This window comes from Stutzerimonas stutzeri, from assembly GCF_002890895.1.
In the GTDB taxonomy this organism is placed as follows: domain Bacteria; phylum Pseudomonadota; class Gammaproteobacteria; order Pseudomonadales; family Pseudomonadaceae; genus Stutzerimonas; species Stutzerimonas stutzeri_AB.
The window spans coordinates 1-56,959 of record NZ_POUL01000009.1; the positions used below are offsets into that span (position 1 = coordinate 1).

The window sequence follows — 56,959 nt, forward strand, 5'->3', positions numbered from 1 at the left end:
GGCCGCAGCGCTATCTACGTCGCAGGCTCAAAGCCTAAGGGTGGATACGGCTTCCTGGCCTTCCCCCGATGATCAGTCGGGAACTATCACCCCAACATAGCGTGGTAGTCGAGATACAAGGGTGGATGTCGCTGTTTACATCCACCGCAACTCCGCTCGGAGGCATAAGACGCAACCTACAAGCGAAAACAGCGTGGACAGGTCGCACCAACTGGCAAACTCGCTTCAAGCTTCAGCTCGTGCGTTCCAATGTTTAACGCAGCAACAGCTTGCCTTCGATGGGCACGTAGCGCGTGGCGGCGCGAATCAGCGAGTTCGCCGTCAGACCGGGCGCGCCATAGGCTGTCGCCTCCAGTCCCCCGGCGCGTACGCGATCGAGCAGCCGATCAAAGTCGCCATCGCCCGAAGCCAGCACCACCTCATCGACACGCCCGATCACATCCAGCACATCGATGGTGATGCCCACATCCCAGTCGCCCTTGGCCGAGCCGTCGCTGCGCTGGATATAGGGCTTGAGCTTCACCGTGAACCCGAGGTTGCGCAGGATCTGCTGGAACTGCTGCTGCTTGGCATCGCCCCGGTCGATGGCATAGGCATAAGCCTCAACGATTTCACCGCGCTCGCTGAGCTCGGCCCACAACGCCGCATAGTTGAAGTGGCAGCCGTGGGCCTGGCGCACCGTGTAGTAGAGATTCTGCACATCAGCAAACAGGGCAATCTTCTTCACGCGGCGACCCGGGCGGAGGAATGGCCAACCAGTATGGACTGCGACAGCGCCCGTGTCGCCGGCCGGTCGCCTGGCATAACCAGCCCGATGCAAACCATCTGCATTGGCAATACTTCGTTGAACAAAGCCAGGATCGCCCGCCCGGTCGAAATGCTCACTAGGCCACCACACTGCGCTTCTTCGGCTGTTACCCCGATGATCGTTGCCCCTCGCCTTTTCCACCGGCCTGTTAAAGTGCGCGCCTGATTTCCCCATGAGCTGCCGCCCTGCGATGAATGTCCTGTCCATCCTCCGTGACGCCTGGTTTTTCTATTCCCGCAACCTGCTGTCCATCGTGCGGCTGTGCCTGCCACTGATCCTGCTCGAGAGCATCGTTCGCCTGGCCATCGACCAGCTGTTCGGCAAGGGCGCCCTGCCGGCTCAGGAGCTGCTGGTCGGCCTGATCTTCTATCCGCTGTATATCGCCGCGCTGATCCTGTTTCTCGACGCACGTAGCCGCGGTCACGCACCGCCGCTGCGTGAGGTGATGGTGCGCGCGTTACCGCTATGGCCATCGATGGCGGTGCTGGCCGGTCTGGGCACCCTGCTGATCATGCTCGGCGCCTCGCTGTTCGTGCTGCCCGGGCTGTGGGTGATGGTCAAGATCGCCTTTGCCGAATACCTGCTGGTGATACGCGGTTTGAGCCCGCTGGCGGCACTGAAGCAGAGTTTCCTGGAAACCCGTGGTCACTTCCTGCTGATACTCGGCTGCATCCTCGTCGTGCTGGCGCCGCTGTGGCTTCTGGAGGCCTGGATGGCCGCACAGTTCTGGGCTGGCGAGACAGCGCCAGGCGCGCTCGCCGTGGTGGTCGACTCTGTGGTCGGGCTGGTGCAGCTGTTGGCCACGGTCGTTTTGTTTCGCTGCTTCATGCTCTGCAGCGCGCCGGCCATCGCGCGCGACGAATCCAGGTGACGTAGTCGGAGGCAAGAGACGACGTGCGGGTCTAGGCTTGGTCTCCATCCTTTCCGGAGGCCGTTCCCATGAGCGATCACAACCCCAGCATCCTTTCCCACGTTTCCCTGGGCAGCAACCGTTTCGATGAAGCGGCTGCCTTCTACGATCAGGCCCTTGCCGCCCTCGGCTGCAAGCGCATCATGGCCCACCCGGGCGCTATTGCCTGGGGCCGTGACTACCCCGAGTTTTGGCTGCAGACGCCGATCAACGGCCAGGCGGCCAGCGTTGGCAACGGCACACATATCGGTTTCTTCGCACCTGACAAGGCTTCAGTCGATGCCTTTCACCGTGCGGCGCTGGCCGCCGGCGCTACCGACGAAGGCGCTCCGGGACCACGTGAAGCGTATGGCGAGCCCTACTACGGCTGTTTTGTCCGCGATCTCGATGGCCACAAGATCGAAGCTGCCTACTGGGACGTCGAGTTGATGCAACAGCTCTACGGCGACGCGCCGACCGCCTAGCCCGTGCCCTGCGAAGTTCGGGCACCGGCCAGCCGCGGTAACAGCAGGTGCTCGAAGGCGCGCGGAAAGCAGCGCGCCACCAGGCGCGCACGCCAGTCCAGGTTCGACAGCACCAGCAACCGCCGTCGTTTCAGGGCGCCTTGGTAGATGGATTCCGCCACATCCTGCGGCGACGCCACGCGACCTACCGTCAGAACCGGCTGCGGCGCGGTGGACCCATCACCGATCAACACGTTCTTGCGCAGGTCCGTCGCGGTATACCCCGGACACACCAGCATCACATTGACGGCAGTATCGGCCAGCTCGCTGCGCAGGGTTTCGAACAGCCCGTGCAGCGCATGCTTGCTGGCGTTGTAAGCGCCGCGATCGGGCACCGGCGCGTACTGCGACAGCGAGCTGAGCACGATGATCTGCCCGCCTCGCGACACAAGGCTCGGCAGCGCCGCCTGGGTGCAATGCAACGCGCCGTAAAAGTTGACTGCCATGATCCGTTCGAATACCGCCAGGCTGGTATCGGCAACACGGCTGCGATGGGTGATACCTGCGTTGTTGATCAGCACATCGATACCGCCGAAGCGTTCCACCACCAGCGCAACGGCCCGCTGCACCGCCACGGCATCCGACACGTCGCAGCACAGCCCTAGCGCATCGGCGTTGTGATGGTCCGCCAGATGCTGCACCAGTCCGTCGATGGCGTTCTGCTCGAGGTCGAAGATGACGACCCGTGCACCGGCCTGGGCCATCCGCTCGGCCAGCGCGCGGCCGATGCCCGCACAGCCGCCGGTGATCACCACCACCTTGCGATCGAACACCTTGCTGGTGAATACCTTGCGATACATAAACCTCTCCATCGAATCATCCGGGCTACCGAACCCGATCAGCCCGGCAGCGCTAGCCTCAAGCATAGCCAGCCTGCTCCTTGTCCGCTGAGGGCATCGCCGCGGCGCAGTAGCCTGGACCAGCCCGCGCACCCCTTCTGGACAGCCGGAGGCGTCGCGCGCCATGCTTGGGCGTGCGCGAATCACAAGGGGCAGTGAATTACCTTGAAGCCATTATTCTGGATACCGTTAGCAGCGGCTCTGGCAGCGCCTTGCGTTGCCTCGTCCGAAACGCAGAGAACCCTGACCGTCGGTTACTACGACTTCCCTCCAGCGATCTACAGCGATGCCCAGGGCCGCCCAAGCGGACCACTGGTCGACCTCACTCGGCGTGTACTCGCCCATGCGGGCTTTGAGGCGCGGTTCCGCGGCCTGCCGAGTGCCCGCTTGTATGGCGCCTTGCAAAGCGGCACGGTTGACCTCTGGCCCGGCGCGCCGGGAAAGCCGGAGCTGCTTGCCGATACGCTCGAGGGCCGCGAAACACTCACCCACATCAGCCTCAACCTCTATCACCGGCCCGACACCCCGCCGCCGAGTATCCCCGACAGCCTGCGCAAACGCGGCGTCATCACCATCGGCGGTTATAACTATTTGCCGCAAGTGAACCGGATGCTGCACGACCCGCAACTGCAGATTCTCCTGCACCGGACTGCCACCCACACGTCGGCACTGGAGATGTTGAAGCATCGCCGCGCCGACTATCTTCTCGACTATCAGGCCCCGGTGAACCAGGCGATGAAACAGCTCGGCATGGAGGCGCTTCCCCATGTCGAGCTGCATAAGGTCGCCATCCGATTCATCGTGTCGCGCCATGCCAAAGACAGCCAGACGGTGGTCGACTCGCTGGATCGCGCCTATGCCGAGATGGCAACGGCCGGAGAAGATCTGAGCTTGCCCGAATAGACGCAAGCGCATACGGGCGCTGACAGGCATCGGCGGTGATCAGCCCGGGTGCGCGCTGCTTGTGAAGCAGGCGGCGTGCAGCCGTACTTTCAGGTCCCGCGCGGCTTGGCGCGCGCGGTGGGCTCTGCTACCAGCGGGTCATCGGGCCAATAGTGTTTCGGGTATCTGCCTTTCAAGTCCTTCTTCACATCGATATAGGTGTTTGCCCAGAAGCTCGCCAGGTCCTGCGTTACCTGCACAGGGCGGCGCGCCGGTGACAGCAAGTGCAATTTCACCGGCAGACGCCCACCGGCGATACGAGGCGTATCGCCCAGCCCGAACAACTCCTGCAAGCGCACCGCCAGCACTGGCGGCGATTCACTGTAATCGAGCCGCACCCGCGACCCGGAGGGCACTCCGATGACGACCGGTGCCAGCTCGTCGAGGCGCTGCGGCAGCGGCCAGGGCAACAAGGTGGCGAGCATGGCTTTCAGATCCAGCTGGGCGAAGTGCGCCAGACGCGTAACCTTGCCCAGATACGGCAATAACCAGTCCTCCAGCCGCGCCAGCAGCGCTTCGTCGCTGACGTCAGGCCAGTCGCTGCCAGCGCCAGCCGCCAGCTCGATCTGCCGGAGCAGGCTGATACGCGCCTGCCACTGCCGCAGTTCCGGCGTCCACGGCAACAGCTCCAGCCCCTTGCGCCGCACCAGGCCCAGCAGCGCTCGCCCACGCGCTTCGTCATCCAGGCCAGGAAAAGGCTCGCGACTGAGCACCAGCTCACCAACCCGCCGCTGCCGCTCGGCCCGCAGCACGCCTTCGCGCTCGTCCCATTCCAGCTCGTCGCGCAAGCTGACCATCTCGGCCAGCTCCGCCTCGAACAACCCTGGGTCCAGCGCCGCCGCGCGATAGATGCGCTCTTCTCGCTGGCCCTGGCGGCTGCCCAGCTCGGCGATCACCAGCCAGGATTCTTTCATCAGCGCATCCGGCTCACCGAAGACCGCCGCGCGACCGTTGGCTAGGCGGTACTCACCACCACCGTCCCGACGTTGGCGAGCGATACGGTCGGGGTAGGCAAACGCCAGCAGCGCCCCGTGCCAGCGATGATCGGTCGCCTCGGCAGGAGCAGCCGCCGAGGCACCTCGCAGCAGGCTGCGAAACTGTCGCGCCAACTGCCGCACCCGCTGCGCGCCGGAATGCCGGCCCGCGCTGCCATCGAGCAGCCCGAGACGGGTTGAGATGTCCACGCCGCCGCGCTGGATATCGCGCTCGACCAACAAGGCGGCAAGGTCGGCAGCCAGCGATGCCAAGCCAAGTGCCTGGCCGCGCAACAACAGATGCGCAATACGCGGATGCGCCGGCAACTCAGCCATGGCCTGGCCGTGCGCGGTCAACTGCCAACCGCCACGGACATTAAGGCTGAGTGCACCGAGGCGCTGGAGCAGGTCCTGCGCCTGTCGGTAGGCCGCAGCAGGCGGCACATCGAGCCAGGCCAGTTCATCCGGTTCGACACCCCAGCGCGCCAACTGCAGCGCGACGCCGGCCAGATCGGCCTGGAGGATTTCCGCGTCGCCATAAGCTGCCAGTTGCGCGTGCTGATCCTCCGACCACAGCCGATAGCAGGCGCCAGGCTCCAGCCGCCCCGCGCGCCCGGCCCGCTGGGTCGCCGAAGCACGCGAAATACGCCGGGTTTCCAGACGGGTCATGCCACTGCCGGGATCGAACCGCGGCACCCGCGCCAGCCCGGCATCGACCACCACCCGCACGCCCTCGATGGTCAGGCTGGTCTCGGCAATGTTGGTCGCCAGCACGACCTTGCGCTTGCCCGCTGGCGCAGGCTCGATGGCGGCGCGCTGGGCGGTCAGCTCCAGCTCGCCGTGCAGCGGACAGAGCATTACCTCGCCTCGATCTGCCAGCTGCTCGGCCAGCAGATCGTTCACACGACGTATCTCAGCCTGGCCCGGCAGGAAGACCAGTACGCTGCCGGATTCCTCATCCAGCGCCTGCATCACCGTCTGCACGACCCGCGGCTCGATGCGTTCACCGGCCTGAAACGCTCGTCCCCAGCGCTGCACGACCGGAAACATGCGGCCCTCGCTGCGCACCACTGGGGCGTCATCCAGCAAAGTCGACAGCCGCGCGCCTTCCAGCGTGGCGGACATGAGCAACAGCTTGAGCGGTTCGTCGCGCAGCAGCACGCGCGCATTGAGGGTTAGTGCCAGGGCCAGATCGGCGTCCAGGCTGCGCTCGTGAAACTCATCGAAGATCACCAGCCCCACGCCTTCAAGGGCCGGATCGTCCTGCAAGCGACGCGCAAGGATGCCTTCGGTGACAACCTCGATGCGGGTATTCGGCCCGACCTTGCTGTCCAGCCGGATGCGATAGCCGACAGTTTCGCCAACCTTCTCGCCCAGCTCGCTGGCCAGGCGCTCAGCCGCCGCACGGGCCGCCAGCCGGCGCGGTTCGAGCATGACGATCGACTGCCCGCCGAGCCATGGCTCGTTCAACAAGGCCAGCGGCACTCGGGTGGTCTTGCCGGCACCGGGCGGTGCTTCGAGCACCGCTTCGTCACGCGCTAGCAGGGCCTGGCGCAGCGCCGGCAGGGCTTCATCGATGGGCAGGGCAATCATGGGAACTCCGCTTCAAGGGCCGCGATTATAGCGGGCGCAGTCCTCGACGCAGCCTCACGGAGCGCTGTGGTTATACGCGGTGCAACAACGCCGAACAGAGCGTGCAGCGGGAGTGTCTGATATCGGGAAAACATCACTCAGCCCTTGTATAGTTGCGCCACTTTCCCCGGAGGTCCTTATGCGTACTCGTTCCCGTGTCATCGGCGGCGTGCTGGCCGTCTCCCTGTTCACTCAACTGACCGCTTGCGGCACGCTGTTCTACCCCGACCGCCGCGGGCAGATCGATGGCCGCATCGATCCCGCCATTGCAGCAGCCAATGCCGTCGGCCTGCTCTTCTACCTCATCCCCGGCCTGATCGCCTTTGGCATCGACTTCGCCACCGGCGCGATCTACCTGCCCGACGACAACTACTCCATGGCCCCGGAAAAACTGCAGGAAGCCATCGGCGCCGATGGCGTGATCGACCAGGCCAAGCTCAAGGCGATCATCGAAACCGAAACCGGCCGCAGCCTGCCACTGGATGACCCCCGCCTGATCCAGCACAACGGCAGCGTCGAGCAACTTGCCGCCTTCGGACTGCGTCCGGCCGCCTGATGCAGCACACCCGCGAGCGCAAAGGCGTCAGTGCCGAACACGCCAGATTGATGCGACGTGCCACACGACTGGCGCTGGCCGTCGCGCTGACGCTGGCCGCGAGCAAGGCGCTGGCCTGGTGGTTGAGTGGCTCGGTCAGCTTGCTGGCGGGGCTCACCGACTCACTGCTGGACGGCGCCGCCTCGCTGCTCAACCTGTTGGCGGTGCACTACTCGCTGCGCCCCGCGGACGAGGATCATCGCTATGGCCACGGCAAGGCCGAGGCACTGGCAGGGCTTGGTCAGGGTGCCTTCATTTCGGTGAGTGCGATTCTGGTCTGCGTCCAGGGCGTCGATCGCATGCTGCATCCTGAGCCGCTGGGCGCACCGACGCTGGGCATCGCGGTGATGCTGCTGTCACTGGCGCTAACAGTGGCGCTGCTGATGTATCAGCGCCGCGTGGTCCGCGAAACCGGCTCCACGGCGATCCGTGCCGACTCGCTGCATTACCGTTCCGACCTGCTCCTCAACAGCAGCATCCTTGTCGCGCTGGTACTCGCCGGTTATGGCTGGGAACGGCTTGACGCCGTATTCGGCATCGCCATCGCCGTCTACATCTTCTGGAGCGCGCTGAGCATCGTCCGCGAGGCCGGTGCGGTATTGATGGATACCGAGCTCCCGCCCGAGATCAGCGAGGACATGCATCGGTTGGCCTGCGATGTACCCGGCGTGGTCGGCTGTCATGACCTGCGCACCCGCGTTTCGGGCACCCGCTGGTTCGTGCAGATGCACCTGGAGTTGCCCGGAAATCTGCCGCTGATCGAGGCTCACGCACTCTGTGACCAGGTCGAAGGCGCCATCCACGCCAAGTACCCGCGCGCCGAGGTGCTGGTGCACGCCGATCCGCTGGAAGTGGTGAGGCCACAACCCAGCCTGGAGCCGACCGCCAGCCCATAAAAAAAGACCACGTGGCGAGACGTGGTCTTTTTTCAATACTGCTCTGAATTCGCTGGCCGCTTGTGGCGGATTCTTCGACAGCGCCTTGTGGGCGGTGCTGGCCCGGACCGATGACCTCGGTAAGGTATACGGTTGGCGCGGCGGGGTAAGTACCGCGTCAGTTCTGCCGGGGGCTGAAGTTGGATAAAGCTTACGCCCCGCGCCCCGACAGATGTTTGCGAAAATTGCTCATATCAAGGCCTGTTGCGCAATCATTGCGCCCGGATGCATAGTTACGCGCAACTAAACCCTGCGAGTAGCCAATCATGAGCAAACTGGATCGCTACGACCTGCGTATTCTTGCCGAACTGCAGCACGACGCGCGCATCTCCAATCAGGATCTGGCCGAGCGCATCGGCCTTTCACCGTCGCCCTGTTCGCGACGGGTCAAACAGCTCGAAGACGACGGCTACATTGCCCGCCAGGTCGCCCTGCTCGACCGCAAGAAGCTCGGCCTGACGTTGACCGCCTACGTGCTGATCGGCATGGACCGGCACACGCCGGAGCGCTTCGAACACTTCGAAGGAATGATCGGCAAATGCCCGGAAGTGCTCGAATGCAGCCTGGTCACAGGGATGGACGCCGACTATCAACTCAAGGTCGTGGTACCGGACATGGACCACTATCAGGCCTTTCTGCTCGGCACACTGACCCGCATCGAAGGTGTCACCAGCGTGCGGTCAAGCTTTGTCCTGCGGCAGGTGTCATCGAGTACCGAACTGCCACTGGAGCATTTGCGAGGCTGAGACACCGCTCACACTTGCAACCCACACAGCTCGAAGGGCTATTACCTATAATTCGCGCCTTTCTATTCTGCTCACCTCCGAATGGTTTCTGGCAGGCGCAGCGATCAGCCTTCGTGCAAGGGAAATGCCTCATGAAAGACACCAACCGCGTCATGCAGAGCTACGGCCGCTGCTGCGCCAGCGCAGACTTCTTCGACGACTTCTATGCCTCCTTTCTGGCCAGCTCGCCAGCAGTGCGGGAGAAGTTCGTCAAAACCGACATGACGGCCCAGAAACAGCTGCTGCGGGCCGGCATCCTCAACCTGGTCCTGTTCGCGCGCGGCATGCCCGACACCAAACTCCAGGCCTTGGGCAAGAGCCACTCTCGCGGCCATCTGGACATCCGTCCCGAGCTCTATGACCTCTGGATCGCCGCGCTGCTGAAAACCATCGGTCAGCATGATCGGCAGCTGGAAAAAGAAGACCTTCAGGCCTGGCGCACAGTGCTCAACAAGGGTATCGACGTTATCAAGTCCCACTACTGATCAAGCACCCAAGCTCGAAACAGCCTCCCGTTCGAACCCATCTAGCGCTGCGCCGTCCAATCTCCCGGAGCAGCTGAGCGCCCGCCGCGGGCGTATACTGCACCGCTGCCGCGCCCCATCAGCCTCGGGCGCATTCGTCGATGTCAGTCAGGAGTAACGCGTGGAGCCTGAAGTATTTGAGAAGTGGATGATGATCGTCCTGGTCGGCGGCCTGATGGCCTTCATGGCGTTCATCATCTGGGACCTGGCGAAGAAGTCGAAAGCCGGGCGCCTTGGCACTGCCATCCTGTTTCTGGGCTTGGGCCTGTGCCTGTTTGCCTTTCTGGCGAAGCCGATCATCGGCTATGTCATCGAAGTGACCCAGGGCATTCCGCACTGATCGCTTGGCCCTGCCGACGCCTCACAACTGCGCCGCCACTTCCCGCCACTCGCCTGGCTGCAGACCGTCCAGCGACCAGGGCCCGATCCTGACCCGCACCAGCCGCAGCGTTGGCAGACCGACCGCTGCGGTCATCCTGCGTATCTGACGGTTACGCCCTTCACGAATCACCAGTTCCAGCCAACTGGTCGGCACGCTCTTGCGAAAGCGCACCGGCGGAGTGCGCGGCCACAGCTGCGGCTCGTCGAGCGCCCGGGCTTCGGCCGGCAGCGTCATGCCATCGTTGAGCTCGACCCCCTCGCATAGCCGCCGCAGCTGCTCAGCGCTGACTTCTCCCTCCACCTGCACCCAGTAGGTTTTCGCCAACTTGTGCTTGGGATCGGCGATGCGCGCCTGCAACTGCCCGTCATTGGTCAGCAGCAGCAGGCCTTCGCTGTCGCGATCCAGCCGCCCGGCCGGGTACACGCCCTGCACCGGCACGAAGTCCTTCAGGGTGGCGCGGCCATCGGCATCGTTGAACTGGGTGAGCACATCGAACGGTTTGTTCAACAGTAGCAGGCGCGGCTCGGCAGGCGGCGCCTTGGCGACCCGGCGGGGTTGAGTGCGACCTTGAACAGAGCGCGGTGGGCGTGGGGGTGAAGTACGCGACATGACGAGGCCTTCAAGAACAGGCCGGCCATGCTAGGGCGAGCCCTGCCAGCCGGCAAGCGACAGTGCCATTCTGGCTGAACCGATGAACGCGGCGCATACGGCAGCCGGTATCGCTGGCTCAATCCATCTACGAAACACCCAATGGCCAGCCGTGGATGTAGAAAGCGACATCCATCCTACCCAAGCCTCCCACAGATTCATCTCGCCACACGACCGCGCCCCACGATGGCATGGAGCGATGCGACACCCGCCAATACGTCGAACGGCAACAGGCGAAGCGCACCAGTGCGGTGCATGGCGTGCCCCGCCGCCTCATGGGACGCCCCGAAATCGGACGACCGGGCCCTAGTGCTCCATTAGAGCGCATTTCCCAAACGCGCCAGAAGCACCGAATCAGAGGGCTTACAGTAAATTGGCACGGATGCTGCGATAGCGCTCCCTGTCCCAAAGGACCAACCCCACAGTTGCGCATGGACAGCCAAGGAGCCGCCCACAATGAAACGCCGTCCCCTACTGAAGTCCACCCTCGCCGCCAGTGCCCTGATGCTCAGCGGTCTGTTCCCGTTCACGCTGCAGGCCGCCGAGACCATCAAGGTCGGCATCCTGCATTCGCTGTCCGGCACCATGGCCATTTCAGAAACATCCCTGAAAGACATGGCGCTGATGACCATCGACGAAATCAACGCCAACGGCGGCGTATTGGGCAAGCAGCTCGAGCCGGTGGTAGTCGACCCTGCGTCCAACTGGCCGCTGTTCGCTGAAAAAGCCCGGCAGCTGCTGACCCAGGACAAGGTCGCGGTGACCTTTGGTTGCTGGACGTCGGTTTCGCGTAAATCCGTGCTGCCGGTCTTTGAAGAGCTCGACGGCCTGCTCTTCTACCCGGTGCAGTACGAAGGCGAAGAGATGTCGCCGAACGTCTTCTACACCGGCGCAGCGCCAAACCAGCAGGCCATTCCGGCCGTCGAGTACCTGATGAGCGAAGACGGCGGCAGCGCCGAGCGCTTTTTCCTGCTCGGCACCGACTACGTCTACCCTCGCACCACCAACAAGATCCTGCGCGCCTTCCTGATCAGCAAGGGCGTACCGGAATCGAACATCGAAGAGGTCTACACCCCGTTCGGCCACAGCGATTACCAGACCATCGTCGCCGACATCAAGAAGTTCTCCGCGGGCGGCAAAACCGCCGTCGTCTCGACCATCAACGGCGACTCCAACGTGCCGTTCTACAAGGAATTGGCGAATCAGGGCCTGGAAGCGACCGACGTGCCGGTTGTGGCCTTCTCGGTCGGTGAAGAAGAACTGCGCGGCATCGACACCAAGCCGCTGGTCGGTCACCTGGCCGCGTGGAACTACTTCCAGTCGGTTGAAAACCCGGTCAACGACAAGTTCGTGAGCCAATGGAAGGCCTACGCCAAGGAAAAAGGCCTGCCGGGTGCTGACAAGGCAGTGACCAACGATCCGATGGAAGCCACCTATGTCGGCATCCACATGTGGGCGCAGGCGGTCGAGAAGGCAGGGACTACCGACGTCAAGCCCGTGGTCAAGGCGCTGGCCGGCCAGACCTTCGAAGCACCGAGCGGCTACACCCTGACCATGGACGAGAAGAACCACCACCTGCACAAGCCGGTGATGATCGGCGAAGTCCAGGACGACGGTCAGTTCTCGGTGGTTTGGGAAACCGAAAGTCCGGTCCGCGCCCAGCCGTGGAGCCCGTACATTCCGGGCAACGACAAGAAGCCGGATCACCCGGTGAAGTCGAACTGAGGATGGCCTTCGTGGTGGATGGATGAAGCGCCGACTACGCGTCCCGATCCACCCTACGTTTGCTCGACTCCGCAGGTGGATGCCCTCTGGGCATCCACCTCGATCGTCGCCAGCTCCATCAAGAGAGCCCGCGGCGCCCCCTGGGGAATGCATAGATGAACACTGCCCTGTACCGAATATTTCTGCTGCTCTTGCTCGCTCTGCCCTGGGCAGCCAACGCAGGAGACGCAGCCGACTACGCCAAGGCGAGCTCGTCCAAGCAGGCCAAGCTGCTTGAAGAATGGGCCATCGCGCCGGTGCCCGAGCGCCTGGCACTGATCGAAGCGCTGCGCGCCAATCGCGTCGTTATCGACAATAACAAGACCCCCTTTCTTAACGACGGCGACACTTATCGTGCCCTCGAAGGCGACGCTGAACCCGTCGGCACGCCGAAGAAACTGCGCTTGAACAACCGTCTTCGCGGCCTGCTGAACACCGCGCTGGCCAGCCATCGGTTGTTCTCAGACGACCCGGCAGACCGCCTCAGCGCCGCCAAGCGCCTGCAGCGCAGCGGCCAACCGGAGCAGCTACCACTCCTGCAGCAACGTCTCGAAGCGGAAGATGCCCCGGCCGTACGCGAAGCCCTCACCCTGACGCTGGCAAACCTGCAACTAAGCGCAGAAGACCCCGCCGTGCGCCTGGCCGCCGTACGCCTGCTCGGCGAAACAGGCGCGCCGCTGGCGCGAGTGAGGCTGGAAAACCTGCTTGCCGATGAAGCCGAAACCGATTCCGGCGTGCGCAAAGCGGCGGAGACCAGCCTGGCCCAGGTCAAACGCAAACTGTTGATTGGCGAGCTGCTCGGCCAGGCGTTCAGCGGATTGTCGCTGGGCTCGATCCTGCTGCTCGCGGCGCTGGGCCTGGCCATCACGTTCGGCCTGCTGGGCGTGATCAACATGGCCCACGGCGAGATGCTCATGCTCGGCGCCTACACCACCTACATGGTGCAAGTGCTGATGGCCCGACTCATGCCGGATGCGTTGGCCTTCTATCCACTGGTGGCGCTGCCGGTGGCCTTCTTTGTGACAGCCGCCATCGGCATGGCGCTGGAACGTACCGTGATCCGTCACCTCTACGGTCGCCCGCTGGAAACCCTGCTGGCGACCTGGGGCATCAGCCTGATCCTGATCCAGCTGGTGCGCGTAATGTTCGGCGCGCAGAACGTCGAGGTCGCCAACCCCGGCTGGCTATCCGGCGGCCTGCAAGTACTGCCGAATCTGGTGCTGCCCTATAACCGTATGGTGATCATCGGCTTTGCGCTGTTCGTGGTGCTTTTGACCTGGCTGTTGCTGAACAAGACTCGCCTCGGCCTCAACGTGCGAGCCGTGACCCAGAACCGCAACATGGCCGCCTGCTGCGGCGTGCCGACCGGGCGTATCGACATGATGGCCTTCGGCTTGGGCTCGGGTATCGCCGGGCTTGGCGGTGTGGCGCTCTCGCAGATCGGCAACGTCGGCCCGGACCTGGGTCAGGGCTACATCATCGACTCCTTCTTGGTTGTGGTGCTCGGCGGCGTCGGTCAGCTGGCCGGCAGCATCTTTGCCGCCTTCGGTCTCGGCATCGCTAACAAGATCCTCGAACCGCAGATTGGCGCCGTGTTAGGCAAGATCCTCATCCTCGCGCTGATCATCCTGTTCATCCAGAAGCGTCCGCAGGGGTTGTTCGCGCTGAAAGGGAGGGTGATCGATTGATGTCTCCATCGACCCACAGCCTGCCGCATTGCCGTAGGAGCGAGCTTGCTCGCGAACCGCGCTACACGCCGAGCTGCAGAACGCAGAATTCCCACGGCGTTACGCCACGCCTTGCATGCGTATCGGCTTGCGTGCAGGTACCAACCTTTTGTTCGCGAGCAAGCTCGCTCCTACAGGAGAGCTGCGCATGAACCAGCCACTCACCGTCACGGCCGCGCAGAAAGCCGGCCCGACACTCACAGTCGTTGCCCTCGGCTTGGTGCTGGTCATCCTGCTGGCGATGCCGCTGCTGCACCTGCTCCCCGCAGACTACGCCTTTCACGTCTCGGCCTACACCCTCACGCTGGTGGGCAAGATCCTCTGCTACGCCATCGTCGCCCTGGCTCTGGATCTGGTATGGGGCTACGCCGGCCTGCTGTCCCTCGGTCACGGTCTGTTCTTTGCCCTAGGCGGTTATGCCATGGGCATGTACCTGATGCGTGAAAGCGCAGGCGACGGCTTGCCCGCGTTCATGAGCTTTCTCGCCTGGACCGAGCTGCCCTGGTTCTGGTATGGCACCTCCAGCTTTCTCTGGGCGATGTGCCTGGTGGTGCTGGCGCCGGGGCTGCTGGCCTTCGTGTTCGGCTTCTTTGCCTTCCGTTCGCGGATCAAAGGCGTGTACTTCTCGATCATGACGCAGGCGCTGACCTTCGCCGGCATGCTGTTGTTCTTCCGTAACGAAACCGGCTTCGGCGGTAACAACGGTTTCACCGGATTCACCCGCATCCTCGGCTTCGACATCACCGCACCAGCCACCCGTGCGGCGTTGTTCTTCGCGACGGTATTGCTGCTGACTGGCAGCCTGCTGCTGGGCTGGCAGCTGGCCCGCAGCAAGTTCGGCAGGGTGCTGACGGCCCTGCGTGATGCCGAAAACCGGCTGATGTTCTGCGGCTACGATCCGCGCGGCTACAAGTTGTTCATCTGGACCCTTTCGGCCGTGCTTTGTGGGCTTGCCGGTGCGCTGTACGTGCCGCAGGTGGGCATCATCAACCCCAGCGAAATGGCACCGACACAATCCATCGAAGCCGCCGTCTGGGTTGCCCTCGGCGGGCGCGGCACGCTGATCGGCCCGCTGCTGGGTGCTGGCATCGTCAACGGCATGAAGAGCTGGTTCACCGTGGCCTTCCCCGAATATTGGCTGTTCGCTCTCGGTGCGCTGTTCATCGTTGTCACCCTGTACCTGCCGAAAGGCGTCATCGGATTGCTGCGCCGGAGGGGCGAACAATGAAAACCGCACCCGTACCCGAACTGATCGAACCAACAGATGCACTCGGCAGCGGCCGCGACGCCATCGGCCTTGGCCGGGTGAAGACCAAAGGTCTTGATGCCCGTCACGGCACCATCCTCAGCCTGGAAGACATCAACGTCAGCTTCGACGGTTTCAAGGCGCTGACCAACCTCAGCCTCTACATCGGCGTCGGCGAACTGCGCTGCATCATCGGTCCCAATGGCGCCGGCAAGACCACCATGATGGACGTCATCACCGGCAAGACCCGACCCGACAGCGGCACGGCCTTCTTCGGCGACACCCTCGATCTGACGCGCATGAGCGAGGTGGAAATCGCGCAGTCCGGCATCGGCCGCAAATTCCAGAAACCCACGGTATTCGAGGCACTCAGCGTGTTCGAGAATCTCGAACTGGCGCAGAAGACAGACAAATCGGTGTGGGCCAGCCTGAAAGCCAAGCTCAACGGCGAACAGCGCGACCGCATTGGTGAGGTGCTCACCACTATTCGCCTGGAAACCTCACGCAATCGCCCAGCCGGTCTACTGTCCCACGGCCAGAAGCAGTTTCTGGAAATCGGCATGCTCTTGATGCAGGACCCGCAACTGCTGCTGCTCGACGAACCCGTCGCCGGCATGACCGACGCCGAAACCGAGTTCACCGCCGAGCTGTTCAAAAGCCTGGCGCGCAAGCACTCGCTGATGGTGGTCGAGCATGACATGGGCTTCGTCGACACCATCGCTGATCACGTGACCGTGCTGCATCAGGGCCAGGTGCTGGCCGAGGGTTCGCTGCAGACCGTGCAGAACGATGAGCGCGTGATCGAGGTATATCTGGGGCGGTGACTGATCCGAAGGGTGGATGGCGCCCTTCTCATCACCCATGACATCCCATGGTGGATGGGTAGAGCGTCATCCACCCTACGCCCGGCAAACGTAGGGTGGATAACGCCGCAGGCTTATCCACCGAAAACGGCGAAGCCTTTTCTACGCGCACCCGGTAGGCCTGGCCGGACCCCGGCGTCCGCATCATCGCAAGCTAATCGTAGGGTGGATAACGCCAGAGGCTTATCCACCAAAGTGAAGGAGTCGCACATGCTGCAAGTCCAGCAACTGCATCAGTACTACGGCGGTAGCCACATCCTGCGCGGCTTGTCGTTCGACGCAAATATTGGAGAAGTCACCTGCCTGCTCGGGCGCAACGGCGTCGGCAAGACCACGCTGTTGAAATGCCTTATGGGCCTGATCCCGGCCAAGGAAGGCGCGGTGACCTGGGAAGGCAAGCCGATCACCGGCTTCAAACCGCACCAGCGCGTGCACGCCGGGATTGCCTACGTGCCCCAGGGGCGCGAAATCTTTGGCCGGCTGACCGTCGAAGAGAACCTGCTGATGGGCCTGTCCCGCTTCAACGCCAAGGAAGCCAAGGAAGTCCCCGAATTCATCTACGAGCTGTTTCCGGTTCTCAAGGAAATGAAGCACCGCCGTGGCGGTGACCTGTCCGGCGGCCAACAGCAACAATTGGCCATCGGCCGCGCGCTGGCGAGCAAGCCGCGCCTCTTGATCCTCGACGAACCCACCGAAGGCATCCAGCCTTCGGTGATCAAGGAAATCGGCGCGGTGATCAAGAAACTCGCCGCGCGCGGCGACATGGCGATTCTGCTGGTCGAACAGTTCTACGACTTCGCCGCCGAGCTGGCCGACCAGTACCTGGTGATGAGCCGCGGCGAGATCATCCAGCAAGGCCGCGGCGAAACCATGGAGGCCGAGGGCGTGCGGGGACTGGTAGCGATATAGCGCTCAAGCCGTTCTGATTCGGCGGCCACCCGCTGGCGGAAGTCTGGCCGCACTCAGACAGCGGCGAGCTTATCCGCCCGCTTTAGCCTATCAACATCCTTAGCCGACCGGCCCCAGCCGTCCGAGGGCAACAGCCTGCTGATCTTCGCCGCCTGACGCAGTAAGCTCCCTGAGTCGGCCGCATACGGCCTGCCTAACAGACAAGAGGTCCCTGCATGAACAACGTGGTTTTCATCACGGGTGCAACATCCGGCTTCGGCCGAGCCACTGCCCGCCGCTTTGCCGAGGCCGGCTGGGCGCTGGTCCTGACCGGGCGCCGCCAGGAGCGGCTCGAAGCGCTGCAGCAAGAACTGTCGGCCAAGGTCCCGGTGCACATCGCCACGCTCGACGTACGTGACGCCGAAGCGGTGAAGCAGGTGGTTGCCGAGCTGCCCGCAGGCTTCCGCGAGGTCAAGGCATTGATCAACAACGCAGGCCTGGCGCTCGCCCCGGAGCCGGCGCAGAAGGTCGACCTGCGCGACTGGCACACCATGATCGATACCAACGTGACGGGGCTGGTCAACGTCACCCACGCGCTCCTGCCGCGCCTGATCGAAACGGGCAAGGGCGCAAGCATCATCAGCATCGGCTCGGTTGCCGGCCACTGGCCGTATCCGGGCGGCCACGTCTACGGCGCCACCAAGGCATTCGTCGAGCAGTTCAGCTACAACCTGCGCTGCGACCTGCTGGGCACTGGCGTTCGGGTCACCGACATTGCCCCCGGCATGGCCGAAACCGAATTCACCCTGGTCCGCACCAAGGGCAACCAGGACGCTTCCGACAAGCTCTACCGCGGCACCACTCCGCTGACCGCCGAGGACATCGCGGAGCAGATCTTCTACGTCGCGACCCTGCCGGACCACATCAACATCAACCGCCTCGAAGTGATGCCCACCCGGCAGGCGTGGTCCCCGTTCAACATCGATCGGGACCAGTAAAGTCGGCATCGAGGGATGCATGAGCTTCGCCTCCAGGCTAAGTGCCTCATAACGGCGAAGGCATGCGTCCCACTTTCGGTGATGCCTCAGTTCGAGTGCTGCATCAGGCATCACGAAGATGGACGAGCTGTGCGGTAAGCAGGCAGATGGGCCAGCTCGGCGTTGGAAGCGCGCCAGCTGTCAGGGGGAACCGATCAAGACCGGTCGCCCTGCAGGGCATGAATAGCGTCGAAACCGGCTGCAGGAGCCTGTCACCGAAACGGCCCAAGAGGGCCGTTTGGCTGTGGAGGTTACTCGATCTCCTTGCGAACGATCTTGCCTCCCTCCACCACGGCCATGGTCGTCGGCGTAATGAAGCCGCCGTTTTCGGTCATGCCCTGCACGGAGTAGAGGTTGAACTTCGGATCCATGCTCTTGAGCGCTTCACCCATCTTTGCCCTGACCTGCTGCGGCTCGGTACTGCCAGCCAGTTCCATGGCCTTGGCCAGTGCGTGGAAAGCCAGGTAGTTGTAGGCGGCTTCGGAGCCCGGCACTTTGCCATGCGCTTTTTTGTAACGCTCGACGAAGGCCTTCGCCTCCTCACCGTCGTATTCGGACAGCGGCACAACACCGATCGCGCCTTCCAGCAGTTCCAGCCCGCCCGTGACGGCGGCGATCTCATCCAGTTTGGCCTGGTCCATGACGATAAAGCCGCCTTGGAAGCCCATCTGACGCGCCTGCTGCATGACCAGCCCGGTGGGCTCCGAGGCGCCGCCAACAAACATCACATCCGGGTTCGACGCGATCACTCGGCTCACACCGGTATAGAAATCGGCCGATTTGTTGTAGTCCATGGGATTGCTTTCGACGATCTCGCCGCCCTTCTGCTCCCAGGCTTTGGTGATCATGTCGGTCCAGATTTTTGCGTACTCGTGCGTCGCGCCGGCGATGCCGAGTTTCTTGCCGTTATGCTCGAGCGCGTAGTCAGAAAAGGCATCGACATAGCCGGTGAATTCCGGAGGGATACGCACGGTCAGCGGATTGCCCTGCTCAGTCACCGACGGCACGCTGGTGTAGGCCATGATCAGGAAGTCATCGGCGACGTTGAAGTCCTGCAGCGCGAACACGCCGCCGGTATGGGGGACGAAAACCGCCGCTGCATTCGACTCCTTCACCAGCCGCTTGGCATTGGTGGCCGCCTGGCTCGGCGAGTACTTGTCATCGAGGCTGATGAGGTTGACCTTGTAGGTTTCGTCTCCAACCTTGATGCCGCCTGCCTCGTTGGTGTCCTCGACTGCCATGCGCAAGCCCGACAGGGTGTTCTCGCCATAGAGTGCAGCGCCGCCGCTGAGCGGGCCGGTAAAACCAATGTTGAGCGTCTGCTCGGCATATACACCGCTGGCCTGGGCTGCGGTCAGGGTGGCAATCGCCAGTCCAAGCGCTTTGAGCGTTTTCATTGTTGTCTCCTTGGTCATGACTGATCAGGCGCCGATGTAGGCTTTGCGCACGGCTTCGTTACCCAGCATGGCCTGCTGGTCACCTTCCATCACCAGGCTGCCGCCCTCGATGACGTAGGCGCGGTGGGCGATCTTCAATGCTGCGAAGGCATTCTGTTCGGCCAGCAGCACGCTGGTGCCGGACTTGTTGATGCGGGAAATCACCTCGAACATCTGGTTGACCACCAGCGGCGCCAGCCCGAGCGAGGGCTCGTCGAGCATCAGCAGCCTTGGTCGGCTCATCAGCGCGCGCCCGATGGCGACCATTTGCTGCTGACCACCGCTGAGCGAGCCGGCGGGCTGGTTGCGTTTGTCGTGAAGAATCGGGAACAGGTCCAACACCTCCTGCAGGTTGCGCTTGTTGCCCGCGCTGTCACGGCGGTGCAGGTAGGCGCCGAGCGCAAGGTTTTGCGCCACCGACATCTGCGGGAACAGCTTGCGCCCCTCCGGGCAATGCACCACGCCGGCGGCGACCAATGCGGAAGGCTTGAGACCGTCGATGCGCTTGCCTTCCAGCGTGATGCTGCCGGCGGTCGGTTTGAGCAGCCCGCTGATGGTGTTGAACAAGGTGGTCTTGCCCGCGCCATTGGCGCCGAGCAGGACCACCAGCTCGCCGACGCCAACCGTCATTGAGACCTCGGTGAGCGCCTTGAAGCTGCCGTAGCAGACATCGACCCGATCAAGCTGCAGCATCGTAGTCACTCCCCAGGTAGGCTTCGATGACGGCCGGGTTCGCCTTGATCTCGGCGGGCGTACCCTCGGCGATTTTCTCGCCGTAGTTGAGCACCATGATCTTGTCCGCCAGCCCCATGATCATGTCCATCTTGTGTTCGATCAGGCACACGGTCAGGCCGTGCTCGGCCATCTTGCGGATCAACAGCGTAAGGCCTTCGGTTTCCTCCGGGTTGACGCCCGCCGCCGGCTCATCGAGCAGCACCAGCTTCGGCTCGGTGGCTAGTGCCAGGGCGAAGGCCACGCGCTTGCGTTCTTCCTGAGAGATATCCAGCACCACCCGATTTTCCAGATGCGCCAGACCAACGAAGTCCAGCGCGGCGCGGGCCTTCTCGCGGCATTCGCGCTCCTCGCGCTGCAGACGTTTGGAGTTGATCAACACATCCCACAGGCCCGAATGGGTGCGCAAACGGTGGCCGACGATGAGGTTGTCGAGCACCGTGGCCTGCTCGAACAGATGCGTGGTCTGGAAGGTACGGCCGACACCGAGCCGGGCGACATGGTCGCAACGCATCCGCGACACGTCGTGCCCGTCAATGAGGATGCGTCCCGAGCTGGGCTTGTGTACGCCGGAAATCAGGTTGAAGAAGGTGCTCTTGCCGGCGCCGTTGGGGCCGATGATGGCGTTGATCTTGCGCGCTTCGAACTCAATGCTGACATCGTGCACTGCCGCGAGGCCGCCGAACATCTTCGTTAGGTTTTCGACCTTAAGCATTGTTGTTCACCTCGCTGCCTGGGGTGACTTTGCTAGTGGCTTTTGGGTCTTGAGCCCGCGCCGCTTCAGTGTCCTTGCGCAGTTTCCAGCCGAGGAAAGTACCGGTGACACCGCGCGGCATGAAGATCACCAGCACCACGATCAGCGGGCCGAAGATGATCATCCGGTAGTCCTCGAGGAACTGTAGCGACTGGGTGATCCAGACTACCCCGACAGTACCGACCAGCGGCCCGAACAGTGTGCCGAACCCGCCGACCAGCAGGTAGGTGATCATGTCGAAGGTATGGTTGGGGTTGGCTTCCTCCGGACCGATAAACCGGATCATCGAGGCATAGAGCGCTCCGGCGATACCGGCGTAGGTAGTAGAGAGCACGAAGGCCAGCAGCTTGTTGCGCATCAGATCGATGCCCAGCGATTGGGCCAGCGCATCGCCGTTGCGGATCGCCATAAAGGTACGCCCCAGCAGGGAGCGCGCCAGGCGACCCGCGAACCAGATCGCCAACAGCAGAAACAACAGCGCCAGGTAGTAGAACGGCACCGTCTGGCTGAAGTCCACCAGCCCGAAGCCATCCGGCGCCGCGATGCCGCGAATGCCGATGGCGCCGTGGGTCAGCTCCTCCCACTTGTCGATCAACAGGTAGATGATGAAGCCGACGCACAGCGTGAAAATCGCGAAGAAGTGCTCCTTCAAGCGCAACGAGACGATGCCCACCAGCGCGCCAACAGCGGCCGAAACCAGCGCCGCCGCCACGAATGCCGGCCAGAAATTCCAGCCATGGTCAGCGGTGAGGATGGCCAGCGCATAGGCGCCGATGGCGAAGAAGCCGCCGTGGGCCAGGTTCAGTTGGCCGCAGTAGCCGGTGATGATGTTCAGGCCGTACACCGCAATGGCCCAAATAAAAGCGCTGGCCATCACGTAGACCTGGTACTCGCTCTTGGCGAACAGAGGGAACGCAAGGGCCAAAGCCAGCAGGACCAGCTTGCAGCCGCGACCAGTCAGTAACGAGGCGAACCGATGCATCAGTGAGCCCCCTTGGAGAACAGCCCGGTCGGGCGGAATGACAGGATCACCACCAGCAATGAGAAGGCGATGATGTCCTTGTAATCCGAAGACAGGTAGAAGCCGCCGAAGCTCTCGGCAAACCCGAGGATCATCGCCCCGATGATGGCGCCGGGAATGCTGCCCATGCCGCCGAGCACGATGATGACGAAGGCCTTCATGATCACCAGATGCCCCATCGCCGGGTACACCAGGTTGATCGGCGCATAGAGTGTGGCGGCAAAAGCGGCGAGCATGCCGGAGATGGCGAAGGTCAGCATCGCCACGCGGTTTGAGTCGATGCCGACGAGGAAGGCACCTTCACGGCTCTGCGCCATGGCGATGATGGTCGAGCCCAGCATCGTCTTGCGCAGGAACAGGTGCAGCGCCAGCATCAGGGTAAAGGCGCCGACGATGATCAACAGGCGCTGCTCGGGAATGATCAGCCCGTCGAAATTGAGAATGCCAGCATAGGGCGAGGCCATGCGGCGGAAGTCCGACCCCCAGAACATCTGCACCACCGCTTCGAGAAACAGCAGGATGCCGATGGCCGCGATCTTGTCGTGAATCGGCGGGGCATTGCGCAGCGGGTGAAACACCAATCGCTCGCAGAGCACCGCCAGCGCGGCCACCACCAGACCCGACAGCAGCATGGCGATCCAATAGTGCAGGCCCAGATCGGTCATGAAAAAGAACGACGCGAAGGCCCCCACCATGTAGAGCGCGCCATGGGCGAAGTTGGGAATGTGCAGGATTCCGTAGACGAGCGTCAGACCAAGGGCGACAAGCCCGTAGATGCTGCCCAGGGTCAAGCCGTTGAGCACTTGCTGGAACAATAGATTCAATGCGGCGTCTCCGTGGATCTTGTTTTTATGGGTGCCACCGAGCGATTACCGTGTGCCGCGAGACAAGCGGGTCGAACGCTCGACCGCCGCTGGGCATCGGAACTGCGCCTGACTGACATTGGCACTCGCTTGCACCCTCGTCAAACGAGCCGCTTGGAAGAGATAAAGGCCCATAAAGCAGCGTGATGCTGGCAACAATCTGTTTCAGCGACTCTCCAGCCTGTGCAGAGCGAGCCTTAATGCATAACGGGTCAAATCAAGCGGAACGCGCCATTAAAACGCTGGGTCATTCGCACCAAATTGGTTCGCTATGGATGTTGTGGCTTTACGATGCACCAATCGGGGGCGTCAGCGGCCGATGACCGATCCGCATGGACCGGTTCATTTATCGCCTTACCACCCCGCGAGCCCGTCCAGCGCACCGCCATGGCGCGGGAGGCATGACAATTGCTCGACGTCAGTCATCAATATGCTGACTTCCGGCTCATGACTGCCCTTACCCCCTTGTTCACGCCTCATTGGAATGCCGAACTCGAACTGGCCTATGCCCGCTTCGACGGATCGACACGACCGGTGTTGCGCCGCCACAGCGGGCCGCTGAGAGTGCAGAAGCACCTCTATCCCGAAGGGCCGGAAGTCTGTCAGCACATCATCGTGCACCCGCCGGGCGGGATTGCAGGCGGCGACCGACTGGACATCAGCGCCTCGGTCGGCAACGGCGCCTGGGCACAGCTGACCAGCCCTGGCGCGGCGAAGTGGTACCGCGCTGGCGGCCCGGCATTCCAGAACGTGCAATTGCGCGTCGAGGCCGGCGCGACGCTGGAATGGCTGCCGCAGGAAACCATCGTCTATTCGGCAGCACAGGCCGAGCTCATCACGACCATCGAACTGGAGAGCAACGCTCGGCTGTTCTATTGGGACATCATTGCGCTGGGCCGACCAGCCAGTGGCGAGCGCTTCGATGCGGGCCACTTTCAGGCACAGCTGAACATCCGCCGCGACGGTGACCTGCTCTGGCACGAACGCCAGCGTGTGGTGGGCAACGATGGCCTGCTGGATTCGCCAATCGGCCTCGATGGTCAGCCGGTGTTTGCGACCATGATCGTCAGCGGCGAGATCGATGCCGATCTGATGGAGCGCTGCCGTGAATTGCCCGGCCGCGTGCGCGGCGACCTCACGCAATTGCCCGGCTTGGTAGTAGCACGCTGCCTCTGCGACGAAGCGCTGCATGCGCGCGCCTGGTTGATCGATTTATGGCGACTATTGCGCCCCGAACTGCTGGGCCGCGAGGCGGTAGCGCCACGAATCTGGAGTACGTGAATGAGCGGTGGGCAAGGCCGCGCCGTTGTCCACCCTACCCCGGCGCGCCTGCGTGCACGCTGCCCTGAATAACGCTGCGTGGTCTGCCGCCACGAGCCGGTGGATGTGAACAGTGACATCCACCCCACGACTGGAGCTGTTATGGATTTGTCGCCAAGAGAAAAAGACAAGATGCTGATCTTCACCGCCGGGCTGGTGGCTGAGCGCCGTCTCGCCCGCGGGTTGAAGCTCAACTACCCGGAAGCCATGGCCTACATCTCCGCCGCCCTGCTAGAAGGCGCCCGCGACGGCCAGACGGTCGCCGAGCTGATGCACTTCGGCACCACCCTGCTAAGCCGCGAGCAGGTGATGGAAGGCGTGCCGGAAATGATTCCGGAGATCCAGGTCGAAGCGACCTTTCCGGACGGCACCAAGCTGGTCACGGTGCACCAACCTATTCCCTGAAACGCGGGTCAATGTCTACTGCAGCCGAATTGAACCGTTACCGAAGGAACTCAACGTGCAGATACGTGACGCCCTGGATACCGACCTCGCAGGCATCCTAGAGATCTACAACGACGCGGTGCAGAACAGCACGGCGATCTGGAACGACAAGGTCGTCGACCTCGACAACCGCCGCGCCTGGCTGGCCGAGCGCCACGAACAGGGCTACCCGGTGCTGGTCGCGATTGACGATCAAGGACAGGTGGCTGGCTATGCCTCCTTCGGCCCCTGGCGCCCGCACGACGGTTTCCGCCACACCGTGGAGAATTCCGTCTACGTGCGCCCCGGCCAACGCGGTGGCGGCGTGGGCCGCAGCCTGATGCAGGCGCTGATCAAGCGCGCCCGCGAGATGCACAAGCACGTGATGATCGCGGCCATCGAGAGCGAGAACCGCGCGTCCATCCACATGCATCAGCAGCTTGGCTTCATCCACGCGGCCCAGATGCGCCAGGTAGGCTGCAAGTTCGGCCGCTGGCTGGACCTGACCATGATGCAACTGACCCTGAACAGGACGTCCCAGCCATGATCCCCGGCGAATACCAGATTCAGAACGGCGAGATCGAGCTCAACGCCGGTCGCCGCACCTTGACGCTCAACGTGGCCAACAGTGGCGACCGGCCGATTCAGGTCGGCTCGCACTACCACTTTTTCGAAACCAACGATGCGCTGGCGTTCGACCGCGCCGCAGCCCGCGGCATGCGTCTAAACATTCCTGCCGGCACCGCGGTGCGCTTCGAGCCGGGCCAGAGCCGCGAGGTGGAGCTGGTCGAGCTGGCCGGTGATCGGCGGGTGTTTGGCTTTGCCGGGCGGGTGATGGGCGCGCTCTGATTACAGATTCGCAGGGTGGATGGCCACCCCGTGGAAAACGCCGAAGGCTTTTCCACCGCCCAGATTGCTGGTGGACAAGCTTCGCGTTGTCCACCCTACGGACAGGATGAGATTCAATGAAGATTTCCCGCCAAGCCTACGCCGACATGTTCGGCCCCACCGTTGGCGACAAGGTGCGCCTGGCCGACACCGACCTGTGGATCGAGGTCGAGAAGGATTTCACCACCTACGGCGAAGAGGTGAAGTTCGGCGGCGGCAAGGTGATCCGTGACGGCATGGGACAGGGCCAGCTGTGCGCTGCGGATGTCGTCGATACGCTGATCACCAACGCGCTCATCCTCGACCACTGGGGCATCGTCAAGGCGGATGTGGGCTTGAAGGACGGCCGTATCGCCGCCATCGGCAAGGCGGGTAACCCGGACATTCAGCCGGACGTGACCATCGCCATCGGCGCCGCGACGGAAGTTATCGCCGGCGAAGGCATGATCCTCACCGCAGGCGGCATCGACTCGCATATCCACTTCATCTGCCCGCAGCAGATCGAAGAAGCATTGATGAGCGGCGTCACCACCATGATCGGCGGTGGCACCGGCCCGGCGACCGGCACCAATGCCACCACGGTCACGCCCGGCCCCTGGCACATGGCGATGATGCTCAAGGCCGCTGACGCCTTCCCGATGAACATTGGCTTCACCGGCAAGGGAAATGCGTCGCTGCCTGAGCCCCTGATCGAGCAGGTCAAGGCCGGCGCTATCGGCTTGAAACTGCACGAAGACTGGGGCACCACGCCGGCGGCCATCGACAACTGCCTGAACGTGGCGGACCAATACGATGTGCAGGTGGCTATCCACACCGACACGCTGAACGAATCCGGCTTTGTCGAGACGACTCTGGGCGCGTTCAAGGGCCGCACCATCCACACCTACCACACCGAGGGCGCCGGTGGCGGTCATGCGCCGGACATCATCAAGGCCTGCGGCTTGCCCAACGTACTGCCCAGCTCGACCAACCCGACCCGGCCGTTCACCAAGAACACCATCGATGAGCACCTGGACATGCTCATGGTCTGCCACCACCTGGACCCGAGCATCGCCGAAGACGTGGCCTTTGCCGAATCCCGCATTCGCCGCGAGACCATCGCCGCCGAAGACATCCTCCACGACTTGGGTGCGTTCAGCATGATCAGCTCCGACAGTCAGGCCATGGGCCGCGTCGGCGAGGTGATCACCCGCACCTGGCAGACCGCCGACAAGATGAAAAAGCAGCGCGGCGCCCTGCCGGGCGACGGCGCGAGCAACGACAACTTCCGCGCCAAGCGCTACATCGCCAAGTACACCATCAACCCGGCGATCACCCATGGCGTCAGCCATGAAGTGGGTTCCATCGAAGTGGGCAAGTGGGCCGATCTGGTGCTGTGGCGCCCGGCCTTCTTTGGCGTCAAGCCGACGCTGATCCTCAAGGGCGGCGCCATCGCCGCGAGCCTGATGGGCGACGCCAACGCCTCGATTCCGACCCCGCAGCCGGTGCACTACCGTCCCATGTTCGCCAGCTACGGCGGCTCGCTGCATGCCTCGAGTTTCACCTTTATCAGCCAGGCTGCGTTCGAGGCCGGCGTGCCAGAGCAGTTGGGGCTGAAGAAGAAGATCGGGGTGGTGAAAGGCTGCCGCTCGGTGCAGAAGAAAGACCTGATCCACAATGACTACACACCGGACATCCAGGTCGACCCGCAGAACTACCAGGTTCGCGCCGACGGCCAGCTGCTCTGGTGCGAACCGGCCGAAGTACTGCCAATGGCGCAGCGGTACTTTCTGTTCTGACCGCGTTGGTAACCCGGCGCGACTTAGTCACCCCGCCGCATGTGCGGGGTCGATATCCTCCGCTGTACCGGATTGAAGCCGAGCGCCACCCCGCCATCCTTGATAAAAAAAACTGCGCGATTCGAGCTCCGCTGATCGGAGCCTGAACCTCCCCGAGTCGATTCAAACGCCCCCTCAAAAAAGCGAAAGAATATTCAGGCCAGCTGCTTGCGACTTGCTCTGCCTGTTGATTGATGCACGAATTTCAACCGTACGGTTGATTAGGCAAACAAGGCAGTGAACTACCTTCTCGACTACCCAAGCGCAACACCCGCCCCAAGGACGCAAGGATGCGAAGCGCCGCCGGCTACCAAGGCTCAAGGTAGGCATTGCTGGCAACGCTTCAGGAAACGTTGTGCGCTGCGGGTAACCGCGTCGGCCAAAAACAACAACAGGCTGCGCGACCGATAAATCCAGGGAGAAACAACCAATGTTCAAATTCAACGCGCTGTTCGCTGCCGTCCTAGCGGTATCCGCCAGCCAGGCGTTCGCCGCCAGCAGTGAAGCGACTATCGAGCAAACCGGTAAGAATCAGCTCGCCAACGTCTATCAGGAAGGCGTCGGCCAGACTTCCGAGGTATACCAGACCGGCTTTTTCTATCGGAACACCGCTACCACCCAGCAATCAGGTCAGGACAACTTTTCCCAGGTGACCCAAGACGGCGCTTGGCACGACGCAACCGTTATCCAAACCGGCATGGAAGGCCAGGTCACCATTACCCAGAACAACTGGAACAACGACACCACCGTCACTCAGGCTGGCTCCCTGAACATCGCTGACGTAACCCAGACCGGTTGGAACAATGACGTCGAGCTCAACCAGGAAGGCGCATACAACGACACCACCGTTGATCAAGCCGGCGAAAGCAACGACGCTTTCATCGATCAAACCGGCCAAGAGAGCTCTATCCTGGTAAGCCAAACCGGCAACGAAAACGTCGCTGACATAGATCAAACAGGTCTTGGTAGCACTGTTGACCTGATGCAACTGGGCAGCGAAAACTTCGCCATGGTCGACCAGAGCAGTGAATCGAGCAGGGTCAGCGTGTTGCAGGACGGGGCACTTAATATCGCCACCGTGGATCAGGCAGGATTTGCCAATACCGCTAACGTCAGCCAAATGGGCAACGGCAACAGGGCAACCGTCACGCAGCGCTAATCAGGCCGCGTCGGCACGCTTCGGCTAACTACTAACCCCCCGGGCCTCCACGATGGGCCTGGGGTTTTTGTTTGCAGTTCCTGAGCTGCGACTCCTCGCGAGATGCAGGGCCAGCACCAATGCTCTGGCAGAACTGCACCACTGCCGCTCTAGAGCAAATGAGCGTATCTGTCTCGCGTTGCTTCGAAAGTCTCCAAACACACACTGCCACGGATTCCTGGCCGCTCATCACTGCACGCTTTCCTTGCTAACGCCTGGCATCGCCTGCAAAGCACGGAATTGGTGCATCGAAGAGGGTTGTGTGAGCGATCGATGCGCTTCCGAACCAGAAGCGAATGTCTGTTCAGGCAAACCCGCACCATCGCTTGTATACAGATCACCCACAGAACCAAGCCGGGACGTCTACGCTTCAGGCAGCGAGGCTGCGCTGCGGCCAATAATCAACCTCCTGATTTCGCGACTGCTGCCTTACGCGGAACAAGAACTGCATACAAAAACCAACAATAGTCATGCACAGAGCGCCCACCTATGAATCACGACGATTTCCGGATCAAGCAGATCGACCCCACTCTGTATAACGAGGACCTCGCCCCGCTCGCCCCAGCCAAGCGCAAGTGGGGCTGGTTCGAGATCTTCAACGTCTGGTCCAACGATATCCAGAGCCTGTTCGGCTATACCCTGGCCGCGACGCTGTTCATCAGTTATGGCTTGAATGGCTGGGCAGTACTGGCCGGGATCGTGCTGGCGGGTTTCATCGTCATGGGGCTGGTGCAGCTGACCGGCAAACCGAGTGTGAAGTACGGCATCCCCTTCCCGGTCATGGCGCGTGCCAGCATGGGCGTACGCGGGGCGAACTTCCCGGCCGTGGTGCGAGGCATCGTGGCGATCTTCTGGTACGGCGTGCAGACCTACTTCGCTTCGACCGCGGTGGCGCTGCTGATCCGCACCTTGCTCGGTCCAGGCTCTGAAGCGTCTTTGCTGGGGCTGACTACCATCGACTGGATCGCCTACGTGATCGTCTGCGTATTCCAGGTTGCATTGTTCGTGAGAGGCGTGGACTGGGTGACGCGCTTTCTGAACTGGGCCGGGCCGCTGGTCTATGTGGTGATGATCGCGATGATGATCGCCATCTGCTATAAGGCCGGCCCCAGCCTCGCGGGCGCGCTGGGTACTATTTTCAGTGGCACTGGCAGCTATGCCGGCGGGCCGATTGCTGCCTTCGCTGCGGTGGTCGGCACCATGGTCGCCTACTTCGCGGCGGTGGTAATCAACTACGGTGACTTTGCCCGCTTCGTGAAGAACGAGCGGCAGATGCGTATCGGCAACTTTCTCGGCCTACCGGTGAGCCTGGCGATCTTCTCGCTGATCGCCCTGGTGATCACCGCCGGAACCGTGGTGGTGTTTGGCGAAACCTTGACCAACCCCACCGATATCGTGGCGCGCATCGACAATGTCGGCCTGACGCTGATCGCCGCAGTCACTTTCTTCGCCGCCACAGTGGGCATCAACCTTGTCGCCAACTTCATCCCACCGGCCTATGACATCGCCAACCTGGCACCTGCACGCATCAGTGCGCGCACCGGCGGCTACATCACCGCTGCGATCGCCTTCTTCATCGGTGCGCTTTGGGTGTCGTTCATCAGTGCGGTGGGCATCGCCGCCTTCGTAGACACCCTGGGCGCGGTACTGGCGCCGCTGTACGGCATCATCGTGGCCGACTACTACTTGGTGCGCCGCCAGCGGCTGGATGTGCAGCAGCTGTTCTCGGCAGCGCCCAACTCGACCTACTACTTCAACGCCGGCTGGAACCGCAAGGCCATCATCGCCTTCGGTATCAGCTCTGTGTTCTCGGTGGCTTCGGTCTGGATGCCGGGGCTGGAAAGCCTGTCCGGCTTCGCCTGGCTGCTGGGCGCACTGTTCGGCGCCGTGGTGCACTACCTGCTGATGCGCAAACACATCGTACCGGTTGGCGAGACACCTCCGCTGACACCCCAGGTGTAAGCCGCCTATTCGAGTCGAGCCGGCTAGCGGTCGGCTCGACTCAGCGCAACGAACGACCCGTGATAAAGTGCTCGGCCATCATCACGCGCCGCCATTACACCCGCATGAACCGATCGATAACCGACGACATTTCGGCGATCAGCCGCATCAACGCCGTGCCGGCGATTCTCCAGGTGATATCCGAAACCACGGGTTTACGGTTTGCAGCCGTTGCGCGTGTTACTGAAGATTCCTGGACAGCCTGCGCCGTGCTCGACCGGATCAATTTCGGTTTGCAGGTCGGCGGCGAGCTGGATGTCACCACCACCCTGTGCCACGAGATTCACACGTCTCACGAAACCATCATCATCAGCAAGGCAAGTGAGGACCGGCGCTACTGCGACCATCACACGCCAAAGATGTACGGTTTCGAAAGCTATATCTCGACGCCGGTGTTTCGCACCAATGGCAGTTTTTTCGGCACCGTCTGTGCGCTCGACCCGCAACCGGCGGATCTGTCGGAAATGCCGATCCTGGCGATGATGGAGTCCTTCGCCAAGCTGCTGGCCATCCAGCTGGAGGCCGAAGAGCAATTCGAGGCAACCGAGGCGGCGTTACTGGATGCTCAGCAAACAGCCGAACTACGCGAGCAATTCACCGCCCTGCTTGGGCACGACCTGCGCAACCCGCTCTCGTCGATCCTGTCCGGCGCGCAGCTGCTGATCAGGCGTTCGAAGGATGCGTCGATCGCCGGCATTGCCGAACACATGCTGACGGCGACCCGTCGCGCGTCACGTCTGGTGGACGACGTGCTGGACTTTGCCCGCGGTCGCCTGGGCAATGGAATTCCGTTGCAGCGTGATGAGTGCCACGACCTGCACATCACCCTGACGCATATTGTCTCGGAGATGCAGAGTGCCCATCCGCAGCGCGCAATCGAAGCTGATATCGCCCCGCTGGGAGGGATCCGTTGCGATGCGGACCGCCTCGCACAGTTGCTTTCCAACTTGCTTGCCAATGCGCTGGTCCACGGGTCGGCGGCCGGACGCGTGTTCGTCCGCGCGGTCATCGAAAATGGGCGGCTGTTGCTGTCGGTGAACAATCAGGGTGAACCGATAGCACCCGATCGCCTGGCGCAGTTGTTCAAGCCCTACTGGCGAGAGGCATCGAACACGCAGTCTGGACTTGGACTCGGCCTCTACATTGCCAATGAGATTGCCGCGTCGCATGGGGGCAGCATGCAGGTGACGTCTACCGCCGAGGCGGGCACCACCTTTACCTTCAGCATGCCGACGGGTGCCGCGCTCGTTTAAGCGTGCTCGGCTTTCATCACGTCGTAGGCGCCAAGGTACGCCCCGGCCAGCTGGCTCTTCTGCTGATCACTGAGCAGCTTGCCGGCCATCTGGAAGAATTTGTGCTCCTCTTCCTGCAGATGGTGGTGAACCTTGTCCGACAGCTTGCGGGCCTGCACCAGCCAGCTCGGGCTGCTGGGATCCGTCTCTTCCAGTGCCTCGACCATCTCGTCCATTTCATGGTGCTCAGCGATGGCATGACGGGACAGATCGACACCGCTGTCATCGCGCATCAGCGGGATGTAGAAGTGGCGCTCTTCCGCGACCGAGTGCACCCATAGTTCATGTTTGAGTTGGGCGAATAGCTCCTGGCGTTCTGCGGAGTCGCCGCTTGTCTGCGTCAGGCGTTCGGACAGGTCGCGCTGGATGTCGTGACTCAGCCGCAGGGCTTCGAAAATCGTCATGGGGTGTTCCTCTTCCATGAAAGGGTGGGTGTCCCGCTGTGTGACCCATGCCCGCGCGGCGAGTGCGATCCGGCGACATGATTTATTGTCTCAGCGCAGCTGGCTGTCCTTGCTGCCCCGACGGTTGTAGCCGCTGAACTTGGCTTCTTGCTTGTCGAGCTCAGTCTGGCACTTCACGCACAGGCGTACGCCCGGCACAGCCTGGCGCCTTGCCTCAGGAATCTTGGCGTCGCATTCCTCGCAGCGCTCCAGACTTTCACCTCGCCCGAGGCGGCTGCGGGCCCGCTGCACCGCATCTTCAATGGTGCTGTCGATCTGTTCCTGAACCGCACCTTCATTCGCCCAACCCGTAGCCATTGCGACCTCCCAGCATCAGGACTTGCCCGTGTTTCTGTTTGGAACATCAGCCACGAGCACCGTTCAGTCGCGTAAAGGGCGCGGCACGCCTTTGGCTTCGTCAACACCACAGCGCCACCCGTCGATTCGCTGACGCCGGATCGACGAACGGACCTCGGCGGCCTAATGCAGTGTCTATCCTTCCAGCCGATTGAGCGGCAAGCCCAATCCAGACGCTCTGCGTCGCGGCTTTGTCTGATCGAGGTCGCCTCGCGACTGTCTGAAAATACTCCCAGGGAAGTGGTGATGCACACGAAGATCCTGACGGCGCTGATCATTGGTTTGAGCGGATGCGCCAGTCAATCTGAAGTCGTCGAGCGCGAGGTGGGCCAATTCGACCTGCGACTCGGCACGGCTCCTACCCGCAGCATGGCCCAAGGACTGGTCAACCCAGCAACCGCCAGCACCTTTCGCGGCGGCCTGGACCTCACCCACGAGAGTGGTTGGTACGTTGGCCAATGGGCACCCAGCATGGGCATCCTCGAGGGCAACCAGCTGGAGCTGGACAGCTATATCGGTTACGTCCAGCACCGCTTCGACCAGGCGCCAGGCTACGAACTGGGCGTGATCCGCTACAGCTTCCCGGAACTGGAAGGTGCCGATCGCCACGAATACTACGCAGGCTTCAACCTGGCCGGCAGTCGCCTTGGTGGCGCACTCAGCAGCCGCCCGGGGCGCACCGACAGTACCCTGCTCCTGGAGCTTGGTGGGCTCAGTCCGTTGGAGCTGGACCTGCGCCTGAAATACGCCAGCCACTCGATGGACAGCCCGATGTATCACCCGGGCGGCAGTGTTGAAGTCTTCAATGACTGGTCGCTGAACCTGTCTCGCCCCTGGCTCGGCGTACGCCTGGATCTCTCCTACACCGACTCGAGCCTTCGCGGCCGCGAGTGCGGCGTCTACTCGGGCCAGAACACCTATTGCGAGAGCTACTTCATGTTCAAGGCCGAGCGCTCGCTGTTCTAGTCGACGGTCATTAACCTTGCTCGAAGCGCATCCTCGCGTGCCATACGGCGATAAGAAAGGCCGCGGCCGCAAAGCCATAGAGCAGGCCGAGGTTGCCGTCCTGATACAGCCAGGAGCCGAGCACCGGCCCGGTGGCCATGCCCATGAAGCGAAAGAAGTTGTAGCTGCCCACCGCGGTGGCGCGATTGTGCGGGTACAGGTCCATCAGCAGGCTGGTCTGTACCGGCAGCGAAAGGCCGAGAAACAGCCCGAACGCGCTGACCGCCACCACCAGCGCCGCCAGCGACCACTGCGCAACCGCGAGAAACAGCAGCAGGCTGAGGGCATTGAGCGCCGCCGTCGTCACCAGCACCGGGCGGGGCCGCCAGCGCGCCAATAGCCGTCCACCGGCAAAACTGCCGACCACCACGGCAATCGACAGCGGCAGAAACACCAGGCCCTTTTCACTGGCACTCAGGCCGTAAGTGGCGCCGAGCACGCGCGGCATGAACACTAGGTAATTGTAGAAGGCGTAGTACTGCACAAAGCTCAGCAGCATGATCGCCAGCCCCTGGCGATTGCGCACCACCTCCAGGTACTCCCTGGGGTGGAAGGCGCGCGGCGCGCTCCCAGCCGGACGGGTTTCCTGCAACCAGATCGCATTGCTCAGCAACGCAACAGCACCAACCACTGCGAGCAGCAAAAACACGTAATGGAAATCGAGGTGCTCGCCGATGAAGCCACCCACCACCGGGCCGACCACCGGCCCCAGCGCCACCATCATCTGGAACGAGCCCATCGCCCGGCCACGCTCGGCGCCTTCGAACCGATCCCCGATCACGGTTACCGCCACCACCGCACCGGCTGCGATACCTACCGCCTGCAGGGCGCGGAACAGCAGCAGCGTCTCGATGTTGGGCGAGAGAAAACAACCGATGGACGCGCCGATGTAGCACGCTAGACCGAGCAACAGGGTGCGCCTGCGGCCGCTTCGATCCACCAGCGGCCCGTAGACGATCTGCATGAAAGCCAGGACAAAGGTGAAGATCGAGATGCTGAGGTTGATCAGCAGCGGCGTGGTCTGCAGCGCCTCGCCCAGCTCCGGCAGGATTGGCGCGTAGACCGTCTGGGTGAAGGGACCCAGAAAGGCAGCGAACGCCACCATGAAGGTCAGCAGGCGTGGGCTCATCGGTTCTCCGCTAGCTCATAGGCAGATGCCCGGCGGCGCATGTCGCCGGGCGCAACCGGTCACTCCTTGACCTGCATGTATTCCTCGGCCCAGACCATGTACTCCTCGGCAGTCGAGTACTTCACCGACAGCTGCGAGGCGTTGAGGTCGGACGCATCGATCTGGCGCTGCTCGCGCAGGCAGTCATAGGTCGCCTTGATCGCCGCGAAGTAAGCCGCGTGGCCATTGACCACGATGCGTACGCCGAGCGCGGCCAGGCGGCTGTTATCGCGCAGCTTCGGATTGCCATAGGTCACCAGCATCAGCGGCACGCTGAGTTTCTCGGCGACCTGCTCCAGCTGTTCGAAATCCTCGATGCCGACCAGGCAGATCGCATCGGCGCCTGCTGCCTCGTAGGCCTGCACGCGCGCGATGACCTCTTCCAGACCGATCACACCGGCGTTGGTCCGCGCGATGATCGCGAGCTCGGGATCGATGCGCGCCTCAAGCGCTGCGCGGATCTTGCCGACCGCTTCGAACATGCCGATCAGGTCGGTGGACTTGCGGCCGAATTTGGCAGGCAACAGCGTGTCTTCGATGGTCAGCGCGGCGATCCCGGCGCGCTCCAGCTCAACCACGGTGCGCATCACGTTGAGCGCGTTGCCGTAGCCATGGTCGGCATCTGCGATGATCGGCAGGCGCGATACGCGGCCGATGCGGGTCGCCTGCTCGACGAACTCACTGAGGGTGATCAGCGCAAAGTCAGGGGCAGCTAGAACCTGAAGCGAGGCGACCGAGCCGCCGAGAATGCCGACTTCGAATTCAAGATCGGCGGCGATACGCGCCGACATCGGGTCAAACACCGAAGCGGTGTGGTAGCAGCGGTCGGAGGCCAGCAGCCGACGGAATTCGCTGCGCAGGGTGTGATGAGAGATACGTTGCATGTGGTTTCCTGATGAATCGCACGCAAGGGTCGAGTCGCCCTTGTCTGTTCAGTGTTGGTAACGGTACGGACGGCCACCGGCACGTCGTGGTGTTTCAGAGTGGTGGGCGCGGTCGCCGCCCTTGCACATACGCCATGACCAGCCCGCTGGCGATGATGATGGCCATGCCGACGATGGCGCCGAGATCCGGCGTGTGTCCAAAGGCAACCAGCCCCACCACCCCCGCAAAGATGATCTGCGAATAGGTGAACGGTGCCAGCGCCGCGGCGCTGGCGAATCGAAACGCATTGGTCAGCAGCAGATGACCGCTCATGGCCATGGCGCCGAGCCCCGCCATCATCAGCGCGTCATGCAGCGTCGGCGTCTGCCAATTGAAGACGACCAGCACGCTCATCACCAGGCTGCCGACCAGGCTGGTGATGAAGTTGCTGGTCACGGGATGATCCGTCGCGCTGAGTCGGCGGGTAATCAACTGATAGAGGGTAAAGCTCAGGGCAGCGCCGAGCGGCAGCAGGATTGCCGGCGTGAACAAGGCACCACCCGGCCGCACGATGATCATCACGCCGATCAGCCCGCAGCCGACCGCCAGCCACTGGGCGCGGCTGACCTGCTCACCGAGCAAGGCGGAGGCGATGGTAACGAGCAACGGGGTCAGGAAGATCACCGCGGTCGCTTCGGCCAGCGGAATGTAACTGAGGCCGCTGATGAACAGCATGCTGACGCTGACCAGACTCAGGCCACGGCAGATCTGCAGCTTCGGCCGCAGGGTACGAAACACCCGCCGCCCCATGCGCGGCGTGAACAGGGCAAGCATCAGAGTCGTCTGCGCCATATAGCGTGCCCAGATGACCAGGAACACGGGGTAGAGCTGTGTCAGGTACTTGGACAGCCCGTCATGGCTGGCGAGCGTCAGGCAAGAAACCAAGATCAGCGACACGCCAAGCAGGGGCCGGTGAGAGTTATTCAATGGGGAAACCGCGACAATAGGTAGCAACCTAAGCATTATGCCTGCAAATTGGTATGACGTCAGTCGCCACGTTCGACTGCCCGACAAGCCGACGAATGGGCAAGCACAAGCCGCTGCTCTATAGTCGCCCGCTCGGTTCAAGGACGTCCCTTTTCATGCAAGCCCCTGCACTTACACTCGAACGCATCTATCCCCAGCACCTGGACGCAGATAACCAGGACGACCGCGACACGCTACGCCTTCACCTAGAGCGCTACGACTTCGCGGCTACAAGGCTGATCGGCACGCGCGTGCTGGACATCGCGTGCGGCTGCGGTTACGGCAGCGACCGGCTGGCAGAGCTCAATCCGGACAAGACCATCATTGGCGTGGATATCGACCCCGCGGCCATTGCTTTTGCCCAGGCGCACTACCAGCGCCCCAATCTGCGCTATCACTGCGCCGATGCAGAAAGCTTCAGGAGCGAAGAGCGCTTTCACAACATCGTCAGCCTGGAAACCATCGAGCATCTGCCACGTCCGCAGCAGCTGATCGCAAACTGCGCCGAGCTACTTGCCGAAGGCGGACAGATCATCGCCTCGGTGTCCATCACTCCCACCCTGGACGGCAACCCGCACCATCTGCATGATTTCAGCGTGCGCAGCTTTTTCGCCTTGTTCCAACCATATGCATTGCGGCCGGACGATCGCTTCGAGCAAGTCCAGTGGTGGCAGTTCAAAGGCTTGTTCCGCAGCAATCCCACCCGCCAGCACCGCTCGGAAGGTGTCGGCAATGCGGTACTGGCGTACTACGCTCAGCATCCGCAGTACCTGATCAAGCGGCTCGCCTCCATGCTGCGTTACGGCCTCAGTAACCGCTACCTGACCTGCCGGTTCCGCACGGCGCGATGAGTGGCCAGCCGTCGGGAAGCTGACCCGCCGGCATCCGATCACGTATTATCGCCGCCCCTTCCGGGCCGCCCTGCGGCCCGCCTCCGTCCGAGTGTTGTTTTGATGTTTCAGTTACGAGCGATGCAGGTGCGCGATATACCTGCGGTGATGTCGATTCAGGAAGAATCCTATTCCGCCGAACTGCTCGAGAGCGAAGCGGTGATCTGCAACCGTCTCGCCGCCAGCCCACAGCTTGCCTGGGTGGCCGAGGATGACGAGGGCGTCTGCGCCTATCTGTTTGCCTACCGCTCGCGCGTCGGCAAAGTGACCCCGCTGGACGGCGAGTTCCAGCCGCACGCCGAAGCTGACTGCCTGTATCTGCACGACCTAGCCGTTTCCCGACGCGCCAGCGGTCGCGGCATAGGCCCGGCTTTGGTGCGCAAGAACCTGGAACAGGCGCGCGCGCATCAGTTGCGCTATTCGGCGCTGGTATCGGTGCAGGAGTCCGAAGCCTTCTGGTCTCGTCTCGGCTATGCCGCGCAGACCGAGTTGGAGCCACCGCAAGCCAGCAACCTGGCCAGCTACCAAATACCAGCCGTCTACATGGTCCGCGCACTGCATTAGCGCGCGAATTTGGTGCGATGCCGGTGCGCACGCACCGAAACGGAACAACCTCAAGCCCCATTTTCAAGCACGAACCCGCCACAGCCAGCGGACCGCGTCTGTTGCGCCGCGTTGGCAAGGGCCTTGCTCTGGTGTGCGTCATTGCACAACCGGAACTGTTCGCCATGCTGGTCATCCACCACCGCATCTCCCCGCAGGCCAACGCCGACGCCGAGCTGGCGCTGACCTTCGAGGCCCGCAGCAAATCGCGTCTGCGTTGTTTCACCACGACCGGCGAAGACGTCGGCCTGTTCCTCGAGCGCGGTCAGCAACCCCTGCATGACGGCGAGTGCCTGCGCGCCGAGGATGGCCGTATTGTCCGCGTGCGGGCCCGCGCCGAGCAGCTTCTTCATGTGACCTGCAGCAGTGCATTCGAGCTGACACGTGCCGCCTATCACCTCGGCAACCGTCATGTGGCGTTGCAGGTAGGCGACGGCTGGCTGCGCCTGCTGGATGATTACGTTTTGAAAGACATGCTGCTGCAGCTGGGCGCCAGCGTCGAAGCCATCGAGGCGCCCTTCCAGCCCGAGCACGGCGCCTACGGTGGCGGCCATCACCACTCCCACGCAGGCGAAGCCGAGTTCAGCTACGCGCCACGCCTGCATCAATTTGGCGCCCGCAAGTGAACCCGGCTGCCTTCGCGCTGCTGCGGCTCGCCAGCCCGCAGTTGCCGATTGGTGGCTACAGCTATTCGCAGGGCCTGGAAATGGCGGTCGAACAGCAACGCGTGAATGACGAAAGCAGCGCCAGCCGCTGGCTGGGCGACCAGCTGATGCTAAATCTGGCGCGCTTCGAAGCGCCTTTACTGCTCGCACATTGTCAGGCCGCCGCGGCTGAAGAATGGGACGAAGTCGAGCGGCTAGCCGCGTGCCATCGCGCCAGCCGCGAAACCCGCGAGCTGCGGCTGGAAAGCCGGCAGATGGGCTATTCGCTGAAGCAACTGCTGGACAATCTGCCCGAACTCGACGCCCCGGCCCGCGCCCTGTTTCAACGCATCGACGAACCCGGTCTTGCCCTGGGTTGGGCCCTGGCCGCGCGTGCCTGGGGCATCAGCCCCGAAGACGCATTGACCGCCTGGCTCTGGGGCTGGTTGGAGAATCAGTTGGCCGTCCTGATGAAAACCCTGCCGCTTGGCCAGCAGGCGGCACAACGCTTGACCTCACAACTGCTGCCGACACTGCAACAGGCCCAGCGCGACGCAACCGTTATCGAGCCTGAACATTGGGGCAGCGCCGCCTTTGGCCTGTCTCTGGCGAGCATGGCACACGAGCGCCAGTACAGCCGCCTGTTCCGCTCATGAGCCCAGATTTCACAAGAGGAAACAGACCATGAACACCCAACCCCTGCGCATTGGCATCGGTGGCCCGGTCGGCTCCGGCAAGACCGCATTGACCCTCGCGCTCTGCCTGGCCCTTCGCGAGCGCTACAACCTGGCCGTGGTGACCAACGACATCTACACCCAGGAAGACGCGCAATTCCTCGTGCGGAACGAGGCCCTGGCGCCCGAGCGCATCATTGGCGTCGAGACTGGCGGCTGTCCGCACACGGCAATCCGCGAGGATGCTTCGATCAACCTTGAGGCGGTCGAACAACTCAACCGCCGTTTCCCTGGGCTCGACCTGATCATTGTCGAGTCCGGTGGCGACAACCTGTCTGCCACCTTCAGCCCGGAGCTTTCAGACCTGACCATTTACGTGATCGACGTGTCAGCCGGCGACAAGCTGCCGCGCAAGGGCGGACCGGGCATCTGCAAGTCGGATTTGCTGGTGATCAACAAGGTCGACCTGGCGCCCATGGTCGGCGCGTCGCTGGAGGTCATGGACCGCGACACTCGCAAGATGCGTGGCGACAAGCCGTTCGTGTTCAGCAACCAGAAGGTGGGCCAGGGCCTCGACGAAATCATCGCTTTCATCGAACAACAAGGAATGCTCAGCGCCGCCTGACAACCTCATTCGCCATTCAAAGGAGTCACTGATGAACCTGCGCAAATCGATGTTCACCGCAGCCCTGCTACTCAGCCCGGCATTGGCTGTCGCACACCCCGGCCACGATCATGCGGGCGTCATTTCCGGCATCGCCCATCCAGTCTTTGGCCTTGATCACCTGCTGGCAATGGTCGCCGTTGGCCTCTGGGCGGCGCAGCAAACCGGCAAGGCACGCTGGGCTTTACCCCTGACCTTCGTTGCCACGATGCTGCTGGGCGGCCTGCTCGGTTTTGCCGGCCTCGAAATACCGTTGATGGAAACCGGCATCGCCGGATCGGTGCTGGCCCTTGGACTGTTGGTGGCATTGGCGGTGCGCCCGCCGCTAGCCCTCGCGGCGGGGCTAACCGCCCTGTTTGCGCTTAGCCATGGCGTGGCTCATGGACTGGAGCTGCCCATGCTGTCGAGCCCCTGGGGTTACGCAGCCGGCTTCGCCGTCGCCACCGCTGCACTGCACGGTATCGGCTACGCGATAGCACGCAACCTGCCACAGGTGGCTGCCCCACTGGTGCGCATCGCCGGTGCCGCGTCGGCGCTGACCGGTGCCTGGTTGCTCGCTGCCTGATCGGACACAAATCGAAACAATCACGGAACCTGAGCGCTCCCTGAGACCCAAATGCTGAGCACATTCGCCGGTTCGCTACCGGCGACGCCTCAGCCATCGGTCATACAGAGGAAGCGCAACGTGTCCAACCCCCCTCACGCCCACGGTTTCGCCTACTGGGCGCTCAAAGTCTTCGCCGCCATCGTCGCCCTGTTTGGTCTCGCCCTCGCCGCTGGCGGCGTCTGGCTGATCACGCTTGGTGGCTCCTGGTACTACCTCATCGCTGGCGCCGGCATGCTGATTGCCGGCGTGCTGCTGTTCATGCAACGCATCAGCGGCGTCTGGCTTTACTGGGCGGTATTCCTAGCGACTGTTGTCTGGGCTATCTGGGAGGTCGGCCTTGACCCCTGGGCGCTGATACCACGCCTGGTGGCGCTGGCTGTGATCGCCCTTCTTACCCTCGCTTTTATTCCGGTGCTGCGGCGCCACACTCGCAAAGAGGCGCACGCATGACGCACCTGCTTCGATTGTTTGGCTTGATGACACTCATCTGGCTGCCACTCAGCCATGCCCAAACGACCGCCTATGACCCTACGCTGGAGCCGGCCACGACCGTAGCCAGTACGGTCGCCGGCGCCCCCGAGGCAGCCGATTGGACCGCCTATGGCCGCAACAATGCAGCCACCCGTTATTCGCCGCTCGATCAGATCGATCGCGACAATGTGTCCGAGCTCAAGCCAGTCTGGGGCTATCGCACCGGCAACCTGCCCGATCAATCAGTGGTCGACAAGAAGTGGGCGCCGGAAACCACACCGCTGAAGGTTGGCGACAACCTTTACCTGTGCGATGCGCTGAACGTGCTGATTTCGCTCGATGCCAGCAGCGGTCGTGAACGCTGGCGCTATGACCCGAAGGTCTCCACCGACCATATTCCCTACTCGGCCACCTGCCGCGGCGTGAGCTATTACGAGGTGCCGGATGTACCCGATGACACCGCCTGCAAGCGCCGCATCATCGAGGGCACGCTTGACGCAGAGCTGGTCGCGGTCGATGCCGATACGGGCGTGCCCTGCGCCGATTTCGGCCACGCCGGGCACGTCGATCTGATGGAAGGCATGGGCGACTCTGTACCGGGTTACGTCGCGGTGACGTCGCCGCCGACCATCGTTCGCGGGGTCGCGGTGGTCGGGCACCAGGTGCTCGACGGCCAGAAGGAAGACGCGCCATCCGGCGTGATCCGCGGATACGACGCGGCCACCGGCGAGCTGGCCTGGGCCTGGGACATGGGTCGCCCTGGCGAGACCGGCCTGCCAGAAGGGGATGATGTCTATACCCGAGGCACGCCCAACGCCTGGACGATCTTCTCCGGCGACGAGGCCCTCGGCCTGGTCTACGTGCCGATGGGCAACTCTTCGGTCGACTACTGGAGCGGCAACCGCCGCGAGTTCGAGAAACCCTACTCGACCGCGCTGGTGGCCTTGGATGTGACCAATGGGACGGTGCGCTGGGTCTTTCAGACCGTGCATAACGATGTCTGGGACTATGACCTCGGCTCCCAGGGGAGCCTGATCGACTTTCCGGTAGGCGACGGCCGCACTGTTCCAGCGGTCGTGCTACCCACCAAGATGGGCGATATCTACGTGCTCGACCGCCGCACTGGCGAGCCGTTGACGCCCGTCGAGGAGCGCCCGGTGCCCGCAAGCACTTTGCCTGACGAAACGCTGTCACCGACGCAACCCTTCTCTGTCGGTATGCCGTCCACGCCACGCGGGCAGCTGACTGAGACCGACGCATGGGGAGTGACACCGCTGGACCAGCTGTGGTGCCGCATCCAGTTCAAGCGTGCCAGTTATGAAGGCATGTACACACCGCCGAGCGTGGACAGGCCATTCCTGCAGTGGCCGAGCTACAACGGCGGTAACGACTGGGGCAGCGCGGCGGTGAACACCGACCGCAACATCCTGGTGTTGAACTACAACCACATCGCCATGTATGACCAGCTCATCCCACGCGAAGAGGCCAACGAGCGCGGCATGGTTCCACTCGGGGTACCAGGCGGCAGCACCTCGTCTGGCGGCTCAGTGCCGCAGGCGGGCTCGCCCTATGCCGTGTCCATCGAGGCCTGGCGCAACGGCTTCACAGGCGTACCCTGCAGTCGCCCACCCTTCGGCGGCATCATGGCTATCGACCTCAACACCCGCAAAGTGCTGTGGAACGAGCCATTGGGCACCGCTCGCCACAACGGGCCATTCGGTATCTCGTCACACCTTCCGGTGAAAGTCGGCACACCGAACAACGGCGGCCCTGTCATTACCGCAGGCGGTTTGATCTTCATCGCCGCAGCAACCGACAACCTGATCCGCGCAATCGACATTGATACCGGCGAGGTGCTGTGGCAGGACGTACTGCCCGCCGGTGGCCAGGCGACGCCGATGACCTACGAGGCCAACGGTCGCCAGTACCTGGTGATCGTCGCGGGCGGCCATCACTTCATGGAGACGCCGCCGGGCGACTATGTGGTTGCCTACAGCCTGCCGGCCAAAGGCGACCCCATATTGCCGGAGTTCCTGAAGGACTAAGCGTTCGGCGAGCCGCCATCCGTTAGCGGAACGGTGGCTCGTCGAAGCTGCGCAGCTTGCGCGAGTGCAACGAGTTGAGCTGGTCGCGCAGCAGGTCCAACGCAGCGATACCTATTTTCAGGTGTTGGGTCACGGCGCGCTCATAGAAGGCGTTGGCAGAACCCGGCAGCTTGATCTCGCTGTGCAGCGGCTTGTCCGATACGCAGAGCAGCGTCCCGTACGGCACCCGCAGGCGATAGCCCTGCGCGGCAATGGTGCCGCTTTCCATGTCCACCGCCACGGCGCGTGAGAGGTTGATCAGCGGCCGTTCCTGCGCCCAGCGCAACTCCCAGTTGCGGTCGTCATAAGTCAGCACGGTGCCGGTGCGCAGACGCCGCTTGAGCGCTTCGCCTTTCTCCCCGGTGACTTGCGCCGCCGCTTCCTGCAGCGCCTGCTGCACTTCAGCGAGGGCCGGCAGCGGAATGTGTGGCGGCAGCACCCGGTCGAGAATCCCGTCACGACGCATGTAGGCGTGAGCCAACACGTAATCGCCGATGGACTGCGACTGCCGCAGCCCGCCGCAGTGGCCGATCATCAGCCAGCAATGCGGGCGCAGCACCGCCAGGTGATCGGTGATGTTCTTGGCGTTCGACGGCCCGACACCAATGTTGACCAGGGTAACGCCGTCGCCATCTTTGGCCTGCAGGTGATAAGCCGGCATCTGGTAGCGGTGCCAGAGCACGCCGCCGATGATGGACTGCGCCTCGCCCTCGTCCATGCCGCGCTCGATGATGATGTTGCCCGGCAGCACCATGCGCACGAAACGGGTGTCGTCGCGCAACATGTCGAGGCCGTGACGAATGAACTGGTCGACGTAGCGGTGGTAGTTGGTCAGCAGGATCCAGGGCTGCACATGACGCCAGTCGCTACCGGTGTAATGCACCAGCCGGCGCAGCGAGAAATCCACCCGCGCACCATCGAAGAGCGCCAGCGGATAAGGGTCAGCATGCTCCCAGTCGTAGAGGCCGTCGGCAATGTCATCGGTGGCGGCGGACAGATCGGTGCTGGGGAACACGCGAGCCAGCTCGGCTGCGGTCACGCCGGTTCCCGCCAGTTCGTCGCCCTGCTCGATCACATAGGGGTACGGAATGTACCGCTCGCTGATGCCCACCTCGACCGTTACACCGAAATCCTTGATCAAGGGCCGCAACTGATCGAGCAGATAGCTGCGAAATGCCGCTGGATGGGTCACGGTCACGCTGTAGACACCCGGCGCCTGCACCTTGGCATAAGCGCGGGTGGAAGCTGGCACTTCGCCGTGGCATTCGTAGGTCAGGCGTAGTTCGGGATAGCGGAACAGCGCACGCTCGGCCGCATCGGGCTCTTCGCGCGTGGTGACATAGCGTTTAAGCGCCTGGTTCAGTGCGCGGGTTGCCTGCTGATGCAGCTCGGCAAGCTGGTCCACGGCCGCTTCAGCGCTGGTGGCAATGCGAAAAGTCTCGCCTGCTGGGTTCATGGTGGGTTTCCTTGTCTATTCGTTGAAAACATCTTGCCTGCTGTTCGATGACAGCGGTAGCACCGGAGCGCTGCGATCATGGATCAGCCGCCGCCAGCCGCAGCGCCAGCGCCTCCAGCCGCGCCTTCAGTACCGCAAGGCTGGGCGCTGCGGTCAAACTCAGACGCAGCGCGTTGGGCGCGCCATGGCCAACGGCGAACACGTCCGCGGTGGCCGCCTCGATCCCCAGTTCGCGGCAAAGCATTGGCAGATCTCTATCCTTTGCCAGTTCAAGCCACAGATGCGGCGATGCATTTGACGAAGCAGACCCAAGCAGTTTCTGCGCCAGCCGCCAGCGACGGGTTACCTGCTCACGTTGCCAGGCCAGCCGGCGAGCCGCAGTGCCGTCTTCGAGCCACTCGCAACCGATCTGCAGGCATAACGTCGACAAGGCCCAGCTGGTCGCCTGTCTTTCCGGGTCGATACGCGACAGCCACTCGTCCGGTCCGGCGATGAAGCCCAAGCGCAAACCGGGCGCGACCGTCTTCGACAAGCTGCTGATCAGCAGCGTGCGATCGGGCAGTGCCGCGGCGAGCGGTGGCTCGTCGCCCAGTGCGCCGTAGATGTCGTCCTCGATGATCAGCAAGCCGCGCCGCCGCGCCACGGCAGCAATGGCTTCGCGGCGCCGCGCATCCATGCTGACGGCGGTCGGGTTCTGCATACAGGGTGTCAGGACAGCCACGCGCGCCGAGGTGGCTCGGGCCATACGGTCCAGGTCCTCCGGCAGGATGCCGAATTCGTCCATCGCCACGCCGTGCAACGGGAGGCGCAATTGGCGCCCGGCGGCCTTGATACCTGGCGAGGTCAACGCCTCGACCAGCACCGGCTCGCCCGGCTCGCACAAACCGATCAGCGCAGCGAACACACCTTGCTGCGCCCCGGCACAGAGCAACACCTGTTGCGGCGGGATCTCAAGCGCTCGGGCACGCAACCAGCCACTCACCGCCAACTGACCACGTTGCAGGCTGCGCGCCGAAGGGTATCCCTGCAGGCTCGCCAGTTCTCCGGTCGCGCACAGCGCCGCCATGCTGCGCTGCATGTCTTCATCGGCCGGGTCGAGTACCGGCAGGTTGGTCGACAGGTCGACCAGTTCAGGGTGAGCGTCTGGCGTTTTCAGCCGGAATAGACTGGCCTCGCGGCTGCTGGCCAGCACATAGGTGCCACGCCCAACCTCGCCACCGACCAAGTGCCGACGCGCGGCTTCTCGATAAGCCTGCATCGTCGTACTCGGATTGAGGTCGAGCGCCCAGGCGAGGCGTCGCTGTGGTGGCAGGCGATCCCCAGCCTTGAGCTCGCCAGTTGCAATAGCGGCTGCGATGGCGTCGACCAGTGCCAAGTAGCGTGGCTGACTATCAGATTCGAGTTTGGGTAACCACATTGTTTGCCATGCAATATAACGATTTACCCATACAATGCCCGCCGCCTAGGATCGACGTCAAACCCGCTGAGGAGCTTTCGATGTTCGATCTTCACCAACTGCGCCAGGCAGCCGAATTGATCCACCAGAGCGTACCGCCGACTCCGCAATACGCATGGCCGCTGTTGGCCAAGCGGCTTGGCTGCGAGGTTTGGGTCAAACACGAAAACCACACACCAGCCGGCGCCTTCAAGGTGCGTGGCGGCCTGCTCTACGTGAACGAGTTGATCAAGCGGGAGTCGCACCTACCGGGCCTCATCACCGCGACTCGTGGCAATCACGGCATCAGCCTTGCGATGGCCGCGCGCAAGGCCGGCTTGCCACTGCAGATTCTGGTGCCCGAAGGCAACTCCATGGAAAAGAACGCCGCCATGCGCGCCTGCGGAGCCGAGGTCGTCGAACACGGCCGCGACTTCGATACCGCTCGTTTGCGGGCAGCCGAATTGGCCAAGGCTAACGGCTGGCATTTTGTCCCGTCCCTGCATCCGGACCTGATCAGGGGCGTCGCGACCTATGCGCTGGAACTGCTCGAAGCAGTGCCGAACCTGCGCCGCGTCTATGTGCCCATCGCGCTTGGCTCAGGCATTTGCGGGATGATCCGCACCCGCGATCTGCTGGGTCTGGATACCGAGATCATCGGCGTGGTGTCCAGCGCGGCCGACGCCTATGCGCAGAGTGTTGAGCAAGGTCGCATCGTCACCACCGACACGGCGAACACCTTTGCTGACGGCATGGCCTGCCGCATGCCTGCGCCCGAGGCGCTCGAGATCATCCGTGGAGGTGCCGCGCGCATCGTGCGTGTGAACGATGCCGAGATCCGCCAGGCCATCTGCGCATTGCACGAGGACACCCATAATCTCGCCGAAGGTGCTGGCGCCGCCGCGCTGGCTGCGGCGATCCAAGAGCGCGAGCACAACCGAGGCGAACGGATTGCCGTGGTGCTCAGTGGCGGCAATATTGATCGGCCGCTGTTGGCCGGCATTCTCGCCGAACTCAACGGGACGGCTTTAACCGCCAACTAGTCGAGAAAGGGTGCGCTGCGTGCCAACAACGCACTGATGTCGAGAGCACGCGGCAGCGTGCCGAAGACCCGACCGCAGCCCTCCAGGCGGCTGGCGATAAAGGCATCCGACACGGCATCGTTACCGGCCTCGAGCAGCAGCTTGGCCTGCAGCGCCACGGCGACGTCTTCGGTCAGTTGGCGCGCGCGGTACTGGATGTCGTCTTTATCGGCAAAAGCGCTTTGCAGCCTGCTGATCTGATGCTTCAAACGCCGATCGCCGTGACCGTCTCCCAGCTCGGCGAACAACACGTCGAGCACACCGGCTCCCTTCGACAGCGCGCGCAGCACATCCAGGCATTGCACGTTGCCCGAGCCTTCCCAGATGGAGTTCACCGGCGCCTCGCGGTACAGCCGCGGCATTATGGTGTCCTCGACGTAACCGGCACCACCCAGGCATTCGCTGGCCTCGGCGATCATTTCCGGGGCGCGTTTGCAGATCCAGTATTTGCCGATCGCCGTCACCAACCGAGCGAACTTTTCTTCTTGCTCATCGAACGGATGGTCGAGCGCGCGCCCCATACGCATGGTCAGCGCCAACGCCGCCTCACTCTCCAACGCGAGGTCGGCCAGCACGTTCTGCATCAGTGGCTGCTCAATCAGCGCACGGCCACCAACCTGACGATGTGCGCAGTGATGCATGGCTTGCGTCAGCGCCTGGCGCATCAGGGAACTGGAACCGATCATGCAATCGAAGCGGGTCGAGGACACCATTTCGATGATGGTCGGCACGCCGCGGCCTTCCTCTCCGATCATCCAGGCCAGGGCCCCGCGGTACTCCACTTCGCTGGAAGCGTTGGACCAATTGCCCAGCTTGTTCTTCAGCCGCTGGATATAGAACCCGTTGCGGCTACCATCCGGCTGGTGTCGTGGCAGAAGAAAGCAGCTCAGTCCCTTATCGGTTTGCGCCAGGGTCAGAAACGCATCGCACATCGGCGCAGAGCAGAACCATTTATGCCCGACCAACTCGTAGGGCTGACCGGGGCCGCCAGCGCCGACCGCATACGCTCGGGTGGTATTGGCGCGCACGTCGGTACCGCCCTGTTTTTCAGTCATGGCCATGCCGATGGTGACGCCGCTTTTCTGCTCCATCGGCAGGTTGCGCGGGTCATAGCCCCGGCTGAGAATCTTCGGCAGCCAGACGTCGGCGATGCCCGGCTGCTGTCGTAGCGCCGGGACGCTGGCGTAGGTCATGGTCAGCGGGCAGCTGCTGCCGGACTCGGCCTGATTGTGCAGATACATCAACCCGGCACGCGCCACCTGAGCGCCGGCCTGCGGATCGGTCCAGGGCAACGACGGGATGCCATGAGCAATCGCGGCGCCCATCAACTCATGGTAAGCCGGATGAAACTCCACCAGGTCGATGCGGTGGCCGTAGCGGTCGTGGCTCTTGAAAACAGGCTTGTTTTCGTTGGCCAGAAATCCGGCGGCCATCAACGGACCGCCAGCCAATGCACCGTACGCATCCAGGCGCGACTCGGCCCAGCCGCCGCGGTATCGCCGCACCCAATCCTGCAGCGGCAGGTCGAGGCGGTACAGGTTGGCCCCGTCCAGCGGCGGCACCTGATTCAGCACCTCATGGGTTTCGGCGTATTGCTGCAAGCTCATCTCGGGTCTCCTCGGCAGAAGCGGCAAGGGCCCGACGGCATGCAACCATGGGTTAGCGATACTCACCGCTGTCATGGGAATAGATCACCGGGCCGATGCGGGCATCGTCTGGTGGCACCCGCCAGAGAAGTGAAGCACGCAGCTATGCAGGGCAAAAGTGAGGTTTCGGCCAAAGTCTGCGCGATGCAACGGCCAGAACTGACCATACGCCTGAGCTTCAGACGCTTGGTCTTGCGCGCTTAGCTCACTTCAACGGGCAGGAGCACCTGAAAACGACTGCCGCGGCCAGGCTCGGATTGGCAGCAAACCGTTCCGCCCTGCAATGCCACCAGCTGCTTGCAGAGTGACAGGCCGATACCCAACCCGCCGTACTGGCGAGTCATGCTGCCATCGAGTTGGCGGAAGTACTGGAACAGCGAGTCATCCACAGGCGCGTCGAACCCGACGCCTGTATCGATCACCGTCACATCGAGCATGTAACCGGGGGTGCTCTCATAACCATTGACCGCCAGCGTGACACCCCCGCGCAAGGTGAACTTGATGGCGTTGTCGAGCAGGTAGCCTAGGCTCTGTTTCAGCTTTCCGACGTCACCGACCAGTATCTCCGGTAGCTCGCCATTGAGCTCGAGATCGAAGCTCAAACCCCGCATTGCGGCACGCGCGCCATACTCGGCATAAAGCTCATCGGCCAACATCCGCACGCTGAACGGCTCGTTGCGCACCCGCAACTTGCCCGCCTGCAGTTCAGTCAAGGCGAGGATGTCATTGACCAGCTGCATCATGTCGCGCGCCGATCCGGTGGCGATGCGCTGGTACTGCTCCAGCTCGCCGCTCAGGTCCAGGGTGCGCATCAGGTCGAGACTGCCGATCACACCGTGCATGGGGGTGCGCAGCTCGTGGGTGACGTTGGCGAGGAACTGATCCTTGAGGCGATTGCTCTCGGCCAGTTCGCGGTTCATGGTTTCGAGTTTGCGCCCAGTCTCTTCCAGCACCTGAGCCCGCTCTTCCTTCATCATGTTGATCCGGTCGGCCAGGGCCAGCGACAGCAGCGCTACCTCGAGCGCCGAACCGATCTGTCCGGCGTACATGGTAATGAACATGTGCGGCAGGTAGCCCAGCACCATCAGCGTGTTGATCTGTCCGCCAATGAGAAAGGCCGACCAGGCGATGAGGAAATAGCGCGCCACCCGCATCCCCCGTCGCCAGGCCACGATGGCGGCGACGAAAATCACCAGAATGAACCAGAGCGCAAGGAAGGTCGCCATGCGCAGCGCCAATGCGTAGCTGGAGGTCAGCGATACAACCATCGTCACCGCTCCCAACGCCATCAGCAGCATCAGGGTGCGGTCGATCCAGGGACTGTGCTCAGCGGTATGCAGAAAGCTGCGCGCGAATTGGCAGCCAAACAGTCCAGCCGCGCCGATCAGAAATGGCGTCGAGGCATTGGCCCACCACGGCCAGTTAGGCCACAGGTACTGCACGCCCAGGCCGTTGACCGAGACCTGATACAGGCCGAACGAGGCGATGTAGAGGATGTAATAGAGATAGCTGCGATCACGCACGCTGAGGTAGATAAACAGGTTGTAGAACAGCATCACCAGCAGCACGCCATAGATGATGGCCAGCACGTAGACATGCCCGGACTGCTCTTCCAGGTAAGCCACCGGTGCCCACAGCGCCAGCGGAACCTGAATCGAGCCCTGACTCTCCAGACGCAGGTAGATCCGCTGTGGCTGGTCAGGCGTCAACTGCAGTTCGAAAAGATGGTTGCGCTGCTTGATCTGCCGCTCGTGGAAAGGCAGCGCGTCGCCGCTCCGCTGGGCAAGGCGATAGCCACCGCGGCCATCTGGCAGATAGAGATCGAGATGGTCGAGCGGGGGATACGCCAGCTCCAACCACCAGCGGCTGCGCGCGGCCGGCGGCTCGGCACGGTAGTCCAGATCGACGCGCAACCAGAACGCCGAGCGTGAATAGCCGGCATTGAGGACATCCTCACGGTTCTCGACGAAGCGACCAGCCGCATCGAGTGCGACCACCTCCTCAATCGTGGCGTCACCGCTTGGGTCCTCCAAGACTGCCATGACGTGGCCCAACGGAAGACGCTGAGTGTCGCTACTGAACTCGACGGCACCCGCCATGGCTGGAAGCAAGGCGAGCAGAAAAATGAGGATATGGCGCATGAAGAAGACAATCCGTCGAGCTGCGCCAGAAGAACCCCCGTTCTTCCGAATGCACGCAGCCGAAGCTAAGTGCTGGCACTTTAACATGGTTCTGGCGCCATAGAATCGACGACATCCGGGCAGCAGACGAACGTATAGGTCGGCAGTAGCGAGCCGTGCCGGCATGAGCTGCCTGGCAGGATTGGTGATAAGCTCGCACGCCATGAAATCCGGCTGCGCCTAGCCCCGGCCGAATCCACCACACCATGACTCGGGGAACCCATCGATGTCCGGCCACTGCTCCCGCCCTGTCGTTCTTTGCCTTTCCGGCCACGACCCGAGCGGCGGTGCCGGGCTACAGGCGGACATCGAAGCGCTGATTGCCCAAGGTTGTCACGCCGCGCCGGCGGTGACCGCACTCACTGTTCAGGACACCGTCAATGTCACTGACTTTCGCGTGCTCGATCGGGAGTGGGTGCTGGCTCAGGCCCACGCGGTGATAGCCGACCTGCCAGTGGCCGCCGTCAAGCTGGGCATGCTCGGCTCGGTGGAGATGGTCGAGACGGTACTGCAAATCATGCAGAAGCTGCCGGGCGTCCCGCTGGTCTGTGATCCGGTGCTGCGCGCCGGTGGCGGCGGTGCGCTGGGCAAGGACGAAGTCGGCTACGCCATGCGCGAACGGCTGTTCCCGGTGTCTACTATTGCCACACCGAACCTGCCCGAAGCGCGGATTCTTGCCGAACTCCCGAATGGCAGCGCCGATGAGTGCGCGGAGAAGTTGCTGCCCTTCATCCGTCACCTGCTGATCACCGGCGGTCATGGCGACGAGACCGAAGTTCACAACCGTCTCTATTGCCGCGACGGTAGCCGCTACGATTTCAGCTGCCAGCGCCTGCCGGGAAGCTATCACGGGTCTGGCTGCACTCTGGCCAGCGCGCTATCCGGAAGGCTGGCCCTCGGCGAGGACCTGGCCAGCGCAGTGAAGTCCGCCCTCGATTACACCTGGCGCACCCTGCGTGACGCCGAAGCGCCAGGCCGTGGTCAATACATTCCACGGCGTCTGCCGCTGGACCTGGCCTGAGGAGGCCATCCGATGAAGGACAACACGAAGCTGCGCGGCCTGTACGCTATCACCGACAGCAAGCTGCTCGGCGAAGGGCGCCTGCTGCCCTACGCCGAAGCCGCCGTAAAAGGCGGCGCTCGACTGCTGCAATACCGCGACAAATCCCATGACGATGCGCGCCGCCTGCGCGAAGCCGAAGCGCTACGAGAAATCTGCGATCGTCACGGGACCCAGCTGATCATCAATGATGACGCCGAGCTTGCTGCACGATTGGGCGTAGGCCTGCACCTCGGCCAGGAAGACGGCTCGCTCTCGGTAGCCCGCGCCCTGCTCGGACGTAAAGCCATCATTGGCGGAACCTGCCATGCACGTCTGGATCTGGCTGAACAGGCGATCCGTGAGGGGGCCAGCTACATCGCTTTCGGCCGGCTCTTCGACTCGAACACCAAACCAGGCGCGCCCGCCGCGACGCCTGATCTGCTGACAGAGGCGCATCAGCGCTTCAACGTGCCGATCGCTGCGATCGGCGGCGTGACGCTGGACAATGCGCCGGGCCTAATCGCCCAGGGCGCCAGTCTGATCGCCGTTGTCCACGCCCTGTTCGCTGCCGATACGGCCAGCGAAGTCGAGCGCCGCGCGCGGGCTTTCAGCGAGCTGTTCGCCACTAATTGAACACTGCACGGCGCCCATCGCCGTGCTTATCAACCCTTTTCCTGTATCGAGAGAGGCCCCATGTCCCGTTCCGAAACCCTCTTCGCAAGTGCTCAGAACCGAATTCCAGGCGGCGTGAACTCGCCGGTACGCGCCTTCCGCAGCGTTGGCGGTACACCGCTGTTCTTCAAGCATGCCGAAGGTGCCTATGTGACCGACGAAGATGACAAGCGCTACGTCGATTACGTCGGTTCCTGGGGCCCAATGATCCTCGGCCACGGCCATCCTGAGGTACTCGACGCGGTCCGTAATCAGCTGCAACATGGCCTGTCCTACGGCGCACCGACGGCGATGGAAACCGAAATGGCTGAGCTGGTCTGCAGCCTGGTGCCGTCCATGGAAATGATGCGCATGGTCAGCTCGGGCACCGAGGCAACCATGAGCGCGATCCGCCTGGCCCGCGGCTATACCGGACGTGACAGCATTATCAAGTTCGAAGGCTGCTATCACGGCCACTCCGACAGCCTGCTGGTCAAGGCCGGTTCCGGCGCCCTGACCCAGGGCGTTCCCAGCTCTGCAGGCGTACCGGCAGCATTCGCCAAGCACACCCTGACACTGCCCTTCAACGACCTGGCAGCCGTTGAGCAAATGCTCGCCGAGGTGGGCAACGAAGTGGCGTGCATCATCGTCGAGCCGGTTGCCGGCAACATGAATTGCGTACCGCCAGCGCCCGGTTATTTGCAGGGGCTGCGCGAGCAGTGCGACAAGCACGGCGTAGTGCTTATCTTCGATGAAGTGATGACCGGCTTTCGCGTCGCCCTCGGCGGAGCTCAGGCTCACTATGGCGTTACCCCGGACCTGACCACCTTCGGCAAGATCATCGGCGGCGGCATGCCGGTCGGCTGCTTCGGCGGCAAGCGCGCCATCATGGAACGCATTGCTCCGCTCGGCCCCGTCTACCAGGCCGGCACCCTGTCGGGTAATCCACTGGCGATGGCGGCAGGACTGACGACACTGAAGCTGATCAACCGCCCTGGGTTTCATGAAGAACTCACCGCCTACACCACACGCATGCTGCAGGGGCTGAAAGAGCGGGCCGAAGCTGCCGGCATTCCTTTCGTCACCACCCAGGTTGGCGGCATGTTCGGCCTGTATTTCAGCCAAGCGGACGCCATCGTCACCTTCGACGACGTGATGGCCAGCGACGCCGAACGTTTCAAGCGCTTCTTCCACCTGATGCTCGAGGGTGGCGTGTACCTGGCGCCCAGCGCCTTCGAAGCCGGCTTCACCTCCATCGCCCATGGCGACAAGGAACTGCAGATCACCTTCGATGCGGCCGAACGCGCCTTCGCTCAGCTGAAATGAGCCTGGTGCCTGACCTGCTACAAGCCGTGCTTTTGATGCTGACGGGGCTGACGAGCGCCATCTGGATCGGCAGCGCCCGGCGAGGCTACGGCGAGCCGGATCAACCGGCTCTGTTCTCCGCGTTGCTAGCGTTCAGTCTGGCTGCTGGAACGGGCGCATGCGCGACGGCACGTTTGGCGCTCGGTGCCGATACGCTCGAGGCAGAACGCTGGCTGCTGCAGGCAACGCTGCTGCTCGGCCTGCCGCTCGTCGGCGTAGTCGCGCTCACGCTGTCGCGCAGATGGATCTGGAGCCGCCCCACCTGGGGTCGGGTGGTCATCGGATTGTGTGCGTTTTTCGAGCTGGCCAGGCAGTTGGGCTGGAGCGCGCCATACGCACTGTCGCTGGGCCTGCTGAGTGCTCTGCTGGTCGTTTATGCGGGGTTGCTGCAGTGGCCAGTGCGCCTGCAGACCGCAGCAGGGTTGACTGGAGGTGCTTTGCTCATGGCACTGCTGCCGTGGGGTGGGCTGCTGCTCAACTCCAATCCGCTGCAGGCCTATCAGCAGCTGTGGCTGGCACTGGCCATTCCGATCATCGCCTGGCTATTGCTTCATCTGCCCGGCAACTTGCGCGAAGAAAGCCCTGCCCCCACATAAAAAAGCCGAGTGCCTGCCGTTAAAGCCTTTGTAAGCAGGGCACTGGTTATCCATAATGTGACAGTCGGCTCGTTTCACGCCGGACTTTTCAGTCACCGCCCTGATCTTCGAGGCGCCTTGATTCATGACTTGCACCGGCCGCAGCCTCGCTCTTGGCTGCCTGCTGCTACTCACACCCCTGCTGGGCATGGCGGGCGGCAACTCGCTGCTGATTCCCGCCACTTCCCGCTGCGCGCTGAACACCGTCCCGGAAGCGATGAACGAAGCGCTGCGTGCGTGCGAGCACGCCGCCAGCCAGGGCGACCTGCAGGCAGCCTATGAGCTCGGTGACTATTACTACAACGGTCGGCGCGCGCCACGTGATCTGGCCAAAGCGCTTCACTGGTTCGAGCAGGCGTCGCTGAAGGGCCACGCGCTGGCCCAGCACCGACTCGGTGTCATGTTCTTTCGCGGTGAAGGGGTGCCAGCCAACAACGTCCAGGCTTACGTGGTATTGAAGATGTCGGCGGTCAACGGCGAAGAAGAGGCGCTGGATACCGCTGACCGCGTCTCGGCGCAGATGGGCCGCGAAGAGCACGAAATCGCGACCCAGGTCCTTGGACAGATATTTCGTGACTATCTGATGGAATTGCAGACGGCAGGCGAGTAACACTCGGCAAGCCATACCCTTGCGTCCTACCGCCTCGCGCCGTCGTATCTGCTGCTTTCGCTTGAGCTCGTCGCCTGCCGCAGTGCTTTCACTTTTATCGCCCACGCCCTCGCCGTATAATCGCCGGTCATTTTTTGCACAACGCCGGCCCGAGACATGACCCGCAAGCTCTATATCGAAACCCACGGCTGCCAGATGAACGAGTACGACAGCTCGCGCATGGTGGACCTGCTGGGTGAGCAGCAGCCCTTGGAGATCACCGCGAACCCGGCGGAAGCCGACGTGATTCTGCTCAACACCTGCTCGATTCGCGAAAAGGCACAGGAGAAAGTGTTCTCCCAGCTGGGTCGCTGGCGGGAGCTCAAGCTTGAAAATCCGCAGCTGGTGATCGGTGTCGGTGGTTGCGTCGCCAGCCAGGAAGGCGCGGCAATCCGTGTCCGCGCCCCCTATGTCGACGTGGTGTTTGGCCCGCAGACCCTGCACCGATTGCCAGAAATGATCGATGCAGCGCGCACCACAAAAAAGCCTCAGGTAGACATTTCGTTTCCCGAAATCGAGAAATTCGATCGTTTGCCGGAGCCACGCGTCGATGGCCCAACCGCGTTTGTTTCGGTCATGGAAGGCTGCAGCAAGTACTGCACTTTCTGCGTCGTGCCTTACACCCGCGGCGAAGAAGTCAGCCGGCCGTTCGACCATGTGCTCGCCGAAGTCATCCATCTGGCTGAAAACGGCGTTCGGGAAGTCACCTTGCTCGGGCAGAACGTCAACGGTTACCGCGGCGCCACTCATGATGGCCGCACCGCTGACCTGGCCGAGCTGATTCGCGTGGTCGCGGCAGTCGATGGCATCGACCGGATCCGCTACACCACCAGTCATCCGCTGGAGTTCTCCGACGCGCTGATTCAGGCGCACGCCGAAGTGCCAGAACTGGTGAAGTATCTGCACCTGCCGGTTCAGTCGGGTTCGGATCGCGTGCTAGCCGGAATGAAGCGCAACCACACAGCGCTCGAATACAAGTCGCGGATCCGCAAGCTCAAGGCCGCCGTGCCGGATATCCTGATCAGCTCTGACTTCATCGTCGGCTTCCCCGGCGAAACCGAGAAGGACTTCGAACAGACCATGAAGCTGATCGAAGACGTTGGCTTCGACTTTTCCTACTCCTTCGTCTACAGCTCGCGGCCCGGCACGCCGGCGGCGGATCTGGTGGACGAAACACCGGAAGAGGTGAAGAAACAGCGCCTGGCGATCCTGCAACAACGGATCAACCAGCAGGGCTTCGAGAACAGCCGAAAGATGGCCGGTACGCAGCAGCGCATTCTCGTCACCGACTACTCCAAGAAAGACCCAGGCATGCTACAGGGCCGTACCGAGCACAATCGGATCGTCAATTTCCGTTGCGACAACCCGCGACTGATCGGCCAGTTCGTTGATGTGTTCATTGACGATGCGCTGCCGCACTCGTTGCGTGGCACGCTGCTAGAGTCAGTGAGTCGCACGGCATAACTGAACCGCAGCTGATAGCGAAGGCATCGGCTGCGTTTTCGCCACGGGTCGCCACGACCGGTGCGCGCTGCTTTTTTTCTCGCGCGGCGCTATTCTCACCCAACCTA

Annotated in this window: 55 protein-coding genes and 1 pseudogene; 38 read left to right on the plus strand and 18 right to left on the minus strand. The window is 62.8% G+C overall.

Annotated features, from left to right (window positions below):
• Positions 1-253: 253 nt before the first annotated feature.
• Entirely contained in the window at positions 254-727 is a 474-nt protein-coding gene (locus CXK96_RS15905; RefSeq protein WP_102837413.1) for an NYN domain-containing protein, read from the minus strand.
• A 271-nt stretch (positions 728-998) separates the two neighbouring features.
• Here CXK96_RS15905 and CXK96_RS15910 point away from each other — a divergent pair, with 271 nt between their 5' ends.
• Both CXK96_RS15910 and CXK96_RS15915 read left to right on the plus strand, forming a co-directional pair.
• On the plus strand, positions 999-1,679 hold the full coding sequence (locus CXK96_RS15910; RefSeq protein ID WP_102837414.1) for a YciC family protein: 681 nt from the start codon (positions 999-1,001) through the stop codon (positions 1,677-1,679).
• Between the two features lie 68 nt (positions 1,680-1,747).
• Positions 1,748-2,182, plus strand: a complete 435-nt coding sequence (locus CXK96_RS15915) for a VOC family protein (RefSeq protein ID WP_102837415.1) — start codon at positions 1,748-1,750, stop codon at positions 2,180-2,182.
• On the opposite strand, the gene CXK96_RS15920 is transcribed toward CXK96_RS15915, so the two are convergent.
• Complete coding sequence (locus CXK96_RS15920) at positions 2,179-3,021, minus strand: SDR family oxidoreductase (RefSeq protein WP_102837553.1); 843 nt, start codon at positions 3,019-3,021, stop codon at positions 2,179-2,181. The genes CXK96_RS15915 and CXK96_RS15920 overlap by 4 nt on opposite strands.
• A 204-nt stretch (positions 3,022-3,225) precedes the next feature.
• On the opposite strand from CXK96_RS15920, the gene CXK96_RS15925 reads away from it, so the two are divergent.
• Positions 3,226-3,963: a substrate-binding periplasmic protein gene (locus tag CXK96_RS15925; RefSeq protein WP_256061666.1), complete on the plus strand. Its 738-nt coding sequence runs from the start codon at positions 3,226-3,228 to the stop codon at positions 3,961-3,963.
• Positions 3,964-4,052: 89 nt separating this feature from the next.
• Here the strand turns inward: CXK96_RS15925 and hrpB are convergent, their stop codons facing one another.
• Positions 4,053-6,569 carry an ATP-dependent helicase HrpB gene (hrpB, locus tag CXK96_RS15930; RefSeq protein ID WP_102837416.1) on the minus strand — a complete coding sequence of 839 codons (2,517 nt, stop codon included), beginning with the start codon at positions 6,567-6,569 and terminating at the stop codon, positions 4,053-4,055.
• Between the two features lie 178 nt (positions 6,570-6,747).
• Here hrpB and CXK96_RS15935 point away from each other — a divergent pair, with 178 nt between their 5' ends.
• From CXK96_RS15935 to CXK96_RS15955, 5 genes are all read left to right on the plus strand, one after another.
• A complete protein-coding gene (locus tag CXK96_RS15935; protein ID WP_102837417.1) occupies positions 6,748-7,164 on the plus strand; it encodes a polyribonucleotide nucleotidyltransferase in 417 nt (138 codons plus the stop codon).
• A complete protein-coding gene (locus tag CXK96_RS15940) occupies positions 7,164-8,099 on the plus strand; it encodes a cation diffusion facilitator family transporter (protein ID WP_102837418.1) in 936 nt (311 codons plus the stop codon). Before CXK96_RS15935 ends, CXK96_RS15940 begins: the two co-directional genes overlap by 1 nt.
• A gap of 305 nt (positions 8,100-8,404) precedes the next feature.
• Positions 8,405-8,884: an Lrp/AsnC family transcriptional regulator gene (locus tag CXK96_RS15945; protein ID WP_019340274.1), complete on the plus strand. Its 480-nt coding sequence runs from the start codon at positions 8,405-8,407 to the stop codon at positions 8,882-8,884.
• Between the two features lie 131 nt (positions 8,885-9,015).
• The gene (locus CXK96_RS15950) at positions 9,016-9,408 is read left to right on the plus strand and encodes a globin (RefSeq protein ID WP_102837419.1); all 393 of its coding nucleotides are present in this window, start codon (positions 9,016-9,018) and stop codon (positions 9,406-9,408) included.
• Positions 9,409-9,568: 160 nt separating this feature from the next.
• A complete protein-coding gene (locus CXK96_RS15955; protein WP_046161811.1) occupies positions 9,569-9,787 on the plus strand; it encodes a DUF2788 domain-containing protein in 219 nt (72 codons plus the stop codon).
• Between the two features lie 21 nt (positions 9,788-9,808).
• Here CXK96_RS15955 and CXK96_RS15960 read toward each other — a convergent pair whose 3' ends face one another.
• The gene (locus tag CXK96_RS15960) at positions 9,809-10,438 is read right to left on the minus strand and encodes a pseudouridine synthase (protein WP_102837420.1); all 630 of its coding nucleotides are present in this window, start codon (positions 10,436-10,438) and stop codon (positions 9,809-9,811) included.
• A 495-nt stretch (positions 10,439-10,933) separates the two neighbouring features.
• Between CXK96_RS15960 and urtA the strand changes: the two genes are divergently transcribed.
• The 6 genes from urtA to CXK96_RS15990 all read left to right on the plus strand — a co-directional run bounded on the left by urtA (position 10,934) and on the right by CXK96_RS15990 (position 17,963).
• Positions 10,934-12,202, plus strand: a complete 1,269-nt coding sequence (urtA, locus tag CXK96_RS15965; protein ID WP_102837421.1) for an urea ABC transporter substrate-binding protein — start codon at positions 10,934-10,936, stop codon at positions 12,200-12,202.
• Positions 12,203-12,357: 155 nt separating this feature from the next.
• Positions 12,358-13,929 (plus strand): urea ABC transporter permease subunit UrtB, encoded by a 1,572-nt coding sequence (urtB, locus tag CXK96_RS15970; RefSeq protein ID WP_102837422.1) that lies wholly within the window; start codon positions 12,358-12,360, stop codon positions 13,927-13,929.
• Between the two features lie 187 nt (positions 13,930-14,116).
• Positions 14,117-15,196, plus strand: coding sequence for an urea ABC transporter permease subunit UrtC (urtC, locus tag CXK96_RS15975; protein WP_102837423.1), 1,080 nt, complete (start codon positions 14,117-14,119; stop codon positions 15,194-15,196).
• A complete protein-coding gene (urtD, locus tag CXK96_RS15980; protein WP_102837424.1) occupies positions 15,193-16,038 on the plus strand; it encodes an urea ABC transporter ATP-binding protein UrtD in 846 nt (281 codons plus the stop codon). The genes urtC and urtD overlap by 4 nt, the downstream gene beginning before the upstream one ends.
• Before the next feature lie 249 nt (positions 16,039-16,287).
• Entirely contained in the window at positions 16,288-16,986 is a 699-nt protein-coding gene (gene urtE, locus CXK96_RS15985) for an urea ABC transporter ATP-binding subunit UrtE (RefSeq protein ID WP_102837425.1), read from the plus strand.
• A gap of 215 nt (positions 16,987-17,201) precedes the next feature.
• A complete protein-coding gene (locus CXK96_RS15990; protein WP_102837426.1) occupies positions 17,202-17,963 on the plus strand; it encodes an SDR family oxidoreductase in 762 nt (253 codons plus the stop codon).
• Positions 17,964-18,253: 290 nt separating this feature from the next.
• On the opposite strand, the gene CXK96_RS15995 is transcribed toward CXK96_RS15990, so the two are convergent.
• From CXK96_RS15995 to CXK96_RS16015, 5 genes are read right to left on the minus strand one after another with little or no spacing between them, the layout of a single operon-like run.
• A complete protein-coding gene (locus tag CXK96_RS15995; protein ID WP_102837427.1) occupies positions 18,254-19,399 on the minus strand; it encodes an ABC transporter substrate-binding protein in 1,146 nt (381 codons plus the stop codon).
• Positions 19,400-19,423: 24 nt separating this feature from the next.
• Positions 19,424-20,131, minus strand: coding sequence for an ABC transporter ATP-binding protein (locus tag CXK96_RS16000; RefSeq protein WP_102837428.1), 708 nt, complete (start codon positions 20,129-20,131; stop codon positions 19,424-19,426).
• On the minus strand, positions 20,118-20,885 hold the full coding sequence (locus tag CXK96_RS16005; RefSeq protein ID WP_102837429.1) for an ABC transporter ATP-binding protein: 768 nt from the start codon (positions 20,883-20,885) through the stop codon (positions 20,118-20,120). The genes CXK96_RS16000 and CXK96_RS16005 overlap by 14 nt, the downstream gene beginning before the upstream one ends.
• Positions 20,878-21,906: a branched-chain amino acid ABC transporter permease gene (locus CXK96_RS16010; RefSeq protein ID WP_102837430.1), complete on the minus strand. Its 1,029-nt coding sequence runs from the start codon at positions 21,904-21,906 to the stop codon at positions 20,878-20,880. Before CXK96_RS16010 ends, CXK96_RS16005 begins: the two co-directional genes overlap by 8 nt.
• Positions 21,906-22,769 (minus strand): branched-chain amino acid ABC transporter permease, encoded by an 864-nt coding sequence (locus CXK96_RS16015; RefSeq protein WP_102837431.1) that lies wholly within the window; start codon positions 22,767-22,769, stop codon positions 21,906-21,908. The genes CXK96_RS16010 and CXK96_RS16015 overlap by 1 nt, the downstream gene beginning before the upstream one ends.
• A gap of 486 nt (positions 22,770-23,255) precedes the next feature.
• Between CXK96_RS16015 and CXK96_RS16020 the strand changes: the two genes are divergently transcribed.
• The 8 genes from CXK96_RS16020 to CXK96_RS16055 all read left to right on the plus strand — a co-directional run bounded on the left by CXK96_RS16020 (position 23,256) and on the right by CXK96_RS16055 (position 31,708).
• Positions 23,256-24,089 carry an urease accessory protein UreD gene (locus CXK96_RS16020; RefSeq protein WP_102837555.1) on the plus strand — a complete coding sequence of 278 codons (834 nt, stop codon included), beginning with the start codon at positions 23,256-23,258 and terminating at the stop codon, positions 24,087-24,089.
• 141 nt (positions 24,090-24,230) lie between these two features.
• The gene (ureA, locus tag CXK96_RS16025) at positions 24,231-24,533 is read left to right on the plus strand and encodes an urease subunit gamma (RefSeq protein WP_102837432.1); all 303 of its coding nucleotides are present in this window, start codon (positions 24,231-24,233) and stop codon (positions 24,531-24,533) included.
• Between the two features lie 55 nt (positions 24,534-24,588).
• Positions 24,589-25,098 carry a GNAT family N-acetyltransferase gene (locus tag CXK96_RS16030; RefSeq protein WP_102837433.1) on the plus strand — a complete coding sequence of 170 codons (510 nt, stop codon included), beginning with the start codon at positions 24,589-24,591 and terminating at the stop codon, positions 25,096-25,098.
• Complete coding sequence (locus CXK96_RS16035) at positions 25,095-25,400, plus strand: urease subunit beta (protein WP_102837434.1); 306 nt, start codon at positions 25,095-25,097, stop codon at positions 25,398-25,400. The genes CXK96_RS16030 and CXK96_RS16035 overlap by 4 nt, the downstream gene beginning before the upstream one ends.
• Before the next feature lie 116 nt (positions 25,401-25,516).
• Positions 25,517-27,217, plus strand: coding sequence for an urease subunit alpha (gene ureC / locus CXK96_RS16040; RefSeq protein WP_102837435.1), 1,701 nt, complete (start codon positions 25,517-25,519; stop codon positions 27,215-27,217).
• Between the two features lie 469 nt (positions 27,218-27,686).
• Positions 27,687-28,415: a hypothetical protein gene (locus tag CXK96_RS16045; RefSeq protein ID WP_102837436.1), complete on the plus strand. Its 729-nt coding sequence runs from the start codon at positions 27,687-27,689 to the stop codon at positions 28,413-28,415.
• 528 nt (positions 28,416-28,943) lie between these two features.
• Positions 28,944-30,416: an NCS1 family nucleobase:cation symporter-1 gene (locus tag CXK96_RS16050; RefSeq protein ID WP_102837437.1), complete on the plus strand. Its 1,473-nt coding sequence runs from the start codon at positions 28,944-28,946 to the stop codon at positions 30,414-30,416.
• A 104-nt stretch (positions 30,417-30,520) separates the two neighbouring features.
• Positions 30,521-31,708 carry a GAF domain-containing sensor histidine kinase gene (locus tag CXK96_RS16055; RefSeq protein WP_102837556.1) on the plus strand — a complete coding sequence of 396 codons (1,188 nt, stop codon included), beginning with the start codon at positions 30,521-30,523 and terminating at the stop codon, positions 31,706-31,708.
• Here the strand turns inward: CXK96_RS16055 and CXK96_RS16060 are convergent.
• Both CXK96_RS16060 and CXK96_RS16065 read right to left on the minus strand, forming a co-directional pair.
• Positions 31,705-32,151 (minus strand): hemerythrin domain-containing protein, encoded by a 447-nt coding sequence (locus CXK96_RS16060; protein WP_102837438.1) that lies wholly within the window; start codon positions 32,149-32,151, stop codon positions 31,705-31,707. The two genes, CXK96_RS16055 and CXK96_RS16060, sit on opposite strands and share 4 nt — an antisense overlap.
• Before the next feature lie 90 nt (positions 32,152-32,241).
• Positions 32,242-32,508, minus strand: a complete 267-nt coding sequence (locus CXK96_RS16065) for a DksA/TraR family C4-type zinc finger protein (protein WP_102837439.1) — start codon at positions 32,506-32,508, stop codon at positions 32,242-32,244.
• Positions 32,509-32,793: 285 nt separating this feature from the next.
• Between CXK96_RS16065 and CXK96_RS16070 the strand changes: the two genes are divergently transcribed.
• Positions 32,794-33,513, plus strand: a complete 720-nt coding sequence (locus CXK96_RS16070) for a TorF family putative porin (RefSeq protein WP_102837440.1) — start codon at positions 32,794-32,796, stop codon at positions 33,511-33,513.
• Positions 33,514-33,523: 10 nt separating this feature from the next.
• Here the strand turns inward: CXK96_RS16070 and CXK96_RS16075 are convergent, their stop codons facing one another.
• The 3 genes from CXK96_RS16075 to CXK96_RS16085 form a co-directional block, all read right to left on the minus strand.
• Positions 33,524-34,681, minus strand: a complete 1,158-nt coding sequence (locus CXK96_RS16075) for an MFS transporter (RefSeq protein WP_102837441.1) — start codon at positions 34,679-34,681, stop codon at positions 33,524-33,526.
• 59 nt (positions 34,682-34,740) lie between these two features.
• Positions 34,741-35,604, minus strand: coding sequence for an isocitrate lyase/PEP mutase family protein (locus CXK96_RS16080; RefSeq protein WP_102837442.1), 864 nt, complete (start codon positions 35,602-35,604; stop codon positions 34,741-34,743).
• Positions 35,605-35,698: 94 nt separating this feature from the next.
• Positions 35,699-36,571: a DMT family transporter gene (locus tag CXK96_RS16085; protein ID WP_102837443.1), complete on the minus strand. Its 873-nt coding sequence runs from the start codon at positions 36,569-36,571 to the stop codon at positions 35,699-35,701.
• Positions 36,572-36,726: 155 nt separating this feature from the next.
• On the opposite strand from CXK96_RS16085, the gene CXK96_RS16090 reads away from it, so the two are divergent.
• The 8 genes from CXK96_RS16090 (at position 36,727) to CXK96_RS16125 (ending at position 43,208) form a co-directional block, all read left to right on the plus strand.
• The gene (locus tag CXK96_RS16090) at positions 36,727-37,461 is read left to right on the plus strand and encodes a class I SAM-dependent methyltransferase (RefSeq protein ID WP_102837444.1); all 735 of its coding nucleotides are present in this window, start codon (positions 36,727-36,729) and stop codon (positions 37,459-37,461) included.
• A gap of 120 nt (positions 37,462-37,581) precedes the next feature.
• The gene (locus CXK96_RS16095; protein WP_102837445.1) at positions 37,582-38,064 is read left to right on the plus strand and encodes a GNAT family N-acetyltransferase; all 483 of its coding nucleotides are present in this window, start codon (positions 37,582-37,584) and stop codon (positions 38,062-38,064) included.
• A gap of 164 nt (positions 38,065-38,228) precedes the next feature.
• The gene (gene ureE / locus CXK96_RS16100; protein ID WP_102837557.1) at positions 38,229-38,729 is read left to right on the plus strand and encodes an urease accessory protein UreE; all 501 of its coding nucleotides are present in this window, start codon (positions 38,229-38,231) and stop codon (positions 38,727-38,729) included.
• The gene (locus tag CXK96_RS16105) at positions 38,726-39,403 is read left to right on the plus strand and encodes an urease accessory protein UreF (RefSeq protein WP_102837446.1); all 678 of its coding nucleotides are present in this window, start codon (positions 38,726-38,728) and stop codon (positions 39,401-39,403) included. The genes ureE and CXK96_RS16105 overlap by 4 nt, the downstream gene beginning before the upstream one ends.
• 28 nt (positions 39,404-39,431) lie before the next feature.
• Positions 39,432-40,046 (plus strand): urease accessory protein UreG, encoded by a 615-nt coding sequence (gene ureG, locus CXK96_RS16110; RefSeq protein ID WP_102837447.1) that lies wholly within the window; start codon positions 39,432-39,434, stop codon positions 40,044-40,046.
• 31 nt (positions 40,047-40,077) lie between these two features.
• Positions 40,078-40,650, plus strand: coding sequence for a HupE/UreJ family protein (locus CXK96_RS16115; RefSeq protein WP_102837448.1), 573 nt, complete (start codon positions 40,078-40,080; stop codon positions 40,648-40,650).
• Between the two features lie 120 nt (positions 40,651-40,770).
• Positions 40,771-41,142, plus strand: coding sequence for a glucose dehydrogenase (locus CXK96_RS16120; RefSeq protein WP_102837558.1), 372 nt, complete (start codon positions 40,771-40,773; stop codon positions 41,140-41,142).
• A complete protein-coding gene (locus tag CXK96_RS16125; RefSeq protein ID WP_102837449.1) occupies positions 41,139-43,208 on the plus strand; it encodes a pyrroloquinoline quinone-dependent dehydrogenase in 2,070 nt (689 codons plus the stop codon). Before CXK96_RS16120 ends, CXK96_RS16125 begins: the two co-directional genes overlap by 4 nt.
• Before the next feature lie 22 nt (positions 43,209-43,230).
• Here the strand turns inward: CXK96_RS16125 and amn are convergent, their stop codons facing one another.
• Positions 43,231-44,703, minus strand: coding sequence for an AMP nucleosidase (gene amn, locus CXK96_RS16130; protein WP_102837450.1), 1,473 nt, complete (start codon positions 44,701-44,703; stop codon positions 43,231-43,233).
• 76 nt (positions 44,704-44,779) lie between these two features.
• Positions 44,780-46,120 carry a PLP-dependent aminotransferase family protein gene (locus tag CXK96_RS16135; RefSeq protein ID WP_102837451.1) on the minus strand — a complete coding sequence of 447 codons (1,341 nt, stop codon included), beginning with the start codon at positions 46,118-46,120 and terminating at the stop codon, positions 44,780-44,782.
• A gap of 80 nt (positions 46,121-46,200) precedes the next feature.
• On the opposite strand from CXK96_RS16135, the gene CXK96_RS16140 reads away from it, so the two are divergent.
• The gene (locus CXK96_RS16140; protein WP_102837452.1) at positions 46,201-47,181 is read left to right on the plus strand and encodes a threonine dehydratase; all 981 of its coding nucleotides are present in this window, start codon (positions 46,201-46,203) and stop codon (positions 47,179-47,181) included.
• Here CXK96_RS16140 and CXK96_RS16145 read toward each other — a convergent pair.
• Positions 47,178-48,827 (minus strand): acyl-CoA dehydrogenase family protein, encoded by a 1,650-nt coding sequence (locus tag CXK96_RS16145; RefSeq protein WP_102837453.1) that lies wholly within the window; start codon positions 48,825-48,827, stop codon positions 47,178-47,180. The genes CXK96_RS16140 and CXK96_RS16145 overlap by 4 nt on opposite strands.
• 257 nt (positions 48,828-49,084) lie before the next feature.
• Positions 49,085-51,007: pseudogene (locus CXK96_RS16150) on the minus strand (sensor histidine kinase); the annotation flags it as partial.
• 265 nt (positions 51,008-51,272) lie between these two features.
• Here CXK96_RS16150 and CXK96_RS16155 point away from each other — a divergent pair.
• The 6 genes from CXK96_RS16155 (at position 51,273) to miaB (ending at position 56,852) form a co-directional block, all read left to right on the plus strand.
• Complete coding sequence (locus CXK96_RS16155) at positions 51,273-52,067, plus strand: hydroxymethylpyrimidine/phosphomethylpyrimidine kinase (protein WP_102837455.1); 795 nt, start codon at positions 51,273-51,275, stop codon at positions 52,065-52,067.
• Positions 52,068-52,079: 12 nt separating this feature from the next.
• Positions 52,080-52,721: a thiamine phosphate synthase gene (gene thiE, locus CXK96_RS16160; protein ID WP_102837456.1), complete on the plus strand. Its 642-nt coding sequence runs from the start codon at positions 52,080-52,082 to the stop codon at positions 52,719-52,721.
• Positions 52,722-52,781: 60 nt separating this feature from the next.
• Complete coding sequence (gene hemL, locus CXK96_RS16165) at positions 52,782-54,065, plus strand: glutamate-1-semialdehyde 2,1-aminomutase (RefSeq protein ID WP_102837457.1); 1,284 nt, start codon at positions 52,782-52,784, stop codon at positions 54,063-54,065.
• Positions 54,062-54,700, plus strand: a complete 639-nt coding sequence (locus CXK96_RS16170) for a hypothetical protein (protein ID WP_102837458.1) — start codon at positions 54,062-54,064, stop codon at positions 54,698-54,700. Before hemL ends, CXK96_RS16170 begins: the two co-directional genes overlap by 4 nt.
• Before the next feature lie 124 nt (positions 54,701-54,824).
• Positions 54,825-55,349, plus strand: a complete 525-nt coding sequence (locus tag CXK96_RS16175) for a tetratricopeptide repeat protein (RefSeq protein ID WP_102837459.1) — start codon at positions 54,825-54,827, stop codon at positions 55,347-55,349.
• Positions 55,350-55,505: 156 nt separating this feature from the next.
• Complete coding sequence (gene miaB, locus CXK96_RS16180; protein WP_102837460.1) at positions 55,506-56,852, plus strand: tRNA (N6-isopentenyl adenosine(37)-C2)-methylthiotransferase MiaB; 1,347 nt, start codon at positions 55,506-55,508, stop codon at positions 56,850-56,852.
• Positions 56,853-56,959 lie beyond the last annotated feature (107 nt).

Coding starts and splice junctions, on each gene's coding strand:
- CXK96_RS15910 (WP_102837414.1), top strand. CDS start 999: ATGAATGTCCTGTCCATCCTCCGTGACGCCTGGTTTTTCTATTCCCGC.
- CXK96_RS15915 (WP_102837415.1), top strand. CDS start 1,748: ATGAGCGATCACAACCCCAGCATCCTTTCCCACGTTTCCCTGGGCAGC.
- CXK96_RS15920 (WP_102837553.1), bottom strand. CDS start 3,021: ATGTATCGCAAGGTATTCACCAGCAAGGTGTTCGATCGCAAGGTGGTG.
- hrpB (WP_102837416.1), bottom strand. CDS start 6,569: ATGATTGCCCTGCCCATCGATGAAGCCCTGCCGGCGCTGCGCCAGGCC.
- CXK96_RS15935 (WP_102837417.1), top strand. CDS start 6,748: ATGCGTACTCGTTCCCGTGTCATCGGCGGCGTGCTGGCCGTCTCCCTG.
- CXK96_RS15940 (WP_102837418.1), top strand. CDS start 7,164: ATGCAGCACACCCGCGAGCGCAAAGGCGTCAGTGCCGAACACGCCAGA.
- CXK96_RS15945 (WP_019340274.1), top strand. CDS start 8,405: ATGAGCAAACTGGATCGCTACGACCTGCGTATTCTTGCCGAACTGCAG.
- CXK96_RS15950 (WP_102837419.1), top strand. CDS start 9,016: ATGAAAGACACCAACCGCGTCATGCAGAGCTACGGCCGCTGCTGCGCC.
- CXK96_RS15960 (WP_102837420.1), bottom strand. CDS start 10,438: ATGTCGCGTACTTCACCCCCACGCCCACCGCGCTCTGTTCAAGGTCGC.
- urtA (WP_102837421.1), top strand. CDS start 10,934: ATGAAACGCCGTCCCCTACTGAAGTCCACCCTCGCCGCCAGTGCCCTG.
- urtB (WP_102837422.1), top strand. CDS start 12,358: ATGAACACTGCCCTGTACCGAATATTTCTGCTGCTCTTGCTCGCTCTG.
- urtC (WP_102837423.1), top strand. CDS start 14,117: ATGAACCAGCCACTCACCGTCACGGCCGCGCAGAAAGCCGGCCCGACA.
- urtD (WP_102837424.1), top strand. CDS start 15,193: ATGAAAACCGCACCCGTACCCGAACTGATCGAACCAACAGATGCACTC.
- urtE (WP_102837425.1), top strand. CDS start 16,288: ATGCTGCAAGTCCAGCAACTGCATCAGTACTACGGCGGTAGCCACATC.
- CXK96_RS15990 (WP_102837426.1), top strand. CDS start 17,202: ATGAACAACGTGGTTTTCATCACGGGTGCAACATCCGGCTTCGGCCGA.
- CXK96_RS15995 (WP_102837427.1), bottom strand. CDS start 19,399: ATGAAAACGCTCAAAGCGCTTGGACTGGCGATTGCCACCCTGACCGCA.
- CXK96_RS16000 (WP_102837428.1), bottom strand. CDS start 20,131: ATGCTGCAGCTTGATCGGGTCGATGTCTGCTACGGCAGCTTCAAGGCG.
- CXK96_RS16005 (WP_102837429.1), bottom strand. CDS start 20,885: ATGCTTAAGGTCGAAAACCTAACGAAGATGTTCGGCGGCCTCGCGGCA.
- CXK96_RS16010 (WP_102837430.1), bottom strand. CDS start 21,906: ATGCATCGGTTCGCCTCGTTACTGACTGGTCGCGGCTGCAAGCTGGTC.
- CXK96_RS16020 (WP_102837555.1), top strand. CDS start 23,256: ATGACTGCCCTTACCCCCTTGTTCACGCCTCATTGGAATGCCGAACTC.
- ureA (WP_102837432.1), top strand. CDS start 24,231: ATGGATTTGTCGCCAAGAGAAAAAGACAAGATGCTGATCTTCACCGCC.
- CXK96_RS16035 (WP_102837434.1), top strand. CDS start 25,095: ATGATCCCCGGCGAATACCAGATTCAGAACGGCGAGATCGAGCTCAAC.
- ureC (WP_102837435.1), top strand. CDS start 25,517: ATGAAGATTTCCCGCCAAGCCTACGCCGACATGTTCGGCCCCACCGTT.
- CXK96_RS16045 (WP_102837436.1), top strand. CDS start 27,687: ATGTTCAAATTCAACGCGCTGTTCGCTGCCGTCCTAGCGGTATCCGCC.
- CXK96_RS16050 (WP_102837437.1), top strand. CDS start 28,944: ATGAATCACGACGATTTCCGGATCAAGCAGATCGACCCCACTCTGTAT.
- CXK96_RS16055 (WP_102837556.1), top strand. CDS start 30,521: ATGAACCGATCGATAACCGACGACATTTCGGCGATCAGCCGCATCAAC.
- CXK96_RS16060 (WP_102837438.1), bottom strand. CDS start 32,151: ATGACGATTTTCGAAGCCCTGCGGCTGAGTCACGACATCCAGCGCGAC.
- CXK96_RS16065 (WP_102837439.1), bottom strand. CDS start 32,508: ATGGCTACGGGTTGGGCGAATGAAGGTGCGGTTCAGGAACAGATCGAC.
- CXK96_RS16070 (WP_102837440.1), top strand. CDS start 32,794: ATGCACACGAAGATCCTGACGGCGCTGATCATTGGTTTGAGCGGATGC.
- CXK96_RS16075 (WP_102837441.1), bottom strand. CDS start 34,681: ATGAGCCCACGCCTGCTGACCTTCATGGTGGCGTTCGCTGCCTTTCTG.
- CXK96_RS16080 (WP_102837442.1), bottom strand. CDS start 35,604: ATGCAACGTATCTCTCATCACACCCTGCGCAGCGAATTCCGTCGGCTG.
- CXK96_RS16090 (WP_102837444.1), top strand. CDS start 36,727: ATGCAAGCCCCTGCACTTACACTCGAACGCATCTATCCCCAGCACCTG.
- CXK96_RS16095 (WP_102837445.1), top strand. CDS start 37,582: ATGCAGGTGCGCGATATACCTGCGGTGATGTCGATTCAGGAAGAATCC.
- ureE (WP_102837557.1), top strand. CDS start 38,229: ATGCTGGTCATCCACCACCGCATCTCCCCGCAGGCCAACGCCGACGCC.
- ureG (WP_102837447.1), top strand. CDS start 39,432: ATGAACACCCAACCCCTGCGCATTGGCATCGGTGGCCCGGTCGGCTCC.
- CXK96_RS16115 (WP_102837448.1), top strand. CDS start 40,078: ATGAACCTGCGCAAATCGATGTTCACCGCAGCCCTGCTACTCAGCCCG.
- CXK96_RS16125 (WP_102837449.1), top strand. CDS start 41,139: ATGACGCACCTGCTTCGATTGTTTGGCTTGATGACACTCATCTGGCTG.
- amn (WP_102837450.1), bottom strand. CDS start 44,703: ATGAACCCAGCAGGCGAGACTTTTCGCATTGCCACCAGCGCTGAAGCG.
- CXK96_RS16135 (WP_102837451.1), bottom strand. CDS start 46,120: ATGTGGTTACCCAAACTCGAATCTGATAGTCAGCCACGCTACTTGGCA.
- CXK96_RS16140 (WP_102837452.1), top strand. CDS start 46,201: ATGTTCGATCTTCACCAACTGCGCCAGGCAGCCGAATTGATCCACCAG.
- CXK96_RS16145 (WP_102837453.1), bottom strand. CDS start 48,827: ATGAGCTTGCAGCAATACGCCGAAACCCATGAGGTGCTGAATCAGGTG.
- CXK96_RS16155 (WP_102837455.1), top strand. CDS start 51,273: ATGTCCGGCCACTGCTCCCGCCCTGTCGTTCTTTGCCTTTCCGGCCAC.
- thiE (WP_102837456.1), top strand. CDS start 52,080: ATGAAGGACAACACGAAGCTGCGCGGCCTGTACGCTATCACCGACAGC.
- hemL (WP_102837457.1), top strand. CDS start 52,782: ATGTCCCGTTCCGAAACCCTCTTCGCAAGTGCTCAGAACCGAATTCCA.
- CXK96_RS16170 (WP_102837458.1), top strand. CDS start 54,062: ATGAGCCTGGTGCCTGACCTGCTACAAGCCGTGCTTTTGATGCTGACG.
- CXK96_RS16175 (WP_102837459.1), top strand. CDS start 54,825: ATGACTTGCACCGGCCGCAGCCTCGCTCTTGGCTGCCTGCTGCTACTC.
- miaB (WP_102837460.1), top strand. CDS start 55,506: ATGACCCGCAAGCTCTATATCGAAACCCACGGCTGCCAGATGAACGAG.